50 protein-coding genes and 3 pseudogenes (2 of these 53 running past the window's edge) are annotated in these 57,671 nt (G+C 44.6%); 24 read left to right on the top strand and 29 right to left on the bottom strand.

Going from position 1 to position 57,671, the window contains the following annotated elements; genetic code table 11:
• From ACVBJC_RS07965 to ACVBJC_RS07955, 3 genes are all read right to left on the bottom strand, one after another.
• Positions 1-376: the beginning of a glutamine synthetase family protein gene (locus tag ACVBJC_RS07965; protein ID WP_447160338.1), read on the bottom strand. The gene continues 974 nt to the left of window position 1, outside the view; the window shows 376 of its 1,350 coding nt (coding positions 1-376); it begins with the start codon at positions 374-376; its stop codon lies beyond the left edge, outside the window.
• Between the two features lie 2 nt (positions 377-378).
• Positions 379-1,140 (bottom strand): gamma-glutamyl-gamma-aminobutyrate hydrolase family protein, encoded by a 762-nt coding sequence (locus tag ACVBJC_RS07960; RefSeq protein ID WP_447160337.1) that lies wholly within the window; start codon positions 1,138-1,140, stop codon positions 379-381.
• Between the two features lie 485 nt (positions 1,141-1,625).
• Positions 1,626-2,174: a cupin domain-containing protein gene (locus tag ACVBJC_RS07955; RefSeq protein ID WP_447160336.1), complete on the bottom strand. Its 549-nt coding sequence runs from the start codon at positions 2,172-2,174 to the stop codon at positions 1,626-1,628.
• Between the two features lie 242 nt (positions 2,175-2,416).
• Between ACVBJC_RS07955 and ACVBJC_RS07950 the strand changes: the two genes are divergently transcribed.
• Complete coding sequence (locus tag ACVBJC_RS07950; protein ID WP_447160335.1) at positions 2,417-3,724, top strand: NAD(P)/FAD-dependent oxidoreductase; 1,308 nt, start codon at positions 2,417-2,419, stop codon at positions 3,722-3,724.
• 72 nt (positions 3,725-3,796) lie between these two features.
• On the opposite strand, the pseudogene ACVBJC_RS07945 reads toward ACVBJC_RS07950, so the two are convergent.
• The 5 genes and pseudogenes from ACVBJC_RS07945 to ACVBJC_RS07925 all read right to left on the bottom strand — a co-directional run.
• Positions 3,797-4,039 (bottom strand): annotated as a pseudogene (locus ACVBJC_RS07945) (aspartate/glutamate racemase family protein); the annotation flags it as partial.
• Between the two features lie 9 nt (positions 4,040-4,048).
• Positions 4,049-4,600: a class IV adenylate cyclase gene (cyaB, locus tag ACVBJC_RS07940; RefSeq protein ID WP_447160334.1), complete on the bottom strand. Its 552-nt coding sequence runs from the start codon at positions 4,598-4,600 to the stop codon at positions 4,049-4,051.
• A 151-nt stretch (positions 4,601-4,751) separates the two neighbouring features.
• Positions 4,752-5,288: a GNAT family N-acetyltransferase gene (locus ACVBJC_RS07935; RefSeq protein ID WP_447160333.1), complete on the bottom strand. Its 537-nt coding sequence runs from the start codon at positions 5,286-5,288 to the stop codon at positions 4,752-4,754.
• A 35-nt stretch (positions 5,289-5,323) separates the two neighbouring features.
• The gene (locus ACVBJC_RS07930) at positions 5,324-6,490 is read right to left on the bottom strand and encodes a MerR family transcriptional regulator (protein ID WP_447160332.1); all 1,167 of its coding nucleotides are present in this window, start codon (positions 6,488-6,490) and stop codon (positions 5,324-5,326) included.
• Between the two features lie 160 nt (positions 6,491-6,650).
• A complete protein-coding gene (locus ACVBJC_RS07925; protein ID WP_447160331.1) occupies positions 6,651-8,150 on the bottom strand; it encodes an aldehyde dehydrogenase in 1,500 nt (499 codons plus the stop codon).
• 285 nt (positions 8,151-8,435) lie between these two features.
• Between ACVBJC_RS07925 and ACVBJC_RS07920 the strand changes: the two genes are divergently transcribed.
• The 5 genes from ACVBJC_RS07920 to ACVBJC_RS07900 all read left to right on the top strand — a co-directional run bounded on the left by ACVBJC_RS07920 (position 8,436) and on the right by ACVBJC_RS07900 (position 13,540).
• Positions 8,436-9,776, top strand: a complete 1,341-nt coding sequence (locus tag ACVBJC_RS07920) for an aminotransferase class III-fold pyridoxal phosphate-dependent enzyme (protein ID WP_447160330.1) — start codon at positions 8,436-8,438, stop codon at positions 9,774-9,776.
• A 163-nt stretch (positions 9,777-9,939) separates the two neighbouring features.
• A complete protein-coding gene (locus tag ACVBJC_RS07915; protein WP_447160329.1) occupies positions 9,940-11,445 on the top strand; it encodes a CoA-acylating methylmalonate-semialdehyde dehydrogenase in 1,506 nt (501 codons plus the stop codon).
• Positions 11,446-11,524: 79 nt separating this feature from the next.
• The gene (locus tag ACVBJC_RS07910; RefSeq protein WP_447160328.1) at positions 11,525-11,896 is read left to right on the top strand and encodes a cupin domain-containing protein; all 372 of its coding nucleotides are present in this window, start codon (positions 11,525-11,527) and stop codon (positions 11,894-11,896) included.
• A 180-nt stretch (positions 11,897-12,076) separates the two neighbouring features.
• Positions 12,077-12,811 carry a TorF family putative porin gene (locus ACVBJC_RS07905; protein ID WP_447160327.1) on the top strand — a complete coding sequence of 245 codons (735 nt, stop codon included), beginning with the start codon at positions 12,077-12,079 and terminating at the stop codon, positions 12,809-12,811.
• Positions 12,812-13,195: 384 nt separating this feature from the next.
• Positions 13,196-13,540, top strand: coding sequence for a DUF3634 family protein (locus tag ACVBJC_RS07900; protein ID WP_447160326.1), 345 nt, complete (start codon positions 13,196-13,198; stop codon positions 13,538-13,540).
• Positions 13,541-13,777: 237 nt separating this feature from the next.
• On the opposite strand, the gene ACVBJC_RS07895 is transcribed toward ACVBJC_RS07900, so the two are convergent.
• The 12 genes and pseudogenes from ACVBJC_RS07895 to ACVBJC_RS07840 all read right to left on the bottom strand — a co-directional run bounded on the left by ACVBJC_RS07895 (position 13,778) and on the right by ACVBJC_RS07840 (position 24,334).
• A complete protein-coding gene (locus tag ACVBJC_RS07895; protein ID WP_447160325.1) occupies positions 13,778-13,981 on the bottom strand; it encodes a hypothetical protein in 204 nt (67 codons plus the stop codon).
• Positions 13,982-14,106: 125 nt separating this feature from the next.
• On the bottom strand, positions 14,107-14,682 hold the full coding sequence (locus ACVBJC_RS07890) for a DUF3833 domain-containing protein (RefSeq protein WP_447160324.1): 576 nt from the start codon (positions 14,680-14,682) through the stop codon (positions 14,107-14,109).
• Positions 14,670-15,269 (bottom strand): chalcone isomerase family protein, encoded by a 600-nt coding sequence (locus ACVBJC_RS07885; protein WP_447160323.1) that lies wholly within the window; start codon positions 15,267-15,269, stop codon positions 14,670-14,672. Before ACVBJC_RS07885 ends, ACVBJC_RS07890 begins: the two co-directional genes overlap by 13 nt.
• A gap of 58 nt (positions 15,270-15,327) precedes the next feature.
• On the bottom strand, positions 15,328-15,837 hold the full coding sequence (locus tag ACVBJC_RS07880) for a DUF2878 domain-containing protein (RefSeq protein WP_447160322.1): 510 nt from the start codon (positions 15,835-15,837) through the stop codon (positions 15,328-15,330).
• A gap of 252 nt (positions 15,838-16,089) precedes the next feature.
• The gene (locus ACVBJC_RS07875; protein ID WP_447160321.1) at positions 16,090-17,331 is read right to left on the bottom strand and encodes a class I SAM-dependent methyltransferase; all 1,242 of its coding nucleotides are present in this window, start codon (positions 17,329-17,331) and stop codon (positions 16,090-16,092) included.
• On the bottom strand, positions 17,331-18,092 hold the full coding sequence (locus tag ACVBJC_RS07870) for a DUF1365 domain-containing protein (RefSeq protein WP_447160320.1): 762 nt from the start codon (positions 18,090-18,092) through the stop codon (positions 17,331-17,333). The genes ACVBJC_RS07875 and ACVBJC_RS07870 overlap by 1 nt, the downstream gene beginning before the upstream one ends.
• Positions 18,089-19,369, bottom strand: coding sequence for an NAD(P)/FAD-dependent oxidoreductase (locus tag ACVBJC_RS07865; RefSeq protein WP_447160319.1), 1,281 nt, complete (start codon positions 19,367-19,369; stop codon positions 18,089-18,091). Before ACVBJC_RS07865 ends, ACVBJC_RS07870 begins: the two co-directional genes overlap by 4 nt.
• 176 nt (positions 19,370-19,545) lie before the next feature.
• Positions 19,546-20,280 (bottom strand): annotated as a pseudogene (locus ACVBJC_RS07860) (SDR family NAD(P)-dependent oxidoreductase); the annotation flags it as partial.
• Positions 20,277-20,768: a nuclear transport factor 2 family protein gene (locus ACVBJC_RS07855; RefSeq protein ID WP_447160318.1), complete on the bottom strand. Its 492-nt coding sequence runs from the start codon at positions 20,766-20,768 to the stop codon at positions 20,277-20,279. The pseudogene ACVBJC_RS07860 and the gene ACVBJC_RS07855, both read right to left, overlap by 4 nt.
• Positions 20,765-22,276: a deoxyribodipyrimidine photo-lyase gene (gene phrB, locus ACVBJC_RS07850; protein WP_447160317.1), complete on the bottom strand. Its 1,512-nt coding sequence runs from the start codon at positions 22,274-22,276 to the stop codon at positions 20,765-20,767. Before phrB ends, ACVBJC_RS07855 begins: the two co-directional genes overlap by 4 nt.
• A gap of 28 nt (positions 22,277-22,304) precedes the next feature.
• Complete coding sequence (locus ACVBJC_RS07845; RefSeq protein ID WP_447160316.1) at positions 22,305-23,261, bottom strand: YbgA family protein; 957 nt, start codon at positions 23,259-23,261, stop codon at positions 22,305-22,307.
• Positions 23,262-23,416: 155 nt separating this feature from the next.
• Complete coding sequence (locus ACVBJC_RS07840; RefSeq protein ID WP_447160315.1) at positions 23,417-24,334, bottom strand: DUF368 domain-containing protein; 918 nt, start codon at positions 24,332-24,334, stop codon at positions 23,417-23,419.
• A 183-nt stretch (positions 24,335-24,517) separates the two neighbouring features.
• On the opposite strand from ACVBJC_RS07840, the gene ACVBJC_RS07835 reads away from it, so the two are divergent.
• From ACVBJC_RS07835 to ACVBJC_RS07820, 4 genes are all read left to right on the top strand, one after another.
• Positions 24,518-25,009 carry a hotdog fold domain-containing protein gene (locus ACVBJC_RS07835; protein WP_447160314.1) on the top strand — a complete coding sequence of 164 codons (492 nt, stop codon included), beginning with the start codon at positions 24,518-24,520 and terminating at the stop codon, positions 25,007-25,009.
• Positions 25,010-25,239: 230 nt separating this feature from the next.
• Complete coding sequence (locus ACVBJC_RS07830; protein WP_447160313.1) at positions 25,240-25,533, top strand: ArsR/SmtB family transcription factor; 294 nt, start codon at positions 25,240-25,242, stop codon at positions 25,531-25,533.
• Between the two features lie 81 nt (positions 25,534-25,614).
• Positions 25,615-26,241 carry a DUF1294 domain-containing protein gene (locus tag ACVBJC_RS07825; RefSeq protein WP_447160312.1) on the top strand — a complete coding sequence of 209 codons (627 nt, stop codon included), beginning with the start codon at positions 25,615-25,617 and terminating at the stop codon, positions 26,239-26,241.
• 122 nt (positions 26,242-26,363) lie between these two features.
• On the top strand, positions 26,364-26,834 hold the full coding sequence (locus ACVBJC_RS07820; protein ID WP_447160311.1) for an FKBP-type peptidyl-prolyl cis-trans isomerase: 471 nt from the start codon (positions 26,364-26,366) through the stop codon (positions 26,832-26,834).
• Between the two features lie 70 nt (positions 26,835-26,904).
• On the opposite strand, the gene ACVBJC_RS07815 is transcribed toward ACVBJC_RS07820, so the two are convergent.
• The 4 genes from ACVBJC_RS07815 to ACVBJC_RS07800 form a co-directional block, all read right to left on the bottom strand.
• Positions 26,905-27,051, bottom strand: a complete 147-nt coding sequence (locus tag ACVBJC_RS07815; protein WP_447160359.1) for a hypothetical protein — start codon at positions 27,049-27,051, stop codon at positions 26,905-26,907.
• A 67-nt stretch (positions 27,052-27,118) separates the two neighbouring features.
• On the bottom strand, positions 27,119-28,336 hold the full coding sequence (locus ACVBJC_RS07810) for a M24 family metallopeptidase (RefSeq protein WP_447160310.1): 1,218 nt from the start codon (positions 28,334-28,336) through the stop codon (positions 27,119-27,121).
• A gap of 403 nt (positions 28,337-28,739) precedes the next feature.
• Positions 28,740-29,510, bottom strand: a complete 771-nt coding sequence (locus ACVBJC_RS07805; protein WP_447160309.1) for an ROK family protein — start codon at positions 29,508-29,510, stop codon at positions 28,740-28,742.
• A gap of 187 nt (positions 29,511-29,697) precedes the next feature.
• Entirely contained in the window at positions 29,698-30,885 is a 1,188-nt protein-coding gene (locus ACVBJC_RS07800) for an MFS transporter (protein ID WP_447160308.1), read from the bottom strand.
• A 268-nt stretch (positions 30,886-31,153) separates the two neighbouring features.
• Here ACVBJC_RS07800 and ACVBJC_RS07795 point away from each other — a divergent pair, with 268 nt between their 5' ends.
• From ACVBJC_RS07795 to ACVBJC_RS07780, 4 genes are all read left to right on the top strand, one after another.
• Complete coding sequence (locus ACVBJC_RS07795) at positions 31,154-32,941, top strand: aminopeptidase P family protein (protein WP_447160307.1); 1,788 nt, start codon at positions 31,154-31,156, stop codon at positions 32,939-32,941.
• Between the two features lie 194 nt (positions 32,942-33,135).
• On the top strand, positions 33,136-34,434 hold the full coding sequence (locus ACVBJC_RS07790; RefSeq protein WP_447160306.1) for a DEAD/DEAH box helicase: 1,299 nt from the start codon (positions 33,136-33,138) through the stop codon (positions 34,432-34,434).
• 155 nt (positions 34,435-34,589) lie between these two features.
• Complete coding sequence (locus ACVBJC_RS07785) at positions 34,590-35,219, top strand: peroxiredoxin-like family protein (protein ID WP_447160305.1); 630 nt, start codon at positions 34,590-34,592, stop codon at positions 35,217-35,219.
• A 137-nt stretch (positions 35,220-35,356) separates the two neighbouring features.
• Positions 35,357-35,995, top strand: a complete 639-nt coding sequence (locus tag ACVBJC_RS07780; RefSeq protein WP_447160304.1) for a DUF2913 family protein — start codon at positions 35,357-35,359, stop codon at positions 35,993-35,995.
• Positions 35,996-36,062: 67 nt separating this feature from the next.
• On the opposite strand, the pseudogene ACVBJC_RS07775 reads toward ACVBJC_RS07780, so the two are convergent.
• Positions 36,063-37,889, bottom strand: a pseudogene (locus ACVBJC_RS07775) (S8 family serine peptidase).
• Positions 37,890-38,483: 594 nt separating this feature from the next.
• Between ACVBJC_RS07775 and ACVBJC_RS07770 the strand changes: the two are divergent.
• From ACVBJC_RS07770 to ACVBJC_RS07755, 4 genes are all read left to right on the top strand, one after another.
• Complete coding sequence (locus tag ACVBJC_RS07770; RefSeq protein WP_447160303.1) at positions 38,484-39,968, top strand: carboxypeptidase M32; 1,485 nt, start codon at positions 38,484-38,486, stop codon at positions 39,966-39,968.
• Positions 39,969-40,053: 85 nt separating this feature from the next.
• Entirely contained in the window at positions 40,054-40,533 is a 480-nt protein-coding gene (locus tag ACVBJC_RS07765; protein ID WP_447160302.1) for a GNAT family N-acetyltransferase, read from the top strand.
• A gap of 45 nt (positions 40,534-40,578) precedes the next feature.
• On the top strand, positions 40,579-40,833 hold the full coding sequence (locus ACVBJC_RS07760; RefSeq protein ID WP_012276091.1) for a DUF2960 domain-containing protein: 255 nt from the start codon (positions 40,579-40,581) through the stop codon (positions 40,831-40,833).
• 71 nt (positions 40,834-40,904) lie between these two features.
• Positions 40,905-41,414, top strand: a complete 510-nt coding sequence (locus ACVBJC_RS07755; protein WP_447160356.1) for an RDD family protein — start codon at positions 40,905-40,907, stop codon at positions 41,412-41,414.
• Positions 41,415-41,738: 324 nt separating this feature from the next.
• On the opposite strand, the gene lptG is transcribed toward ACVBJC_RS07755, so the two are convergent.
• Entirely contained in the window at positions 41,739-42,797 is a 1,059-nt protein-coding gene (gene lptG / locus ACVBJC_RS07750; protein ID WP_447160301.1) for an LPS export ABC transporter permease LptG, read from the bottom strand.
• Positions 42,794-43,909, bottom strand: a complete 1,116-nt coding sequence (gene lptF, locus ACVBJC_RS07745) for an LPS export ABC transporter permease LptF (protein WP_447160300.1) — start codon at positions 43,907-43,909, stop codon at positions 42,794-42,796. The genes lptG and lptF overlap by 4 nt, the downstream gene beginning before the upstream one ends.
• Before the next feature lie 222 nt (positions 43,910-44,131).
• Between lptF and pepA the strand changes: the two genes are divergently transcribed.
• From pepA to ACVBJC_RS07730, 3 genes are all read left to right on the top strand, one after another.
• The gene (gene pepA, locus ACVBJC_RS07740) at positions 44,132-45,640 is read left to right on the top strand and encodes a leucyl aminopeptidase (RefSeq protein WP_447160299.1); all 1,509 of its coding nucleotides are present in this window, start codon (positions 44,132-44,134) and stop codon (positions 45,638-45,640) included.
• A 390-nt stretch (positions 45,641-46,030) separates the two neighbouring features.
• The gene (locus ACVBJC_RS07735) at positions 46,031-50,008 is read left to right on the top strand and encodes a transporter substrate-binding domain-containing protein (protein WP_447160298.1); all 3,978 of its coding nucleotides are present in this window, start codon (positions 46,031-46,033) and stop codon (positions 50,006-50,008) included.
• The gene (locus ACVBJC_RS07730) at positions 50,005-51,216 is read left to right on the top strand and encodes an EAL domain-containing response regulator (protein ID WP_447160297.1); all 1,212 of its coding nucleotides are present in this window, start codon (positions 50,005-50,007) and stop codon (positions 51,214-51,216) included. The genes ACVBJC_RS07735 and ACVBJC_RS07730 overlap by 4 nt, the downstream gene beginning before the upstream one ends.
• 210 nt (positions 51,217-51,426) lie before the next feature.
• On the opposite strand, the gene ACVBJC_RS07725 is transcribed toward ACVBJC_RS07730, so the two are convergent.
• Positions 51,427-52,746, bottom strand: coding sequence for a hemolysin family protein (locus ACVBJC_RS07725; protein WP_447160296.1), 1,320 nt, complete (start codon positions 52,744-52,746; stop codon positions 51,427-51,429).
• A gap of 388 nt (positions 52,747-53,134) precedes the next feature.
• On the opposite strand from ACVBJC_RS07725, the gene ACVBJC_RS07720 reads away from it, so the two are divergent.
• Entirely contained in the window at positions 53,135-53,386 is a 252-nt protein-coding gene (locus ACVBJC_RS07720) for a hypothetical protein (protein WP_447160295.1), read from the top strand.
• A gap of 83 nt (positions 53,387-53,469) precedes the next feature.
• Here ACVBJC_RS07720 and ACVBJC_RS07715 read toward each other — a convergent pair whose 3' ends face one another.
• Positions 53,470-54,726 (bottom strand): DEAD/DEAH box helicase, encoded by a 1,257-nt coding sequence (locus tag ACVBJC_RS07715; protein WP_447160355.1) that lies wholly within the window; start codon positions 54,724-54,726, stop codon positions 53,470-53,472.
• A 229-nt stretch (positions 54,727-54,955) separates the two neighbouring features.
• On the opposite strand from ACVBJC_RS07715, the gene ACVBJC_RS07710 reads away from it, so the two are divergent.
• Positions 54,956-55,447, top strand: a complete 492-nt coding sequence (locus tag ACVBJC_RS07710; protein ID WP_447160294.1) for a DNA polymerase III subunit chi — start codon at positions 54,956-54,958, stop codon at positions 55,445-55,447.
• Between the two features lie 19 nt (positions 55,448-55,466).
• A protein-coding gene (locus ACVBJC_RS07705; RefSeq protein ID WP_447160293.1) for a valine--tRNA ligase crosses the window boundary here: on the top strand, positions 55,467-57,671 show its 5' portion. 711 nt of this gene lie beyond the right edge of the window; 2,205 of the gene's 2,916 nt are visible here — the first part of the coding sequence; it begins with the start codon at positions 55,467-55,469; the stop codon falls past the right edge of the window.

The raw sequence follows: 57,671 nt of genomic DNA, 5'->3' as shown, positions 1-57,671 counted from the left end.
CTTCGTAAAGCTTAAGTACTTTTTTAAGTAAGTTACGTGGGGACAATTCGATAGGGTTTCCCATCTTATCGTAGGTATCGTGGATAACCTGTGCAGTCGCTTCTATCGTCCAGGGCAGTTTAAATATCGCATTTTCATCCGGCACACAGACAAAGTCGATATCCGCTTCATCAAGCAGCGCATCATAGGATTCATCATCAACATAATCACCAGTGACGGTTTGCAGTAATACACTTTCTGGTAAGCGCATGCCTTTTTCATCTATAAATTTGGCAACGGGCGCAATCTTGCCTCGGGCGATACCAGTCATATCGCATACGACACATTCAACTTCGGTAATTTTGTGTTCTTTTAAATAATTAACTAACTTTTTCATGATTATTTCACTCTGCTTGCTGCACGGCGCTGACATGCCTGATTAAAGGCTTTAAAGATGGCGGTGTAAAAAGGACTATCGAGTACTTTCCATTCCGGATGCCACTGTACGCCTAGTGCAAAATTCTTTGCTTCTTTGACAGAAAACGCTTCTATCAACCCATCGTTTGCATATGCTTCTGGCCGCAACCCAACACCTAGGCGATCGACACCTTGGGTATGGACAGAGTTCACCTCTGCAGAGCTGCGGCCCCATGCATCGTGAAGCAGTCCTCCAGGTTCTATTTTAACCTCGTGCGAAATACCGTATTGCACCTCTACCGGCTGCGTTTTGTCTTCTCTATGTTCGATAAACCCGTCCAGTTCATGCAGCTTTTGATGCAAGCTGCCACCATAAACAACGTTCATCTCTTGAAATCCACGGCAAATAGCAAGTACTGGTACGCCTGCATCGATTGCTGCTTTTAACAAGGGGAGAGTGGTCGCATCGCGCTTGGGATCATGTAGTGTCCCCTCATCACTTGCGGGACCTTGGAAATGGTGTGGTTCGATATTTGATGGGGAGCCCGTAAACAGTATTCCATCTAAACGGGCAAGAATAGTTTCTGCGGGGCAATGCCCTAACGCAGGGATAACTAATGGCCAAGCTTGTGTCGCATCTGCTATTGATAATAAATACTTCTCACCCACAATATTGAAAGGGTGCAAGCCCAACTGCTGATTACATGCAGTCACACCAACAACTGCGAGCCCTACTTCCGACATAAAACACCTTCAATCCTTTGTCTTCGTAATTTTTAGAATTATTTTGAATAGTTGTTATCTTGATTTACGAAATCTTGAATAATGAACAGTTATTGCGCATATGTTCATTTTTTCACACACTACACGGATTCAATAAGGGAGGCAATAGGCTGGATTAAAGGAATGTTAAAAAATGTAAACTATTTTAACATCCCTTTATTTATCAGTAAGATAAATAAGTCGAATTTTATTTTCATTTGTTTCTAAATGCATAAAGATAAAGTTTTTATGCGTAATTAGCATAACCAATCAGTTTGATAAAATTAACGTTCACCTTGAGTGAATGCTTTATATTATTTACATGGGAGCATAAAAAATAGTATTAGCTCATCGAGCTAGTAACTAATGTCATAGAAGGTGGAGATGACAGGATATTGATATTGATAACCCTACCTTTGAGAGTCACACTCGCGAAGGTAGGGAAGAGATAAGGCTGGAGAGATTATCTAGAAATTAGCAGGTGTCGTCGCACTGATAATTCGGCACGATTGTTCGTACGGATTACGAAAACGATGTGGCAACTCGCTATTAAAGTAATAGCTATCCCCTTCTTTTAACTCAAAGACTTCATCACCCACGGTCAGCTCTAAACGCCCTTCGATCACCATTGCCGCCTCTTGACCTTCATGCTTAAGCATTTCAATCCCCGTATCAGAGCCCGGCGGGTAGGTTTCACTCATGACAGACATGGCCCGATTTGGAAAGTCTCGACCGATTAACTTAAAGTCCAACATACCGTCGCCGATATCTAACAGCTCATCACTGCGGTACACCACTTTTTGCTCAGCAGCCGAAGTATCTTCAATAGAAAAAAACTCTACTAAAGACATAGGTAAGCCAGAAAGCACCTTTTTCAACGAACTAACCGAAGGGCTAACGCTATTTTTTTCAATCATGGAGATGGTGCTGTTAGTCACACCAGCGCGCTTAGCAAGCTCTCGTTGAGACAAGCCCTTCTCTTTTCTAACCCGTTTAAGGTTTTCTCCAATATCCAAAATCTTTCCCCTAATTGAAGTAATCGTTTTTGTCTTCAACAACGTGTAGAGCAATACTACGCATTCTCGGTACAACTAGAGCCCGCTTTTAATCACCTGCGGAGTGAATAGCACCGAGTGTGTTTGTATTCTACAGGAAAGCATGTTAAAAATAACGAACATCTGTAAATAATTTATTAATATAACTTAGAATATACCGTCACAATTCCAATTTACAATAAAAACATATATTTGGAGAAAAGATGTCAACTAAAAACCCGGTTCATAGCGACCAATACCCCGCATCCTATTACTTCGCAACCGCTAAAGAACTGCATCAATCACCACGATTAGAAGAAGTATTAGATGTAGATGTGTGTGTGGTCGGCGGCGGATTTAGTGGCATTAACACGGCAATTGAACTGGCTCAAAAAGGCTTTAGCGTAGCCCTACTTGAAGCAAAACGCATTGGCTGGGGAGCATCGGGCCGTAATGGCGGCGAGCTTATCCGCGGCATTGGACATGACCTTAGTCAATTTAAAAACATCATAGGTAACGAAGGTGTAAAAGCTATCGAACAGATGGGCTTTGAAGCGGTAGATATCGTTAGGCAACGTGTAGCTGAGCACAATATTGATTGTAACTTACAGATGGGCTACTGCGACTTAGCCATTCGTCCTCGCCATATGAGGGAGCTTGAAGAAGATTTTGAACATCTAAATAATATCGGCTACGGCCACAATATGACCTTACTCGATAAATCTCGCATTGGGGAAGTGATAGGCTCTGACTTTTACCAAGGCGCATTAGTTGATATGGCCAGTGGCCACTTACACCCTCTTAACCTAGCCCTAGGCGAAGCCAAAGTTGCTCGCAGTTTAGGTGTTAAGATGTATGAATATAGCGCTGCGAAAAAAATCATTAAGGGCGATAAGCCAAAAGTTATCACCGAGCAGGGTGAGGTTAATTGTCAATACCTTGTATTAGCTGGCAACGCCTACTTAGGCTTAGATTTAGAAGAGAATATTGGCAGTAAGGTCCTTCCCGCTGGCACCTATATTTTAGCTACCGAGCCGCTAACTCAGGAGCAATGCGATGCTATTATCCCGCAGAATATGGCGTTTGCCGACTTAAGAGTCGATCTTGATTACTATCATCTATCTGAAGATAACCGCCTGCTATTCGGCGGTCTGTGTACCTACTCAGGCAAAGATCCAAAAGATATTGAAGCCGCACTTAGACCCAATCTTGAAAAAGTATTTCCACAGCTAAAAGGCATTAAAATCGACTATGAATGGGGAGGCATGATGGGTATAGGCGCCAACCGTTTACCACAAATTGGTCGTTTGCCTGATGCCAAAAATATCTTCTATGCTCAGGCTTATGCAGGTCATGGTGTTAACGCCACCCATATGGCGGCAAAGTTGATTGCCGAGGCGATAACCACCCAAGCAGAACGCTTCGATATCTTCGCCAAAATCCCGCATATGACTTTTCCTGGCGGACCACACCTACGGTCACCGATGTTAGCAATGGGCATGCTTTATCATAGATTTAAGGATATTTTTTAACGTCGACTTTTAGACCAGCCTAAATAATAAACGGACTTTATCGTCCGTTTATTATTGCTCAACAATCAAGGCTTAACTTAATGCCATATCGACCGCATATCCACAGTGGATCGCTGTCGTATCATAGAGAGGCACTTGGGTATCATGTTGCCCGATCAATAATGCAATCTCTGTACACCCCAGAATGACCGCTTGATCTCCTTGTGCATGTAAGCAATTAACAATATCTAAATATTGCTGCTTTGAAGCGTCGTTAATCACGCCTTGGCATAATTCCTCATAAATAACATGGTGCACAAGATTGCACTCAGCTTCAACGGCATGTTATTTAATTTGGGCGGTCTGAAGATTACGATAGGATCTATGTTCAAGCTGCTTTTCTGTCAGTCCAAATTGAGCTGCTAAGCTCACCAGTTCGGCTCGATAGACGTCTAACATCGCTTCATCATCAGTCATAATGGCAAACTCGGCAAAGTCACCAATCCCAGCTAAATGATCGACAGTGATATGGAGCTTATCAATAAAATAGATACTGCGCTGTTTCTGCATCTCTAAACACACCTCATAACCCATGGTTTTGAGCATGCTTTTAGCGCTATTAGTATCGGTGATATTGGTCGCTTCACAGCGATCGGCTTGCGGCCCTTTTACTATCCAAAGCTTGATACCCGATGGCTCGCACTCGCGTATGCAGACACTTTTTTTCTCAGACAGCAGCTGCTGGTCATTGGTATCAAAGTAACAATCTGATTCGATATTATCTTCAAACATGACTTCGTGCTCTATTGAACTCAATATGTCTAAGAACGCGGACTTACAACCCAAGCGGTACTTTAACTCGACTTCAAACTGACCTTTAAAATGCTCGTCATTCATATATTATCGCTCTCGCTTAGCTTTATTTGCCTTTCACTTAGCAGCCATAATATCTGTTTTATATTAGCAAGTTAGCGATACCGATAACGTTTCCAGCTTTATCACAACTTATAAATCAACAATCGCTCTGGCTCCGGTGTTGTCAGAGTTATCACCAGTACTCTGCTTTATTTAAGGCGTCGACACAGCGGCACTGACCACTTAATGGCTGCAGCGTCTTTGCAGCGAGAGATTGACCAAGCCAGCCTTCAGGGTAAGTCAACGTATGCGGAGCCTTAACAATATCTTCGCTAAGCTGTTTAAACCCAACTTTTGAGTAGTAGTTAGGGTCGCCGTAGGTAAACACAAGCTCAACCCCTTTTTCAGTTAACGTTTCTAGACCAAACTTAATCAATGCCTGACCCACTCCCTGGCGCTGAAAATCGGGATGAACAGCGACGGGCGACAAGATAAAACCATTGATGTCAGTTTCAAAGGTTAACCTTGAAAACATGATGCTCCCCGCTAGCTTACCGCCTTCTGTCGCAACAAAGATAAACAGATCATCACTGCCTGTTGTATTCATAAGAGCCGTCGTTAACTCGCCAATCACTTTACCTTCATCAGCGCCTTCGGAGGCGCTAAAGGTTTCATTGAAAAGATGCGAGATCTCTTTGGCGTTATCTGTGTTGCACTGTAAAAACTTCATCTCTATTTTCCTAATAATCTTATAATCGGGAGTTATTAAATCTTCTGTAAAATCAACATTTGATAGTCAAACTCATCCTGCCGCTTAGCCGCTATTTCGATCTCTTTGTTAATGTCTAGCAGCGCCTTTGAGTTCGGCATTAAAGGCGCTAACTCATCAATACGGGTCTGAAGCGGCTGATAATATTCACTCCAAGCTTGCTCACTGAGTGCAAAGCTATCAATCAACTCATAGCCAGCCTGTTTAGCCTGCTCAATACGCTGGTTTGCAGTGACCATATCTGGGTATTCTTGTTGCCAAAATTCTCTCAATTCATCGCTGGGAGTATCTGTACTCCAAACTAGATCGCTGATGACTAAATACCCCTGGGGCTTGAGCAATGGTTTCCAATTTTTAAAAGCTTGCTCTACCCCCATGATATAAGCACTACCTTCGCTCCAGATAACGTTAAACTCGGCTTTTGAAAAAGGCATTTCAGTCATGCTTGTACACACGGTTTTCACACGTTGAGCGAGCCCTTGACTCAAGCTCTGCTTTAAACTGCTCAGGCTAGACTCATCATTATCTAGCGCAGTGATGACAAATTCAGAATGCTGAGCCAACACCCGAGTAGCCACACCTTTGCCACAGCCAACGTCTAACAGCTCCCCCGAGTTAAGCGAAACAGCCTTTAGTGCTGTTAATGAGTCAGTTTCTGCACCTGGGCCGAATCTTGTTAACCCATCAAAGATTAACTCAAAATCAGCCATATACTGCTCATGTTCATTCATATCTTTAGATAACCATTTCAATCTCAAAGCCTGTTTTTCATCGAAGCCCTGCTTCATCAACCACTCTAGATGTGCATCAGGAGCCTGCATTTCTGTCGCTTGATGCCACTCTCTCATCGACCCCATGCCAAGCATTGCACTGAGCAGTTCTTTCGCTTGCTGTTTCTGGGCTATCTCATCATCTAAAACCTTGAGTCGTTGCAGTAGCAACTGCCTGTCGATGCGACTTTCTAGGCAAGCCTGACACTCTTTTAGGCTTAATCCCCCTGCCTGTAATTGTTGCAGTAGCTTTAAACGTTGCACATCCTGTTCAGAGTAACGCCTATATCCATTTGCCTGTCGCGTAGCCGAAATTAACCCCAGCTTTTCATAATAGAGCAGAGTCGAGCGACTTAATCCGATTTTTAGTGCTAGCTCAGAAATGCGATACATAGGCTGCCCTCAATATTTATGGCTACCATAAACTATGAAGCATTAGACAGGTCAATAAAAATTTTATTTTACAATTACACAAACACCAAAAAGCCCCTAAGTTTACACTTAAGGGCTTTGGTTACTTCAACAGGCATAACAACATTGATTGACTCAGAAATTAATCCAGCACTAACCAAGTTGCCTTAATTTCGGTGTATTTATCAAAGGCATGTAGCGACTTGTCGCGACCATTACCCGACTGTTTATAGCCACCAAATGGCGCGGTCATATCGCCGCCATCATAGTGATTGATCCACACCATGCCGCTTCGAAGGGCCTTAGCCGTCTTGTGCGCTTTATTGATATCCGATGTCCACACCCCCGCTGCGAGGCCATAGATGGTGTCATTGGCAATCTCAATCGCCTGCTGCATGCCATCAAAAGTGATTACCGATAATACTGGGCCAAAGATCTCCTCTTTAGCGATGGTCATCTTGTTATCAACATTTGAGAAAATAGTCGGCTCAATATAAACGCCACCCGACTCTTGCATCACCTGAGAGCCACCATGATTTAAGGTTGCACCTTCATCGATTCCCGCTTGAATATAGCCAAGCACATTATCTAACTGCTGTTTATCGACAACTGCGCCAGAAGTGGTCGCGGGATCTAAGGGGTGCCCAGGTGTCCAGCCCTTAAGCTCTTCGGCTATTAAGCCAATAAGCTCATCTTTTACCCCAGACTCCACCAACAAGCGCGAACCAGCGGTGCAGACTTCACCTTGGTTAAAGGCGATGGCACAAGCTGCTGCCTCTGCCGCCTTTTTAAGATCCGGCGCATCATTGAAGATAATATTCGGGCTCTTACCCCCAGCTTCTAGCCAGACCCGCTTCATGTTTGACTCACCCGCGTAGATCATCAACTGCTTAGCAATCTTAGTCGAGCCGGTAAATACTAAGGTATCAACATCCATATGTAGCGCTAGCGCTTTTCCCACTGTATGGCCAAAGCCAGGCAGTACGTTTAACACACCTTTTGGCAAGCCTGCTTCAACGGCTATTTGCGCCATACGAATCGCTGTTAACGGAGATTTCTCAGACGGTTTAAGTACCACACTGTTACCAGTGGCTAAAGCTGGACCAAGCTTCCAACAAGCCATCAACATCGGAAAGTTCCACGGCACAATCGCTGCGACGACCCCTACAGCTTCACGAGTGATCATGCCTATTTCATTGTGCGCCGTTGGGGCTATCTCATCGTAAATTTTATCAATGGCCTCACCAGACCAGCGAATAGCCCGCGCAGCGCCTGCCACATCTACTGTCTTAGCGTATTGAATAGGCTTACCCATATCTAAGGTTTCAAGTAAGGCTAATTCATCGGCATTTTGCTCCAGCAGTTCGGCAAAACGAATCATCACTTGCTTACGCTTAACAGGTGCTAGGTTTGCCCAAACACCCGTTTCAAAAGTTTCTCTGGCATTGTTAACGGCAATATTGGCATCAGCCTCATCGCAACTTGCCACCTTAACTAAGACTCTGCCATCGATCGGGCTGATACAGTCAAAGGTTTGCTTAGACTGTGCGTCAAGGTATTCGCCTGCAATAAAAGCTGAACCGTTTATTGACAAAGAATCCGCTAACGCTTGCCACTGACTACGACTTTCTGGTGTGCTCATGATGACCTCTTAACACTGAATATAATAATTAGAATGAGGGTTAATGCGGTTAACGCGCCATCTACAGGCGAATTACCACAAAAAGGTGTGTTAAAGATTACGCTTATTAGCATCATAATTTCAATATATTTTACAAAAACTTCATTTTTGCTACAAATAAATGCACAAAAAGCTTTCATGTTCATTATTTCTGACATAGCATAGCAAATATCGACCGCTTGCCCAAAAAAGCAACAGATAACAAAACAATAATTAAAATAATGAAACTGAATCAAGGTAGATGATATGGCAGATCCACAGATGCACAATCAACGCGATACGCAGTCATTAGAACATTACTGGATGCCGTTTACGGCAAATAGGCAGTTTAAGTCGAGCCCTAGAATGCTCGCCCATGCCGAAGGTATGTATTATAAAGACGTTGCAGGTCGCCCCATATTAGACGGTACAGCAGGTTTGTGGTGCTGTAACGCCGGACACGGCCGTAAAGAGATCTCTGAAGCGGTCAGTAAACAAATTCATGAGATGGATTATGCGCCATCATTTCAGATGGGCCACCCTCTTGCCTTTGAGCTGGCTGAGCGCTTAGCTCAAATAAGCCCAAAGGGATTAAACAAAGCCTTCTTTACCAACTCAGGTTCTGAGTCTGTCGACAGTGCTTTGAAAATTGCACTCACCTACCACCGTGCCAACGGTGAAGCCACACGCACCCGCTTTATTGGTCGTGAGCTCGGTTACCATGGTGTTGGCTTTGGCGGTATTTCGGTTGGCGGTATTGGTAATAACCGTAAGACCTTTAATCAACAGTTACTGCAAGGTGTCGATCACCTACCGCATACCTTAGATATTAACGGCAATGCATTTTGCCGTGGTATGCCTAAGACCGGTGCAGAAAAAGCAGAAGTACTAGAGCAACTCGTTGCCCTGCACGGTGCTGAAAACATCGCCGCAGTGATTGTTGAGCCAATGTCTGGTTCTGCTGGGGTTATTTTGCCACCAGAGGGATACCTACAAAAGCTTCGCGAAATCACCAACAAGTACGGTATTTTACTTATTTTTGATGAAGTCATTACAGCCTTTGGCCGTGTAGGCGACGCCTTCGCCAGTCAGCGTTGGGGGGTGATACCAGACATGATCACCACTGCAAAAGCCTTAAATAACGGCGCAATTCCAATGGGCGCGGTTTTGGTTGATGACAATATTTACGATACCTGTATGCAAGGTCCTGAAAATGCTATTGAGCTCTTTCACGGCTATACCTATTCCGGTCATCCGGTTGCCGCAGCGGCTGCCATTGCCACCCTAAACATCTATGAAAATGAAAAGCTGTTTGAGCGAACCAAGGAGCTCGAAGGCTATTTTGAAGATGCAGTGCATAGCTTAAAAGGCCTCCCCAATGTGATTGATATTCGCAACACAGGCTTAGTCGGCGGCATTCAATTCGCCCCGAGCGATAAAGGCGCGGGCAAACGTGGTTTTGGGATCTTTGAGCACTGCTTCGAAGCGGGCACCTTAGTGCGTGCCACTGGCGATATTATTGCAATATCCCCACCGTTAATTATCGACAAACAGCAGATAGATCAGATTGTTAATACTCTTAGCGATGCGATTAAAGCTGTCGGTTAATCCCAGCACCTATTACATCGCTTTGCACGCTTGCGTTAATAGCATGGCTTTGCACTGCTACATGAGCTCGAAAATCAGCAGCGCTGATGTAATAGGTAAAACCATTAACCCCCATAAACACTATTGGCTCCCAACTGGGAAATAAGAATTAGGATTTTGCGTTATGCACACGATTAACCATTACATTAACGGCGGCCACTCTGCGCCAAGTCAGCGTACTCAAGCGTTTTTCGAGCCTGCGACAGGTGAGCAACGTGGCACAGTCTCCCTTGCCAGTGCAGCCGAGGTGGCTGGCGTGATTGAATTGGCTAAAAAAGCACATGAGTCATGGTCTAAAGTCACCCCACTTAACCGCTCTCGTGTACTGTTTAAGTTTAAAGCTTTGGTTGAAGCCAATATTGATGAGCTTGCAGAGCTTATCACCCGTGAGCACGGCAAAGTACTCGACGATGCCAAGGGTGAAATCATTCGTGGCCTTGAAGTCGTAGAGTTTGCCTGTGGCATTCCGCACCTATTGAAAGGCGAGCATACCGAACAGGTTGGTGGCGGCGTTGATGCTTGGACCCTGAACCAATCACTTGGCGTCGTTGCGGGGATAGCCCCATTTAACTTCCCAGTAATGGTACCTATGTGGATGTTCCCAATTGCCATAGCGTGTGGCAACAGCTTTATCATGAAGCCATCAGAAAAAGATCCAAGCTCAGTTATGCGTATGGCTGAGCTACTCACCGAAGCAGGCCTACCTAAAGGCGTATTTAACGTCGTTAACGGTGACAAAGAAGCCGTTGACACCCTACTCACTCACAAAGATGTGCAAGCGGTAAGTTTTGTAGGCTCTACGCCAATCGCAGAATATATCTATTCAACCGCATCAGCCCACGGCAAGCGCGTTCAAGCGCTCGGCGGCGCAAAAAATCATATGTTATTGATGCCAGATGCCGATCTTGACCAAGCCGTTGGCGCACTGATGGGCGCAGCATACGGTAGTGCTGGCGAACGCTGCATGGCAATATCTGTAGTGTTGGCCGTAGGCGACTCTGGAGACGCGTTAGTTGAAAAGTTACTGCCACAAATCAAGGCGCTAAAGGTCGGAAATGGTGTCACGCCAGAGATGGATATGGGCCCGCTTATCTCTGCCCAGCATCTAGAAAAGGTTAGCAACTATGTTGAGACAGGCGTTGCCGAGGGAGCAAAGCTGCTTGCCGATGGCCGACAGCTCTCGGTTGCCGACCACCAGCAAGGTTACTTCTTAGGTGGCTGCTTATTTGATCACGTCACCCCAGAGATGACTATCTACAAAGAAGAGATCTTTGGCCCTGTGCTCGCCATCGTTCGAGTAGAAGATTATGCCGACGCATTGCAACTGATAAATGATCATGAATTTGGTAACGGCACCGCTATCTTTACTCAAAGTGGAGAAGCTGCACGTCACTTCTGCCATAACGTCCAGGTCGGCATGGTAGGGGTCAATGTACCGATCCCTGTACCAATGGCGTTCCATAGCTTTGGTGGTTGGAAACGCTCTCTCTTTGGCCCACTGCATATGCATGGCCCAGATGGAGTCCGTTTTTATACTAAGCGCAAAGCCATAACTGCACGTTGGCCGCAATCGTCTCAAAACGCCTCGCAAGGTACAAAGGCTGAGTTTGTTATGCCGACGATGAAGTAATACAAAAAGGCGCGGCTTAGGCCGCGCTTTTTTCGTTTAGCTTTACACGCGCTAACTTATCGCTGACATGGAAGCACTAATGATTCAAAACATAGATTCAATTTTAAACTTTTCAACGCTCAATACTGCAATCGAGCGCTATAAGCTCGATGCTGAAAAGGTCATAGCTGGCGAGCCTGAGCAAGCACTACAAAACCACTACTCTAGTGACTGTGACCAGTTTCATGCCGGAGTATGGCAAGGCGATATCGGCACTTGGAATGTCGCCTATAGCGAACATGAATATTGTGAGATTTTGTCTGGTTCCAGCAAGGTTACCGACAAAAATGGTCACTGCATAACGGTGAAAACGGGTGACAGGTTTGTCATTCCAGCAGGGTTTGAAGGCACCTGGGAGGTGCTAGATAACTGCCGTAAGGTATACGTGATTTTCGAGCCAAATACGCTGTAATCCCTATAGCTATCTGGTATTAGAAAATCGCTTATTCGCCATGAGGTCGTAGCAATATGCTGCTGTTTGGCAAAATATAATGATGCTCGATATCAATGGTTTATATCAGTGGTCTACAGGCCAAGATATTAACGATAAAAACCAGCATCAAAGTCAACATAGTTAAATGGAGAAACTACCGTGTATAAAAAATTAAATAATAAACGGATTGCCCAAGTTGTCGGTCTAACATTATCAACTGCGCTAATGGCCCCTCTTGCTCAAGCTGAGTTTTCTGGCGAGATTGATGTCACCAACGATTACCGCTTTCGCGGTGTATCACAAACGGCAGGCGATTTTGCGATTCAAGGCAGCTTAGATTACAGCATGGAAAATGGCCTGTTCTTTGGTGCTTGGGCGAGTAATGTTGATAAAGATAGCTACGATGCCGATGTGGAAATTGATCTCTATGCAGGATATTGGGGCGCTTTCGGAGCCGATGAAGAGTGGGAGTACGACGTTACACTGACTTACTACACTTATCCAGGCCAAGATGAGAATACCGGTTATTTAGAAGCGAATGCGGGTCTGTACTATGCGGGATTCCACCTAGCCCAGTGGTACACCAATGACTACGCTAATGCCGATCTTTCACTCAATTACACCGAGCTAAACTATTCATACGAGATCTTCGAGAATTGGAGTATCGATGCCCATGTGGGATATAGCTATGGTGAAGGTGTGAATGATGAAGAAATGGGTGACTGGGGCGAGGACTATGTTGACTACTCTATCGGTGTCTCGACTGAACTTGGCGGTGTAGGCCTATCTCTTGCTTGGTTAGATACTAACTTAAGTTCAGATAATATCATCGACTCGAAAGAGCCATGGAGAAATGATGGCACAGTGCTAGCTACTGTAAGCTATGCATTTTAAGCTATGCCGTTAACGCTAGCCTAGACAGTTTCCCTCCCAACAAAAAACCGCCATCAGGCGGTTTTTTATTATCATCTTCAGTCATTTACATCAGATGACTGCAGATGATAACTCGCAATACATAACTAACAGAACATGACTAACAAAACATGGCCACGACAGTCAGATAACTAACAACCGATAGCATCCATTTGGCTATCTAATTCAAAGCTACTTCATATAACCCTATTTCATATAAAGCTAGGTCATATCAAAGCTAAGTCATTCAACATAGTGTGCTGCGAGTGAAAATTCCAATCTCGTGAGCTAACTGGCTTTTAAATCGCTATTGGGAGGAGTATCTTAACTCTAGGGCTATAAGTAATTTATTGAAAAGGAAAGCGCATGACCCCAACCTTACTTAAAATTGTTTTTATTGCTATCGCTATTTTCATTGTCTACAAGCTTATCTTCAGTGGTAAAAAAGGATTAACCCTGTTTGAAATAAACTTTAAAGATGGCCGCATGACGACCCATAAAGGCAAAATCCCAGACAAGTTTGCCAAGGAGTGCCGTGCTATCGCAAAATCCAATAAACTGACTTGTACCGTTAGAGCTGAAAAACTTGGGGATGTGCGCCTGCATGTGTCTGCTAACGTCAGTGATGCGATTACTCAGCGCATTAGAAATGTATTTCCATTTGAGTATTACGAAAAGAAACAGGTCGATAACAGCCGTAAAACCTCATAAAGCGAAATTTATACCTGCTGGCCTTCACACTGTAAAATGAAGGCCTTAACTATATAGATTAGCCATATTACTTAGCTATATCTCTTCGTTATAGCCGCTTAGTTATAGCCGCATAATTGTAGTGGCTTAAATGTGACAGCTTAACTGTAGTCGCTAATATGAATTAGCTTATCTGCAGTAGAGCGCCCCCTGCAAATTCAGCCCACTCAAGCTATATTTTCAGACTTGATGGCAGCACTACTTATCTTGTTTTTTGCTGTTCTCTTTCTGCTCTGTTTCTTTAACTAATTCATCATTTATTATTGGTGTATTGTCTGACATGATTGGCGCTTGTCTCGCTGACATCACATCATCACTTGAGCTTGCTGATACACTATAACTGGCATTTGAGCCACAACCACACAGCGCAAACAGACACACACTAAGAAGCATTTTCATCATTTATCCCTACTTTATAATCATAAAATCCTTTCAACTAAAGTAGAGTAAACTCAAGCTATATTCAATCCCGTACTAGAATTAGAACGAGTACTACAGCTGCAACTAAGCTGCAATTATTAAATCATTCAATTAAGTTTAGATATTACTAGCGTTACCTCTGCCACCGTCACTCCGAACTTGTTTATATCACTGCGATTAATAATGGTGTTGTCGTCAATCAGAAACATCCAATCGTCGAAACTCACCTGATATTCACTGCCATCAACAGGCAGCAACATTTCATATTGCCACTGCAGCGCCATTCCCACAGCTTGCCCTTGCGCCGCTCCTAAAATATCATTCGCCGTACCTGTGTATTTACCCTCGCCTAAATCGGTAATATTCCAAATTCGCAGCTGTTTTTCTCCATCATCGTAAATAAACCACTCTTTAATCTCCCCTTTATCGCCTTGCCAACTCGCCAACATTTTTACACTGAAGCGTCGGGTGACTTTGCCGCTAAAGTCTTGAACCGTGCCATGAGCAACTAACTCACCATCAAAAAACGTCTTCAAATCAAGCCTAGGTGTAGTGCCTTGGTAATCATTAATGTCACTACTTGAACAGCCGCTAAGCAATGCGAAGTAAGTCACCAACAGCAGCGCTTGCAACAGGCTAATGCCGCTTTCCCTCTTATTAATAAATCCGCTTAACAATCGCATGCCAACTCTCCAAGTAACTGCTTTCTCAACTCTGGACGACTCGTCGACTCTGACAACCAAATAGCAAGAAAGTCTTCACTAAAACCTACTGGCAGAGGCTGAGCCAAAGGTTTGCCATTAAAATAAAACTGACTATGTTCAGGTGTGAGTATTTTTAAGGTTAGCCTGTCACCTTCATTCACATCAGGCCATATGGCATCAATTGCAGATAGCCATTGTTGCTGGCGCTGTGGGTCTACCCCTAAATGCTGCCACTGATCTTGAGTTGCTTCTACCAAGCGAGCACTTGGGATCTCTTGGTAATATTCGATATCGAGGATCAGCGGATACTCGCCCTGAGTGTAATCGCCATCTAAGGTGAGTAACTTGGCACGATAAAGTGAAAACCACCACCAATCCATTTCGCCTCTGCCGACCTCTTTAAATGATGGGTTATCAGTAACTGGCGCGATAATCGCTTGAGAAGAAACATTAGCCGCTGAATGATTTGACGCAATCAACTGCGGGGTTTTAGCTTCAGTAGCATAACTGACTGCAGCAAGAAGCAATGACGAAGCGAGTGTGAGATATAACTTTTCAATAGCCATGACGCAATTCCTATTAAATTACGATAGCGCAGCCTATCCCCAAACGACTTGAATAGAGTTATTGCGGCGCTTTGGTAACGTTAACAAACATAGGGAATATTACGATCCAGATGGCAAATAGGATCAATGCGCTGGAGAATAACTCCAGTGGCAAGTTGACCGCTTCAAAGCGCTCTCCCGCTAAGTAACTTAAGCAACCAAACACACCACCAAGTATTGCATTAACATACCAGGCGAGTTTTTGGGTAAAGGCTAAGCTATAACGAAGTGATAGGGCAAAATGACACCAAAGAACAAATAACCAAAAAGGAAACTGCTGAAATTGAAACACCCCAGCCCATTTCAAACCTAAGTCGATCGCAAAGCCCAATGATGCTACTTTAATCATTAAGGTTAAGTCTTTGCGTCCCCTTTGAGATAGAGCAAAGTGGACTAATAACAGGCCTGTGGTTAACCATAAAGCCGAGTTTTGATATAGGATAGATAACCACCAGACGGCTTGAAACATCAATAAATTGATGATCACCAAGTGTTGCTGTGCCAGTCTATCCATCGTACTAATTAACATATCAAATACCCTCAACAGCTAGCGACTAGCACTGCAACGAATGTAACAGGTGCAACCGCTGTAAACAGTATTCAGCACTCACTGCCACGCTTTATCGATTGTACTAATTAACATACCAAATACCCTCAACAGCTAGCGGCTAGCACTGCAACGAATGTAACAGGTGCAACCGCTGTAAACAGTATTAAGCACTCACTGCCACGCTTTATCGATTGTACTGATAACATATCAAACGCCCTTAAGAGCTAGCGGTTATGACAGTAAGCGGTACTGCGGTCTAACTGCGACCAAATGCACTGTGCTAGTCGTTCTTTCTAAAAATCCGCCCTCACAGTAGCTTAGATAAAACTTCCACATACGAATAAAGTCGTCGCCGTAGCCAAGCGCTTTTATTTGCGGCAATGCCGCATCGAAGTTATTGTGCCAATCTTTTAGGGTTTTAGCATAATCTAGCCCCATATCGTCCACCGACCAAGTGACAAAGTCGGTATGCTTAGTCAGCTCATTGGTCATACGGGTCACCGAAGGCAAGCAACCTCCCGGGAAGATATAGCGCTGAATAAAATCAGCCCCTTTACGGTAGCTATCGTAACGCTGATCAGCAATGGTAATCGCTTGAATAAGTAAACGCCCATTCGGTTTAAGTAAGCTTTGTAGCTTTTTAAAGAAACCGGGCAAATATTCATGCCCTACGGCTTCAATCATTTCAATAGAAACCACTCGGTCAAATTCACCCGTTAAAATACGATAATCATCTTTAAGTAAGCTAACACTATCCTCTAGCCCCTCTTGCTCAACACGGTTTTTCGCATACTCAAACTGTGCATCGGAGATGGTGGTGGTCGTCACCTTGACCCCATAATGCTTAGCAGCATAGATAGCCAATGCTCCCCAACCGGTTCCGACCTCCAGTAAAGTTTGCCCTGGCGTTAAATCTAAGCGCTCACAAATGGTCTTAAGCTTATGTTGCTGCGCTTCATCAAGTGTTGCACCGCTATGAGGATATAAGGCACTGGAATACAACATCTCTTGGTCGAGAAACTGCTGGTACATCTCATTACCTAAATCATAATGGGCAAGAATATTACGCTTTGACCCCGCTTCAGTATTACGATTAACCAGATGCGATAAGCGGCTAAATGGCGCGGTCAACCATGATAACTTTTGCTCTAATTTATCCAGTAGAGGCAAATTTCGAGCAAATAGCTGCACGACTTTCGTTAAATCAGGGCTAGACCAGTGATCTTGAATATAAGCTTCACCAGCGCCAATGGACCCCGACAATAACACTTGGCGATAAAAACGGGGTTTATGCACCACTATCGTGGCATGTAAGTCAGACTCTTTGCGGCCAAACTCATAACTGTTTTCACCATCGATAAGACTTAAGTGGCCCTCAGCTAAACCTGGCAGCACATTAAGGAGTAACTTTCTTGCGAGGCTATCAGGCAAGCGCTCAGTAGCCAGATTGTGTTTAGTGGTTATATTTTCCATTATGATTTCTCCGCTGGCTTATCTGGGTGGCCAATAAATGGCACGCGCTTAATAAACAGTTTTAGTGCTTGCCAATAGATCCCCTGAACGATTTTTAAGGTCATAAAAGGAAACTTAAGCAGCATTGCCTTTAAATTTTGAGCGCTCATCTCTCGCTTAAATAAGCATAAATTGGCATCGAACAGTTTCTGCGTATTACGGTTTTCAATCCCGACTCTAACGTCTGAAGCTGGCGCCTTAATCCGCCATATATATTTCATATTCAAGTCCATAAAGGGCGAGACATGAAACGCTTTATCTGTTGGCTCAGGCTTTTCAAGGTCAATCAAATAGTAATGGCGTTCATTCCAAGGTGTATTGCTCACCTCAGCGAGTAAGTATTTCGCTTTAGTATCCCTGTAACAGAAAAAGCAATTTATCGGGCTAAAGTAGAAACCGAAGTGACGAACTTGGCCGATAAATACCACCCTATTACAAGCCTGATTAGCACCAAGCTCTGATGTCTTAAGCAATACTCGGGTTTTTAAATCCGGTTGCTCTGCCACCATCTGATTCAAGTAGTCAGTTTGCTTAAACCTTAGCGGCGCAAAATGCTTAGATGAAAATACCCAGCTCATGCTTTCTAATTGGTTTAATTCATCAAGATCGATACCAAGCATCGCCATCGGATAATTAAATCCATGATGACTTGGTTGGTAACGTCGGTGCATGACATTGCCTGTATAGACACCGCTGACCAATGTCTTTAGCGCATGGCTCATAAACGCATCCCAAAGTGTTCACATACATCAAATGCACTGTGTACACCGTCCTCATGAAAACCGTTGTACCAATATGCCCCCGCAAAATGGGTATGGTTAACACCTGAAATCAGTTCTCGCTGAGATTGAGCTCGCATGCTCTGCTCATTAAAAACCGGGTGCGCATAATTAAAAGTACGCAGTACCTTATCTGGTGAGATCAACTCTGATTGATTTAATGTCACGCAAAATGTCGGAGCCGATGCTGGCAAACGCTGCAAAATGTTCATATTGTAGGTTACAGATGCTTGGCGCTGAGTATTACCGTCTAAGCGATAGTTCCAGCTTGCCCATGCAGCGCTTCGCTCAGGCATGAGCTTTTCATCTGTGTGCAAGACGACTTCATTATTCTGATAAGCCAATTGGCTTAGCACTTGCTGCTCATCGCCAGTAGCATCTTCAAGCATGTTTAAGGCCTGGTCGCTATGACAGGCCAAAACCACCTCATCAAACTCCTGCCACTCACCTTGATCAATTTTTAACTCAACTCCCTTGTTAGTTCGCTTTATCGCTGTGACAGGGCTATTTAAATGAATCGACTCTTTAAAGGGCGCGATTAGATCAGGGATATAGCTGCGAGAGCCCCCTTCAAGCACATACCATTGCGGTCTGTCGGCAATATTTAATAAACCGTGATGTTGAAAAAACTGAATAAAGAAACGCAGTGAAAAAGCGCGCATATCGTCAATACTGGATGACCAGATAGCCGCGCCCATCGGCAAAATATAATGCTCACTAAAGAAGTCGCTAAACCCCTTCGCATCTAATAGCTCACCTAATGTTTGATATTCATAGCTATCGTCGGCAAAAGCTTGTTTACAGAGCTTATTAAATCTTAAAATCTCTAAAATAAATGACCAGAACTTAGGCCTAAATAAGTTACGCTTTTGAGCAAATAAAGAGCTCAAGGTATTACCGTTGTACTCCAGTCCAGTATTGGCATTATGTACACTGAAACTCATCTCTGTGGCCAGCGCGTTAACATTTATCCTTGCCAAAAGTTGCTCAAACCTTGGGTAAGTGCGGTCGTTAAACACGATGAACCCTGTATCAATAGCATACTGCTTTCCCGCGACTTCAACATCGACCGTAGCAGTGTGGCCGCCAATATAGTCATTCGCTTCAAATACTGTGACGTCGTGCTTTTTAGATAAAATATGCGCGCAGGTGAGCCCCGAGATCCCGGTACCTACAATCGCTATTGTTTTACGCTGCTTATTATTTTCTACGATATTCATTAGCGTACCTTTTTAGCGGCTGTTGGCTTATCTGCTTGTTGTTCTGCATTCTGAGACTTCGCATTTGTAGATTCTGTATTCATAGACTCTGTATTTTCAAGCTCTGTATTTATAGACGGTGTACTTTTAGCTTGGGCCGTCAAAGGTTCAGGCGAAGCCGAATGTGGGGGACGATTTAATCTCTCCCATAGGCTTCTTGGGAGTAACGAGATGAGCTTTAGAAGTAAGGTGAATTTTTTCGGAAAATGAATTTCTCGCGCTCCTTTTTCTAGCCCGCTGCGAATCGCCTGTGATGCTTGCTCTGGCGTTTGCTGCATCGGCATTGAAAAATTGTTTTTATCCGTTAGCGGGGTTTTAACAAAGCCGGGGCAAATAACGCTCACACCGATATTGTGTGGCTTTAGGTCGATAGCAAGAGTCGCTGCTAAATATTGCACGGCGGCTTTAGATGCACCATAAGCTTCAGCGCGCGAAAAAGGCAAATACACAGCACTTGAGCCCATTAAAGCCAACCTGCCGCCCTTTGCAATCATTGAGGTAAATGCCGATAAGCAATAACCCATGGCAATCAGATTAGTACGGATCACTCGTTCAAAAAGCTCACCGTCAAAATTGAGTGCGTCATCTATGTATTCACAACTACCCGCGTTTAAAATAACTAAGTCTAGCGGGCGCGATAGTTGCGACTTCACTTTAATCGCTTGTGCTGCAACCTGTTCATTGTCTGTTATGTCAAATATAAGCTTTTCAGCCCCATGTAGCTGAGATAACGCCTGCTGATTACGTCCACAAGCAAATACCTTCCAGCCATCGGCTAAGTAGTCTTTTGCTAACTGCAAACCAATGCCAGAGCTTGCTCCAGTAATCAGCACGCTTTTTTGATCCTTGGGTGAGATTGTGGCCGCGTTCATGTTGAAGCCCTAGCCTTAATCATCTTCACTGCACTGCCGAGCAAAGGAATGTGCTCGTATAACATCGCGCCCACATCGAAGAAGTCCTGATGCTGAGTAATTTTGCGCTCAAGCCCAAGTAAACTGACCCCTTCGACTGAGATCTCTGCGCCGCCATTAAGTTTAGGGTGTACAAACTTCATGGTCCATATGAGCGTTGCAGCTCCCTTGGCATGTATCACCTGATGGATATCAAAGTGGATGAAATCGATATTCTGATAAAGTTTACCGAAATACTCGGTAAGCGCTGCAAGACCAGACACATGGTGCAGCGGATCGCTAAACTGAATATCTTCACTATAGACTTGTGCTAACTGATGCAAATTATCTTTATTAAGCACCTGATACAAAGCAATAAAGTTATCAACGAGTACTTTCTCATCGGCAAGCTGGTCACTGACATCACAAGGTGTCTTATCTGAGGTGAACACTTCAATATTGGACATCATCCAAAAATCTCCTTATCTAAATCCACAGTGCCAGTGTTAACGAATTCTTTGCTTGTAGAACGCTTCATTACGGATAACTCGGCGATAGCTCTATTTCTAGCAAACTTGTGCTCGACTATGGGTGGAACATAAACGGGTGGAACATAAAAGCTACTATCAAAAAGCTGCGCAGGTGATGGCATTTTAAGCTTATGAATTAATTTCAAATCTACGCCATCTAGCTCAGGTAAATACTTACGGATGAAAGCGCCTGTTGGATCAAACTTTTCGCACTGAGAAATAGGATTAAACACCCTAAAATAGGGCTGAGCATCACACCCGGTCCCCGCAGACCATTGCCAGCCGCCGTTATTCGCCGCTAAATCACCATCGATCAACTTTTGTTTAAAATACCCCTCCCCCCAACGCCAATCGATAAGCAGATGCTTGGTTAAAAAACTCGCAGTGACCATACGTAAGCGATTATGCATCCAGCCCGTTTGATTGAGTTGCCGCATAGCCGCATCAACCAGTGGGTAACCGGTGCGCCCATCACACCAGGCTTGAAATTCTTGCGGATTATTACGCCAAGCAATGTTATTGGCGAGAAGGTTGAAATTGCCCTGCTTGGATAGTCTTGGAAAAGCCACCAGCAGATGACGGTAAAACTCACGCCAAATGAGTTCATTGAGCCAACATCGAGCGGGGCTTTCATCGTGAACGAGGGCATCTGGAAAATGGCTTAGCAATACTTGCACACATTGGCGCGGGCTAAGCACGCCTATCGCCAGATATGCAGAGATTTGACTGGTTCCATCAAGCGCGGGAAAGTCTCGGGTCTTTTGGTAGTCGACCAACTTGTGGTTTGCAAATTGACGTAACTGCTCTTGAGCCGCTTCCTCACCCGCTGTCCATGCTTGGCTCGACTGTTTTTCACAATGCAAGTTTAAGTGATTAGGTTTAGGTAGCGCTGCCGATACCGCTTGTGGCTTAGCTAAAGTCGTTATCTGATTTTGTGCCGCAATTTGACGCCACTTTTTTGCGAACGGGGTAAAAACCTTATACATCTCCCCCGATAGATTAAGCACACTAAGAGGTGCCAGCAGGCAATGCTGCAGGTAAAGCTCAATATTAATCCCGGATACTGCGACAGCATGATCTCGTTGCTGCTCGTTAAATTCTGGCTCACTGCTGGCAAAGACTTTTTCAATCTGCCAATCATTGATGTATCTGCCTAACCATTGAGGGATCTCATCGAAAGTCTCTAGATGACAAACATCGAGAGGGATCCCGAGCTTGGCAAGCTCTACAGCAAGCAAGTTAAGCTGCCTTTCAATAAAGTCTAATTGGATCGGTGCGACATCATGGGCTTGCCACTGCGTTGGTGTAGCTAAAAATAACGCTCTGACACTGGCACCGCGACTGCTTGCATACTCACAAGCAGCCATTAAGGCTTGGTTATCTTGTAAACGCAGGTCATTTCTAAACCAAATCAAGGCGTGACCAAATGGTTGCTGATGCTCACTCATTAGTCTCTCCTGTGCTCAAATATCATCTCTAATAGGCATAGCGTAATTTTAGCTCTTGAGGGTGCGGGTTTAGATAGACTTGGTTTTCAATATAAGGCGTTGGAAACTCTCTTAGATAATGATTAATAAGCGTCATCGGCACCAAAATAGGTTGTAAGCCTTGGTTATATTTAAGGATGGATTCGCTCAGCTCAGACTTTTGAGCACTCGATAAATGCTTCTTGAAGTAACCTTGGATATGCTGCAGCGCACTCGTGTGATTTTTACGGGTCGCTCTGATCTTTAAGATCTGCATAAAGCCAGTAAAGTAATCGTTGGCGATTTGCTCAAGGTCGCCAGTCAAATCGGCTAGTAAAGGCCCGAGTTCTCTATATAGTTTGGGATTATGTGCCATTAGCATATATTTATAACGAGCATGAAAATCGAGGAGGTTACTTTTGGTAAAGCCTGATACTTTTAAGCAATGCCAGTCATGATAGGCATAAACGCGAGTAAAGAAGTTTTCACGGATCCGTAAATCATGCAGCCGCCCCTCCTCTTCAACAGGCAATAAAGGGTATCGCTCCATTAATTTTCTAGCGTAAACACCAATGCCAGATTTCCAGCCATTATTCGTCCCATATTTATATTCAGTCACCCGCTCCATACCACAAGTCGGTGACTTAGCGCACAGGATATAACCGCCCAAAAAATCCAATTGTTCAACTTTTTTCTCGCTAAATGCGTTCAATTTGTCAGTCACATCCACCGAACCATCAGCGCTTTTTACAAAGATGACGTCACCGTCTTTTTCAAGGCGAATCGATTTTCTTGGCGCCCCCATGCCAATCGCCATTTCAGGGCAAACTGGCACGTAATGAAAATGCTCAGCAATCTCTTTACGACAATAACTCGACGCTTTATGACCACCATCGAAACGTACTTTCTCTCCGAGTAAACAGGCACTAATTCCGATTTGGATTTTATCTGGATTAAATTGGCTCATGGTCAAACTCCTCTATTAAGAAGTACTTACGTTTCCAACTTACACAAAGATCACTTTTGCTACAATTTATATTAATAAGGACACATAAAAAACGCCAGCTATTATGCTGGCGTTTCAAGTACTTACTTAACTAGTAATCTTAACTAACAATATGCTTAACGGCTCTTTTGCGCAAAACGCTCCAAGCCCCATACCAATAAAATACCGGCAAACATGGCGATAACGGCATAAATCACCAACGAAGGTTGACCGGTAAGGTGTTCATACTGCATTGGCGAAATGATACGCTCATCAAGCGGCACCATTTGGCCTTTTGAGTTTTCGCGAAAAGTCAGCACCTCTTTCCAAGGCCAAATTTTACCTAAGGTACCCAGCATCAAGCCCGTTAAAAATACCAACGTGGCGTCATGATACTTTCTCAGCAGCGCTGACAATACGTGACTAAAACTGAGTATGCCGATTGCCGCACCTGCGGCAAAGGTCGCCATAATCGCAATGTCAAAGTTCTTCACCGCGCCAATCACTGGCGTATATAACCCCAGGAGTAACAATATAAAGCTGCCTGAAATCCCAGGCAAAATCATTGCGGTAATCGCAATACAGCCACCAAGAAAGACATTCAGATAAGTCATTTCAAGCGCTATAGGGTTTAGCATGGTAATACCCCACGCAAAAACAACGCCTAAAACAAATAATACTAAACGTCCTATGGTGATCCCCCGTACCTGCTTAAGCATGTGCACAACTGAGATAACGATAAGACCAAAGAAAAACGACCACACAGGAATTGGATGAGTATCTAGCAGATAAGTGATCAATTTAGCCAAGGTAAGGATACTGGTTAAGATCCCGCCAAAAACACACACTAAAAACGGACCATTAATATGCATGAAAGCGGCTTTTACACCTTGCTCTTTTATTACAGTCAATAAAGAGGGTCTAATCTTCTTTATACTTTCTAATAGCGGATCGAGGATCCCGGTAATAAAGGCAATCGTGCCGCCTGAAACACCAGGAACCACATCGGCGGCTCCCATTGCCATCCCTTTAAGGTAGGTCTTTAAATAATTCACTTTATTCCTTAATTCACACAAAACTTTTTGTCGGCAAAATTATACTTCCCATTTCCATAAAAAAGGAAATGAAGTTTACTTTTCTAAAGCTAAATTAACCTACGGCTGGCATTTATTGTTAATTCAATGTTAACCTCATCCGACCAGTAAGAACCACGTAAGATATACAAGGACAAGCAACTGATGAGCAACATCAATACTAATAACAAGCCCACTAAAGTCATGTCTCTCTATAACCGTGTCACTCGGTTGCCATTTGGCAATAAAATATTCTCGCTAATGGTGAGCCGTATGGCTCCTTATTTTGGCACAGTAAAGCCCATCATCAGTGAATTAAATGTGAATCGCTGTGTCTGTCAGATAAAAAAGCGCAAAGCAGTACACAATCATATCCAAACTGTACACGTTATTGCGATCTGTAACGGACTTGAGATGGCAATGGGCGTGATGGCTGAGGCTTCTATTCCACATCACTTAAGATGGATCCCAAAGGGGATGAGCGTGGACTACACCGCTAAGGCTGGCAGCGATATAACTTGTATTGCACAGGTGAAGCCTGAGCAATGGACTCCAGGTGATATGTTAGTCCCTGTCACCGCCTATGACACAGATGGGGTTGTCGTCGTGCAAGGTACTATCAAACTTTGGATCTCAGAAAAACCTGCGAAAAACTAACCTAAAAAAGCAAAAGTTCTCGACCGATACAAATAGCACTTGTCGGTCGCTGTTTTCCTGCTATCATTTCGAATAATACAGAAACATAGTCATTGTTTTTAAGCTGCGTTAACTAAAATACTTAATCTACACGCTGAATTTAAACGCTAAAAATAGCCACTCTAGATCGACTCTGCATATAGCCACTGACTATAGCCACTAAATTTTGACACTGAATATGGACACTGAATATGGACACTGAAATTGCCGCCAAAGCCCTAAAAGAGCTGGGTCACCCAACGCGCTTGACCCTATTTAGATGTCTTGTCAAAGCGGGCCATAAAGGGCTGCCGGTAGGCCAGCTGCAAGAATTGTTACAGATCCCAAACTCTACCTTGTCTCATCACCTTTCAAGTTTAATGTCTGCAGGCTTGGTCAAGCAACATAGAGAGGGGCGTGTACTGCATTGCATTCCACAATTTGACTGCTTAGATGGCCTAATACAATTCTTGCAAGAAGAGTGCTGCACTGACGAGTCTTGTTAACTGGCTTTGTAATCAACAGCCTCAATGACCGTAAACTAGAGTGACAATTTAACTCAACAATCGTCCTGCCAATAGAAGCAAATGAACTCGATGACAAAAGTAGGCATAACACGTGGCACAATAGACAGTTGGGATGATACTAAGGGCTTTGGCTTTATCCAAATCCCAGGGCAAAAACTGCAAGTATTTTTACACATCTCAGCCCTCGTCAATAACAGCCCACGGCCACAAGCGGGCAATCGAGTCCAGTTTCACCAGAGCAAAGATAGACAAGGCAAATTACAAGCCCAGCGAGTGCAATTGCTGAGTACAGGCGAGGTCAAACCTAGCCGAAAGTTCACCAGTTCACGCAGTCGCTTCAGCATTGGAGTCGCCCTAAGCTTTATCTGTATCTTGAGCTTCGGTTACTCACAACAACATATCCCACTCTGGCTTTTGCTCTATTTTATCATTACAAGTCTTGTGACGTTTATCGCCTACGGCTGGGATAAGCGTTCAGCACGTAAAAATCGATGGCGCGTCAGCGAATTTAAACTACACCTATTAAGCTTATTAGGCGGCTGGCCAGGAGCACTACTGGCTCAACAATGGCTCAGGCACAAGTCATCTAAAGGTCGGTTTAAGTTTATCTTATGGCTTACTATCAGCTTAAATCTCGGGCTGATTTACCTTGTTTATTCAAAGATATTAACAGCACTATTGACTTAAGTGAGTAAACTTAAGGTTTGCATCCCAATTAAGCTCTGCTTAACCACGATTTTCTGCACGGATTTACCTCTAGAGAGGGATTCGTTATCATGAGTGTCTAATCAAACCAAAGTGATTCAAAAATGAAAGTTATTTTAGCTGTTGTGATTATTGCCTGTGTTGTTTTCTACTTTTTCTCCTCTATGAATAACCAAAAGGCGTCCAAAGAGAATATCGCTATCGGCAGTGCTTTCTTAGCCGATAACAAACTAAAAGATGACGTAACAACCACAGCTTCAGGCCTGCAATATCAAGTGCTTGAACCAGGTACTGGCACTGTGCACCCGAAAGCAAGCGATACTGTAACCGTGCATTATCATGGCACCTTGATTGACGGCACTGTTTTCGATAGCTCAGTTGATCGTGGAGAGCCCATTGCCTTTCCACTTAACCGTGTAATCAAAGGCTGGACCGAAGGCGTACAGTTGATGGTGGTTGGTGAGAAAGCGCGTTTCTTTATACCAAGTGAATTGGCATACGGTAACCGCAGTGCAGGCAAAATCGCAGGAGGTTCAACCCTGATCTTTGATGTTGAACTTATCAGTATCGATTAAAGAATGAATCATCATAAAAAAGCCCGAATGCATAAACATTCGGGCTTTTTTTTGACATTCATTTGAAACGTTACGCTTCGTAGCCAAACGGATCGTCGATTGAGTGCGCTGGCTTTGTGAACCACACAGGGCCTTGCTCTGTCATATACTCTTGTATAAATAGATGGTCTTCATGGCGCACGCCAAACTTACCCGGTACACATAACCCTTGCGACATAAAAAAGACGCCTCATTACTTATAACGAGGCGTCTTTGATGACTCTTTGATAATCTAGCTTAGCAATTTACGCTTCGTAGCCAAATGGGTCGTCAATTGAGTGAGCTGGCTTTGTAAACCAAACTGGGCCATTCTCAGTCATATAGAAGTGGTCTTCATGACGTACCCCAAACTCGCCTGGTACACACAGCATTGGCTCGTTACTGAAACACATACCAGCTGCAAGTGGAGTGTGATCGTTCAGTACCAAATAAGGCCATTCATGAATATCTAAACCAACCCCATGACCAGTACGGTGTGGCAGACCCGGTACATCATAACCAGGGCCAAAACCAGCAGCTTCTAGTACATCACGCGCTGCGCGGTCAACGCTGGCACAGGTTGCACCTATTTGCGCAGCTTCAAACCCAGCTATTTGTGAGTCTTGCTCAAACTGCCACAACTCACGTTGACGTGGGCTAGGCTCACCATATACGTAGGTTCGAGTAATATCTGAGTTGTAGCCATGTAGCTGACAACCAGTATCAATCAATACCGTATCATTAAGCTCTAGCGCCTTTGGCGATTTAACGCCATGCGGGTAAGCACTGTCTTCACCGAAAAGCACGATACAGAAGTAAGAGCCTGCAGGAATGCCAACCTTAATATGTGCAGCATTGATAAAGGCTTCCACTTCGCTAGTGGTGATACCTTCATGCAAAATACGCGCTACCGCTTTATGCACTTCCATTGTCATATCTTTAGCGCGTTGTAGCAGGCTTATTTCTACAGCCGACTTGATCATACGACAACCCGCAGTAACAGGCTTAGCGTTGACATAGTTATACTGTGGGTGCTCTTGACGCACACCATCAAAAATAAAGAACGCAGCAGACTCATCGATACCGATATTACCCGAATCAATCCCCATGTTCGCCAGTACATTACCGAACAATGCAAACGGGCTCTCATCTTCTTGCCAAGTATTAACTTTACCGCCAATGACCATGTAACCATTTAAGGTATCAACTTCAAACGCTGGTGCAATATATTCAAGCGATCCCTTAGCTGGAAGAATCGCCCCCACCATACGCTCGCTGGCATACCAACGTGTACCGGTGTAATAGTAAAGGTTAGTGCCTGCATTAAGGTAAATAGCGGCAATTCCTTGCTCGTTCATAATAGCTTGCGCTTTAGCGATACGAGCTTGGTACTCTTCACGACTTATAGCCTCAACACCTTGAGTCATATTCGTTAATTTTGCTAATTCCTGCTCTGCGGTAGAACCGCCAACACCTAAGGTCATATGCTTACCCTTCACTTAATTATTTATATTTAAACCTAAACAAGGCTCATTCATTTGAACCAATGACAATGACACACTTTTATGACCCACTTTCTAGCATAAAATATACAAAGCGTCAGTAATAAATAGGACAAAATGCAAATAATTATCGATCCCAGTAATCAGTTTTGATCGCAATTAGGAGGACTAATTTTGAGGAACATGGAGGAACTTAATTAAGTAGCTATATTAAAGAGCTATATTAAAGAGCTACATTAAGGGACTGTATTAAAGGACTGTATTAAGGGACTGTATTAAGGGACTGTATTAAAGGACTAATAAATGAAGATAGTGAAATAATAGCGTGACACCAAAAATGCTGCCACATCCATTCACAGACAGTAGCGTCTGATTCATCTAAACACTATTTAGCCAGCATCACTTTTAAACCACGACAAACAATAGTCTCGCGGTCATCAACACGATTAACTTTCACTTGTGCCATAGGGATCGCTAAAGCCATCTCTTTTATAGAAGCCAAGCAACCTTGATAGTAGTGGGGGTTGCTCATCAAATTCCCCGCAAGATGGATCCGTGATGGGTTAAATAGATTTACAACCCAAGCTAAGCTGGTGCCAATATAACCACCAGCTCGAGCGAGATCTTCATTACGTACTATATTGCGACGTTTGATTGCCGCGCCGCTCGATAGCTGCTCCAGACTAAACTCTCCCGACTCGGTCATCAAACGACAATGCCCCAATTCACCAGCCATTCCAGAGGCACCAGTAAAAGGTACGCCATTAATCGCAATAGACATACCAATACCCATATCGCACATAACGAGTAGCTCACATACTTGCTTAGGGTCTATCAGCGCCTGCAAGCCAGCATCGCAGTCATTGGCAATCAGTATACGCGCAGCTTTAGTCATTAACTTATCGGCATTTAAGCCCTTAAGCCCGGGTAACGACTGACATGAAACTAATTGCTGCTCCTGTACTAACCCTGGAAGCGCAATGCCTAGCGCGTAGTCATTTAAGCCATAATCTTGCTCTAGCTCTATGATCTGAGTATTTAAACTATCTATGTTAAAGCTATCTGCCACAGCGATTTTGTACTGCTCGATTCGGCCTTGAATTTTTATCTCAAATAAGGCTTTCGACCCACTAATATCGATTGTTAATGTTTGCACTCAGCCCCCAATGACACGGTTATACCACGACTAATACCCATCCCCACGAACAAATAAAATTCTAACATAATAAAGACTTACAACCCTACACTGGGGTTTAGAATAAACGTTAACCGCGTTAATCTTGAGCAATTACTCTATAGTTATCGACACGATTTCCCAAGATTGCTCAAGCTCAATTCAGCACTTATTGATCAAATACAGCTTTTACTCGGCTCCACTTCCACCAAGCGATAAGGACTAGCAGTGCGGCTATCAAAGGCAAACAGCTGACCAGTAACACGCTCCAACCTAGCTTATGGATCACTAAGCCCGCACTGAGTGATGCCAGCGCCTGCGCACCAAATACAAACGTGTCGTTAAATGCTTGCACCTTGTAGCGCTCACTCTTGCTATAACAGCGTGGGAGTAAGGCTGTACCGGCTACAAATAGGAAGTTCCAGCCTATACCAAGTAGTACTAGCGCAGCCCAGTAGTTAAGTAGATCCCGCCCCATAATCGCTGTCACTATGGTGATAAGGTAAGCGCAAAGACCCAATAACATCATCTTAGATACCCCTAAACGGGCAATGAGTATGCCGCTAAATAACGAAGGTAAATACATCGCGATAATATGACTTTGGATCACCCATTTTGTATCGGCGAGGGAGTGATGCTCAACATGATGCATATGCAGCGGCGTTGCCGTCATAACAAAACTCATCATGGCATAGCCTAGGGTCGCCCCCGCAATGGCAACCCAGATCTGTGATTGGCTTAATATGTTCATTAACGGTCTAGCATCAACTTTTTCAGTCTTATTTTCTAAGGCTTGTTCGAGTTTAGGCTCTCGGTAGAAACTTAAAATTAGCGCTGCAATGAGGCTAACGACGGTTAGGCACAAAAACGCACCAACATAGGCCTGTTGCCAGACGGTTGTTCCCCACACAGCCAGTTCGGGTCCTATAACTGCCGCAGCAAGGCCGCCAAGTAACACTCTAGATGCTGCTTTCGCAGCCATAACCTCACTGACCGACTCCATAGCCGCAAATCGATACTGCTGCACCACAGCACCTGCAGCCCCAAGTAATGTGCCGCTAACGCAGAACAAAATGAAATTATGCTGAGATGTCGCTAATGCCGCAAGCAGCCCAGACATTGCCGCAACTAAGGCGCCACAGATAAAAACCGGCTTACGCCCAAAACACTGCATCAACTTAGAGACAGGCAGCACAGACAAGGCGAGTCCTATCACCATCGAGGCGATGGGCAGGGTCGCCAACTCAGGTGATGGCGCAATTTCAGCGCCAATCAAGCCACCGAGCAGCATCATCATAGGCGTGGCACTCATGGCAAATGCCTGTGCTAGCATTAATATCCAAACATTAAATGGCATAAAATAGGTATTCCTTAATGCTGCAAAGTGTAAATATTGCGCTGTGTTTATAACCAATTTTTATATTAAGCCATAGTGGCATGAACACTTGGCTTAATAAACAATTCGTCCAATTAGCTTCACACAGATACTGACTCCCGCAGATAAATTTACAGCTCTTAACCTCCCAAGCAAAAGCGCTTTATGGTAATCTCCGCGCTAAATTCGTACAAAAATAAACAGCCTATAGCCAGTACAACACGGCTTTTACGCTGATAACGGAGTTTGAATGTCAAATACTATTGCAGCACGCCTCAGCGCGATTCGCACTGAAATGGCTAAATCTAATCTGGACGCTTTTATTATTCCACGCGCCGACGAGTACTTGGGCGAGTACGTGCCAGAGCATAATGAGCGCATGTTGTGGGCCAGCGGTTTTACCGGTTCAGCTGGCGCGATTATCATACTTAAAGACAGCGCGGCAATCTTTGTCGATGGCCGTTATACCGTGCAAGTACGCCAGCAAGTAGACGCCGATTTATTTGAGTATTTAAGCCTACACGATACACCACAGGCGCAGTGGCTAATCGAGCAGCTTGGCACGAACGCTAACGTCGGCTTCGATGCCCGCCTGCATACTCTAGCTTGGTTTAACCACACCCATAGCGAGCTTGCTAAAGCGCAAATAAAGCTCACTCAGGTCCAGCAGAACCCAATTGATCTGCACTGGACTGACAGACCATCTCCAGCAAGCCACCCTATCATGCTATTTAGCGCGCAAAGTGCTGGTCGCAGCAGCCTAGAGAAACGCAAAACCATTGGCGCTGAGGTCAAAAAACAGGGCGCCGACATTGCCATTATTTCAGCCTTAGATTCTTTCTGCTGGCTACTCAACATTCGCGGCAAAGATATCCCATGCCTACCTGTGGTGTTAGGAACGGCATTACTGCACGCCAATGGCGATATGCTGTTATTTACTGACACAAACAAGCTACCAGAAAACATCCTCGAGCATGTGGGTGAAGGGGTTAGCTTTAAAAATGAGTCAGAATTGGCAGCTGAACTTGCCACACTAAGCGGCACTAAAGTACTGGCAAGCCCAGAGAGCTGTAACGCTTGGCTGCAACTTACAACTCAGGCGGCGGGCGCACAGCTTATCGCTGGGATCGATCCGGTCGCCTTACCTAAAGCGCAGAAAAACGAGGCTGAGCTTGCAGGCATGAAAGCCTGTCATATCCGTGATGGTGTGGCAGTAAGCCGTTTTCTTGCTTGGTTAGATCGCGAAGTTGCCGCTAATCGCCTATACGATGAAGCCGTACTTGCAGATAAACTGGAAAGCTTTCGCTTAAGCGATCCCTTATACCAGGAGCCGAGTTTCGATACGATTTCAGCCACAGGCGCCAATGCCGCCATGTGTCACTATAACCACAATAATGGCACCCCAGCTCAGATGACAATGAACAGCATCTATCTTGTCGACTCTGGTGCTCAGTATTTAGATGGCACCACAGATGTGACTCGCACCATTGCCATTGGAGATGTTACCGATGAGCAGAGGAAGATGGTCACTTTAGTATTAAAAGGTCACATTGCAATTGACCAAGCTAAGTTCCCTAAAGGCACTAGCGGTATGCAACTAGACTCCTTTGCTCGCCAATATTTATGGCAGCATGGCTTTGACTTTGACCATGGTACCGGTCACGGCGTAGGTCACTATTTAAGTGTGCATGAAGGTCCGCAAGGCATCGCTAAGGGGCGCTCAAACGTTGCCCTACTCGAAGGCATGGTGTTATCAAATGAACCAGGCTATTACCGCGCCAATGAGTTCGGTATTCGATTAGAGAACTTAATCGCTGTGCGTCCATGCCAAACACTGACCAATAGCGAACGGGAAATGCTTGAATTTGAAGCCATGACCTTTATCCCTATGGACTCGCGACTCATCGACAAACAGTATTTAACCGAGTCTGAAGTCAACTGGTTTAACCAATACCATCAACAAGTTAAAGATAAACTATCGCCTTTTATGCAAGGTGATGATTTAACTTGGCTAAATAAAGTGACCACGGCTATCTAATCATTTTATCTGTTCGAACTAACAAGCAGCGTTTAGGCGCTGCTTTTTTTATGCCACTCCCTAGGCCTACAACTAAAAAGTGCAGGTTTTAACCTAAAAGTTTGCTATACTCCGCCACCGCCATTTTAATGGTATAGATAGCTGCTAGCGTTACCTGTTAGCAATTGAATTGTTGAACATAGGACTCCTCAATCATGAGATTTGAATCTTTTAGTTTTGCTCCCGAGATTTTGCGTGCAATCTCTGAATGTGGTTATGAAAAAATGACACCAATTCAGCAGCAAGCGATCCCTGCCGTTCGTCGCGGACAAGACGTACTTGCTAGTGCCCAAACAGGTACGGGTAAAACGGCCGCTTTTGCGCTGCCAATCTTGCAAAAAATGCTCGATAACCCAAGCACGACCGGTCGCTCAAATGCTCGCGCATTAATTTTAACCCCAACGCGCGAACTTGCTGCGCAAATCGCTGACAATATTAACGATTACGCTAAGTACATCGACATGAAAATCGTCACCATTTTAGGTGGCGTAAAAATGGACAGTCAGGCGACTAAACTAAAGCGCGGCGCAGATATTATTATCGCAACACCTGGCCGCCTACTTGAGCATATCGTTGCCTGTAACCTAAGCTTATCTAACGTCGACTTTTTAGTCTTAGATGAAGCCGACCGTATGCTAGATATGGGCTTTAGTGCCGATATCCAAAAAATTCTGCAAGCGGTCAATAAGAAGCGTCAGAACCTATTGTTCTCGGCAACCTTCTCTACCGCAGTAAAGCAGCTGGCAAACACTATGATGGTTAAGCCAAATATCATTGCAGCCGACAAGCAAAACACTACCGCGGTTACTGTTAGCCAAGTAGTTTACCCTGTTGAGCAGCGCCGTAAGCGCGAACTATTGTCTGAGCTAATTGGTAAAAAGAACTGGCAACAAGTGCTCGTCTTTACTGCCACTCGCGACGCTGCCGACAAACTTGAAAAAGAGCTTAACCTTGATGGTATTCCAACTGCGGTTGTTCACGGTGAAAAGGCACAAGGTAGCCGTCGTCGTGCACTACGTGAGTTTAAAGAAGGTAAGATGCGCGTGTTAGTGGCAACTGAAGTTGCAGCTCGTGGCCTTGATATTCAAGGCTTAGAGTACGTAGTTAACTACGACCTGCCTTTCCTTGCAGAAGATTATGTTCACCGTATTGGCCGTACAGGTCGTGCTGGTAAATCAGGCGTTGCTATCTCTTTTGTGAGCCGTGAAGAAGAGCGCACTCTTGCCGATATTGAAAAGTTAATTGGCCAGCAACTGCGCCGCATTAGCATTCCTGGCTATGAAGTGGGTAGCCGCGATCTATTGATCAAACAACTACAGAAACGCCGCAGTTTTGCTAAAAAACAGCAGCGTGTCGATAACGCTGGCGCACAGGTTATTGCAGAGAAAAACATGCAAGGCCGCCGCGTAAAGGTAAAAAATGCATCACCAGCAAAAATAAAGAAGATAAAATAATCGCAGTACGGACATCGAATTATTTTATAAACAAAAAAGGCACCTAATGGTGCCTTTTTTGCGCTAAATGCATATTCCTTCAGCATTGAAATTAAAGTGACACTTTCAAGGTCTGGTAGCTACGTACCATCTTTAGCCTACGAAAAGGAACAATCATGCTAAAAAACACCTTTGCAGCTATTAGTCTACTACTGCTCTGTTTACCTACTTTTGCTAAGCCTATTGCCAGCGACGAGCTCAATGTAACGCCTCTGATGAATGGCCAAACGATCCCGGCAGCTAGCCTTAAAGATCTTAATGATCGCAACATTGATCTTGCCAAGCTCACCCAAGGTAAACCAAGTGTGATATTTTTCTATCGCGGTGGTTGGTGCCCATTTTGTAACTCACAAATGGGGCAACTCAAAGCGATTGAACCTAAGCTGGTTGAGATGGGATTTCAACTGATTGGGATCTCGCCAGATACTCCAGCTAAACTTAAAGAGTCGATGACGGAACATGAGTTAAAATACACTTTATTATCTGATGCAGACTTACATGCCAGTAAAGCATTTGGTCTGGCTTATTTTACTAGCGAGAAAGTCACCAATCGTTATTTAAGCAAGTTGAAACTTGAAAATAAGCTATGGCAAACACCACAGGGTGAGCAACGTTTAGTATTACCTGTACCAGCCATCTATATAACCGATAGTGATGGTTTAATACACTTTCAATACGTGAACCCCAATTTTAGAGTCCGTCCGGCACCAGAGTTAATCATGACTGCGGCCAGTTTAATTCCATAATGGATATTAACGGCTCGCTAAACGCCGATAGCGATCGAAAAAATACGTTTAGCGAGCAAGTAAATTTCATACTTACAACGCCATTAGGTATAATCCTCTCGCCGTCTCACTTATCACATCACCACGGCGGAGAAACAATGTCAGATATCACCTATAACCAAGCTGTTTTAGAGTTCGCCATCGCAGGACTAGACGCACTGTCTGAAGCTAGCGCTAAAAGTAGTAGCGTAAGAACGCCTACAGCTGAGAGTCACTTCCTTTGCAGCTGGATGGTAACCGCATTAAAGCAACGCACTTATTCAAAATTGGTCGCCAATGATTTAACCCTGTGGATCCGTCAGGCTCGCAGCATGGGGGCGGGTGCCGAATTAAAAACATTGCTAGAAAAAATTAAAGCTCAATACAGCTACATTAGTGACAAGCAATCGGGTTTAGGCCAGTCGCTTAAGGCCATGCTAGCTGAGCTAGAAAGCCAAGAGTGGTTAATCATTACCGATCAAGAGGTGACCAAAAAGCTCAAACTTGATAGTGATGGCTGTAACAGCTTAATTATCTCAGATGAGCAGATGGCTCAACGCATTCAAGGTGATGAGTTAATCAAACCTCTTACCTTATACGTGCGTGCAGATGAAGCCACATTCGCTAAAGCAGCTTACCAACACGGTTTATTGTTGAGCCCAGGTGATAAAAAAGCCTCATTGATTAAGCACCATAAAGCTTATCAAATTTGGCCTAAAAACCTGCAACCTGCGCTGACGATTTTACAGCCGATTTAATCTCACCTTAGCGATAAAAAAGGCCTGCAATTGCAGGCCTTCTTATGTTGAGTAGCATTATAAATACTTAGAAAGTGACTCTGACATCCGCGCTACAAGTTGATGTTCCTGCATCACAGGCTTTATAGGTATAGGTTCCGCCACCTTTAGTCGTAATTCTGTCGGTATAGGTCGCTGCACTAGAGGCGGTATCGATTTGAGTACCGTTGCGGTAAACATCAACATTGTTACCCGCTGCGCCACTAAAGTTCAGCTCTACAATCTTAACGCCTCTTTGCTTGTAGTGATTAGTGGTTACGGTCAGTCCATCACCCGTCCCCGGATCGCCCCCGCCATCACCGCCTGCACAACCATTTGCAGTCAGGTATGTATCTGCAGCCTCTGCATTAATAATACCGTGTCCAAAGTAGACATCGTGGCCGCTAGCGCCAGAATCCCTAGCACTCGCGTTGAGTGCCGCACGGATCTCTTCACCTGTACACTGATTATGATTAGACCAAACCCGTGCTGCGATACCTGATACTGCAGGCGTCGCCATTGAGGTCCCACTCATAAAGCCGTAATCAGATGTGCCAATTGAGAGCTCAGCACTCGCCGCCCCTACGACCAATGCTCGGTCCTCAAATGCTGCGCCAACCGCTGGAATTGACGTAGCGTTTGTATCACCTAACGTGCCATAAAGCATGCTAGGTTCATTGTTGATGATAATCGCACCGACACCACCCGAGGTTTCGCAATTGAGCACCTTGTCATGGAATGAGATAACGCCGCGATCGATAACACATACTTTCCCATTCGCACCTGAATCGATTGCTTCGGCGGTGCCCATGAAGTAAGTACTGCCATTTATAGAACCCGCGTTCTCCATTGCTGAGCTGGCTAGCGGATTGCCATCAACACTCATATTTGAAGCCGTCGCCATCCCCGCGGGGTACGTCGAGAGGGTATCGACACCACCTGCAGCAATTTCGACACAGATACTGGTGTCGGTGCGCTGCTTTTTACCTCGGCCTGTCGTACAACTTGGAAATTGCGAGAAGTCAGCAATCGCGTCATTAGCATCATTGGCGCCCACCATCATGACTGATGGATAGCCCGCGGGATAAGATCTAACACTATTACCGTCGTTACCTGCAGCAGCGACCACTAAACCACCTGCATCACTGAATGATTGGAATGCATTAGACTCGGTAGAGTTGGAGCCTCCACCACCTAAACTCATACTAATAATGTTAGCGCCGGCTTGGCTACATAGATTTGCTGCATGGGCAAGATCAGATGAATACCCCCAGCCATCAGCGTTAAACACTTTGATGATGTGCATATCGACACCCGGTGCCATGCCCACTACGCCAATACTGTTATCTGCAGCACCAATTGTTCCGGCTACATGAGTACCATGTGGCCCACCATTTTGGTCCCAGCTACCTGTGCCGCTATCGTTATCACCATCAATATTATTCCAAACAAAATCAGGGTTACTTCTATCTAAGCCTGAGTCAATAACGCAGACCTTCATAGCAGCACTAGCATTAAAACTAATATCGTTGACGTTTGATTGCTTAACCGCATATGGCGTAACTTGCTGCGTCATTGGGTTACCTGAGTCATCACTAAATGACATTAAGAAACGGGGCTGATCCACTTCGACTAATCTAACATGCGGGTTATTTAATAGGCCTTTAACCTGAGCTAAATCTTTGCCTTAAAATGTCGCAGCAATAAAGCCATTGCCCTCTAGGTTTAGCTCTCCCCCCACTTTCTTAGCTAAAGCTTTAATCACGCCTTTCTTATCATTATCGACCTGAATAACATATCGCTCACTTGCCATAGCACCTGCAGACATGCCAAGAGATAAAGCGATTAACGCCGTAGCTACTTTTGTTAATTTCATATTTTTGCTCCAAAATTCAAACATTAGACCGAGCACTGCGACCCCCTCTGCTTTTAGTTTTATAAACTTTTTTATTATTTCTTTTTGGTGAAAACAACTAAATCACAAAATAAAACCTAGCACACGCCCGCACCGATAACAATTCGTTAACAAGCGCTATAGTGATAACTTAAAGTAGGACTGAATAATAGTTCAAAAGTATGAGGTGGGGGGAGGAGGCTGATAGGTCACATAATTTCACTTAATTATTTGACCCTTAAGCTACAATAGCCCAGCACACAAACCCGTTAGCTCAATCCATTTAATAAGCACAAACAACGAATTTATATGCACAAATAATTTATGCGTTTTTTAAAATGCTACGAGTAAAAACGACTAAATCAGTCTAAACCTAATGACTCATCCTCTACCTCAATAGCTCTCAATATGACTGACTTCCCGTTATGGTTTCGACTCATGGCACGCTGGATGGATAAATTAGCGAGTGGATCTACTGACAGCATAGACTGGAGACATACCTAAGCTTTTTAGCGCTTAATGGACGCAAAATTACGTGCTAGCATAGCCGTAAACCTTTCGATCGAAATAAACATTATGAGCAGCAACACAAACCCGCACTATGAAACCTTAACTCAACACTTTCAAAGTATTAGCCATTTTGAGCATCTAAGTGCGTTAGGTGATTGGGATCAGGCCGCCATGATGCCAATGGGAGGGGGTGACGCTCGCGGCGCGGCAATGGCCGAACTTGCCAAACATATTCACTCATTAAAAACAGCGCCAATGTTAGCTCACACTATTGAGGAAGCTGAGCAGTTGCCACTCACTGTGCAGCAGCAAGCTAACTTGCGTGAAATTCGCTATCAGTACTTACAAGCTAACGTGGTTCCCGGAGACTTAGTCGAAGCCAAAACTAAGGCGGCTTATCACTGTGAACAAGCCTGGCGTGAGCAACGTCGTAATAACGACTGGCAAGGCTTTAAGCCTAATCTTGAAAGCCTTATGGAGTTAGCCAAAGAGGAAGCCTATATTCGCGCCGAAGCACAGAATGTTAGCCCTTACGATGCGCTCCTCGATAAATTTGAACCCGGAATGACCACCGCTAGCCTCGAACAAATCTTTGGTCAATTAACGTCATGGTTACCAGGCTTAATTCAAACGATTCAAGATAAGCAAAAGTCACAACCCCGTTTTACTATTCCGACTGCCAGTGCTGATAACCAAGCTAAGCTCGGCAGAGAGGTAATGAATATTCTCGGCTTTGACTTTAACCATGGCAGGCTCGATATCAGTAGCCATCCTTTTTGTGGTGGCGTCGCCAGTGACGTGCGCCTAACGACTCGCTACGATGAGGCTGACTTTACCAGCGGATTGATGGGTATAGTGCATGAAACGGGTCACGCTAAATACGAGCAAGGCTTACCACTAGCCTGGCGCGGCCAACCTGCTGGACTTGCGCGCTCAATGGCACTGCATGAAAGCCAAAGTCTATTCTGTGAGATGCAATTAGGCCGTGGCCCTGCGTTTCTAAAGCTTATTCAGCCACACTTAACAACACTACTTGGCTGCGAGCTAAGCCACCAGCAACTGACAAACATCTACTCACGAGTCAAACCGGGACACATCCGAGTCGATGCCGACGAAGTGACCTACCCTTGTCATATTTTGCTGCGCTTTGAAGCAGAAAAGGCCCTGGTCACAGGTCAGCTTGCGGTCGCAGACTTACCCGACTTCTGGTCTGCTCAAATGCAGGCGCTGTTGGGAATAAACACTGACGGTGATTATAAGAATGGTTGTATGCAGGATATTCATTGGGCTGTAGGCGAGCTTGGCTATTTCCCGAGTTACACACTAGGCGCTATGTACGCGGCCCAATTTAAAGGCGCAATGGAACAAAGTATCGGTAACTTAGAGGCCTTAATTGACGCAGGAAAACTCGCAGATGTCACCGGCTGGTTACATGACAATGTTTGGTCGCAAGGTAGTCTTTTAGAGACCAACGACTTGATGCGTCAAGCAACGGGTGAAACCCTTAATCCTGCACACTTTAAGAAGCACTTAGAACAACGCTACCTTTAAGCTAGTTATAAATTACAGGCTACCGCCATTCTTCCAGCGCTTGTGTTCAAAGTGCTGGAAGTAAGGGCAACTAACAGGACACGGTATGAAGTTACGTCAGATCCAACCTCTAGATTGGGGCAATATTCTAGCAATCCAACTTGAGTGCTACCCGCAAATCGAGCCTGAATCACTCGATGTTTTGCAAAGTAAGTGGCTCCACTCTCCAGAGAGTTGCTTTGTCATTGAGTCACAATCGCAAGTGATAGGTTACTGTTTATCACACCCTTGGATACTCGATACTCCGCCCTCTTTAGAGCAAGTATTATCAGAGATAGAAGGTGCAAATACCCTGTATTTGCACGATATTGCTCTTTCATCTAAGGCTCAAGGTAAAGGAGCGGGTCGACTCGCTCTAACGGCCCTTGTTAATTTTGCGAAGCTACAGCAATACGCAACGATCTCTTTGGTAGCCGTTCAGGGCGCACACCATTACTGGGCGAAACAGGGCTTTCAGAGCAAGGCTATCGAAAAGGATCTTTCTAGCTATACCGAGGATGCCTGCTATATGGTTTATACCTTATAGCCGAGATTTGGTATCATAAGGGCAATTTCATTAGAGAAGCTAAAAATGGCAACCAGAATCACCTATAAATTTAAGAACCAAGCAAAAGAGATTAACTTTGCTTACGACAAGTTTCATGACATCTACGAAGCAGTAGCTGCAGCAGAAGGCGTTGATTTAACACAATACCTGATGATGGAGCAGCAAGTTGCTATGACCTCAAAAGGCTCCTCTGCTGTTAAAGACTTTCGCGCTAAAGAGTTCGCACGCTTTGGCTTTAGTGACATCTACTACCATAAAGATGAACCGAAAAAGTCATAACGTGTGAGCCAGTAACTGTTTATCACCATCCAATAAACCTAATAAAAGTGATATAAATGACGACTTCTTATATGCCCAATAATGAACACGCCAACTTTCCACGCGCGAGCTTTATTAAGCGCTGTGGTGCCAGTGTTTATGATCTTCTTCTCGCTGTTGCCGTTTATATGGTTGCGGGCGCGATTGGCTTCGGTATTTTTACCGGCTTAACTGCCAGTGGCCTAATCGATATGGCGGGGTTTGAGCACGTCTCTGACTTGCTTAATGAAACTGCACTATATAAAGGCATTTATCAGTTTTGGATTGTGCTATGTGTGGGTCTGTTTTATATCAGCTTTTGGAGCAAGGGGGGACAAACATTAGGGATGAGGGCTTGGCGCCTTAAAATCCAGCATCCTAATGGGCAAAACCTTAGCATGGTGACTGCGGCCGCTAGACTTGTTTGGTCACTACTTGGAATTGGTAACTTATGGATCCTTATCAATGGCGATAAGCTTGCCTTGCAAGATATGATGACTCGCTCAGAAGTTGTCGAATTGTCTAAAGAAGCAAACCAAATGCGTAACTGGCACGGCGTGTAATACACAGCTTAATGATAGGCGCTAATCAGTATTTGTCGGCTACGCCTTATACCAATCAGCACGAAATGGCTAATGGTTGCTAAACGTCGAGTGCTAATGCTAAGTGCCAGTAACAAGTACTAGTAGCAGTGCTGAACGTTAGCACAGGTACTTACAGCATACTCTCTAAAGCCTTTGATAATCGCCCACAAAAAAAGCCAATCACACCCCTTTAAAATCGGTGTTGATTGGCTTTTTTAATGGCGCTTTATCAGCTTATACTCTGTAGAGCATCAGCTTCCTAAAACGGTTGTCAGCGTGATTGATTACGCTAATTTAAAATCGCTACTTCCTGATAAAGTAGAGCGCTCCAATACTGAAAATCAATGCAGGCATAGCGGCACTAATAAACGCCGGCAAGCCATAAACTATACTCAATGGGCCGAAAATCTCACTACAGATATAGAAGCTAAACCCGGCTACAACGCCTAGCAATACCCGTGCGCCCATCGTTACCGTTCTCAGTGGACCAAATACAAATGAAAGCGCCACTAACATCATCACGGCGACCGTGACAGGCTGCAGCAACTTACGCCACAGGGCCAACTCATAACGTTCTGACGCCTGATTATTGCTCTTTAGATAATCCAAGTAATCAAGTAAACCTTCAATTGACAAAGATTCAGGCTTAACCGACACCACACTGAGTTTTTCCGGTGTTAGCGACGAAATCCACTTATCTTCCTCTAAGTTAGTTAGCACTACCTGATTATTGTTAATTGTGGTTCTTCTGACATCATATAACTGCCAATAATTCTTCTTATATTCAGCTGAGTCCGCATGCACTGTACTGGTTAAGTTAGTGGTATTGTCAAATTCATACAAGGTGATATTACGCAAACTATCGCTATCGACAACCCCTGCAATGTTAACAAACAGGTCACCATCTTTAGCCCAAATGCCCCGATTAGAATCGATTAAACTGCCACCGGATATATTGGTTCGCTTGATCTCTTTAGCGCGCAACTCCGCTACAGGAGCAACCCACTCTGTGAGCATCATTACGATGATCATCAATGGGATAGCCGTCTTCATCGCCGACATGGTTATTTGTAGGCGCGAAAGTCCTGATGACTGCATCACCACCAGCTCAGAGTTTGACGCGAGCATTCCCATACCAATCAAAGCGCCGAGCAAAACGGCCATAGGGAAAAACAGTTCAATATCTCTTGGGATCAAAAATAACACGTAAACACCAGCATCCATCATGGTGTAAGTGCCTCGTCCCACAAGGCGAAGTTGGTCGACCCACTTAATAATACCTGACAAACCTGTGAGTACTAATAATGCCAATGAAGAGGTACTAATCAGTACGCGAGCAATATAGATATCTAAGATCTTCATGCTTTGGCCGCCTTTTTACGCTTAAACAGGCCAGTAACCTTCGCCCCTAACGGCCGCTCTTTACCGAGCAATAATATGCCAATCACCAGGGCGGAAGCATGGATCCACCACATGCCTAAATACTGAGGGATTACGCCATCTTCTAAGGATTTACGGCCAGCAACCATCAAACCAAAGTAACCAAGATATAACAAAATAGCCGGGAACATCTTAGCAAACTTACCCTGACGATTATTCACGCGCGCCATTGGCACTGCAATTAAGGTCATCAATGGGATCGCCAGCGGAATTGCTAGTCGCCAGTGAAATTCAGCTGTCGCTTCTGGGCTATCTATATCCATAAGCTGACCAATTGGCATGGCCGATAACTTACGGCGCCGCTCATCAACCTCTTGTTCTTTAATCTGCATTTGATAGCCACCAAACTCGACGACTTGGTAATCGACACGTTTCGGACTGCCTTGATACTGCACGCCATCTTCTAGCTGCAAACGCTGGCCACCCGTTCCGTCTTCAACCACTTTACCAGAGCGCGCAACGACTACATTGGCGACGCCAGTTTCATCATCCGGTTCTGGCAACTGAGCCACAAACACTTTATCTAACTTGTTATCACGACCAATGCGCTCAACAAACAGTACCGCTCGTCCATTTGGACTCGTTTGGAAACGTCCTTGGGTTAATGCCGCCAGTCCCGCTTCAGATTTGGCATGTTCAAGCACTTGGTTTTGCTGCTCCTCAGCCCAAGGCGCAACATAAATTGATAGGAACGCGGTAAACACCATATTCATCACAGCAAGCAATAGTGTGACTCGGGTGATATACCACTCACTGATCCCTACCCCATGAAAAATAACCATCTCATTTTCGGCATACATACGTCCATGGGCTAATAAAATGCCCAAAAATAGACTCAGCGGTAAAACCAAAACAGTAAGAAACGGCAAGTTAAGACCCAGTAAGGTCATAACTAACGAGGCAGGAAATTCGCCGTCAGAGGCATCAGCAAGCACGCGGACAAAGTGTTGGCTAATAAAAATAGCTAACAACACCAAAAGTACCGCTATTTGCGCTTTAAAAACTTCTCGAATCAGGTATCTAAATACAATCACAGTGAGGATCCGGTCTCCAAACGTTCATTTATGCTGGTATCAATACAACTTTCATGTAGACTGTCTACTTTTAGTAGTTTTGTTACCAACAAGTACATAACATGGCCAGGGAAAACACCTGAAAAGAAAATTATAGGGTGCGCCATATTCGAGCCCTTTTGGGCACAAGCAGACATTATCTAATAAATAATAAAATTTGTCTTTAAGAATCTAGGAGAGCTCATGGAGTTTAGCGTAAAGAGCGGTAGTCCAGAGAAACAACGCTCAGCTTGTATCGTCGTAGGTGTATACGAACCAAGACGCTTGTCCGGTATCGCCGAACAGTTAGATAAAATCAGTGAAGGCTATATCAGCAACTTACTTCGTCGTGGTGATTTGGAAGGAAAGCCAGGACAAATGTTGTTGCTTCATCACGTACCGAATGTACTAAGCGAACGCGTTTTGCTCGTCGGATGCGGTAAAGAGCGCGAACTTGATGAACGTCAATACAAACAAATCATTACGAAAACAATCAACACTTTAAATGAAACGGGTTCAATGGAGGCTGTATGCTTCCTTACCGAGTTACATGTAAAAGGACGCGATACATACTGGAAAGTACGTGAAGCCGTTGAAACCACACAAAATAGCCTATATTGCTTTGACGCGCTAAAAACCCGTAAGGGTGAAACTCGCCGTCCACTGCGTAAACTAGTATTCAACGTACCCACTCGCCGCGAGCTGACGGTTGGTGAGCGTGCTATTGAACACGGTATGGCCGTTTCAGCAGGTATGCACCTTTGTCGCGACGTAGCGAACATGCCACCAAATATCTGTAACCCTGCTTACCTTGCTTCACAGGCTCGCCAGATTGCCGAAAACACTGAAAACCTAACAGTGACAACTATCGGTGAAGAGCAAATGGAAGCGCTAGGCATGAATTCATACCTAGCGGTTGGCCGTGGTAGCGATAATGAGTCAGTAATGACCATTATGGAATACAAGGGCGCCATTGATAATACAGAAAAGCCAATCGTGTTAATCGGTAAGGGACTAACTTTCGACTCTGGTGGTATTTCACTTAAACCTGGCGAAGCCATGGATGAAATGAAGTATGACATGGGTGGTGCTGCCGGTGTTATTGGCGCCATGAAAGCCCTGTGTGATATGCAGCTGCCTATCAATGTCATTGGTATTTTGGCTGGTTGTGAAAACATGCCATCAAGCAATGCTTATCGTCCAGGTGACATCCTTACCACTATGTCTGGCCAAACCGTTGAAGTGCTAAACACTGATGCCGAAGGCCGCTTAGTATTATGTGACGTGCTCACCTATGTTGAGCGCTTCGATCCTGAGCTTGTGGTCGATACTGCAACATTAACTGGCGCTTGTGTTATCGCACTAGGTAAACACGCATCAGGCCTGTTTTCTGGTCACAATCCACTCGCGCATGAGTTATTAAATGCTGGCGAGCAAAGTGGCGACCGCGCATGGCGCATGCCGTTATGGGATGAGTACCAGGAGCACTTGGAAAGCCCATTTGCTGATATGACTAACTTAGGTGGCCGCGCGGCAGGTTCAATCACTGCAGCTTGCTTCTTGTCTCGCTTTGCCAAGAAGTATAACTGGGCCCACTTAGATGTGGCTGGTACAGCTTGGAACAGCGGTGCCAACAAAGGGTCTACGGGTCGTCCAGTTCCGCTATTGACTCAGTTCTTGCTTAACCGAGCAGGCATAGAGCAAGGCGAATAACCCCACGCGAACACTTACATTAAGGCTAAACACGGTTTTCACTCTATAATCCAGCCGGTTTAGCCTTTTTTATTTCAAGCTTAAGCCCTACGTGAATAAACATCCCTGCAAGCTCGTCATGAGCAAAGAAACTCCTTTTGCTGAAAATATCTTCAAAATGAGAGCTGCCTGACATAATTATTATCACAAGATATCGACAATTAATGAATTGAGCTTACAATACGCAAAAATTCACAGCCTCAGTTTTTAAGCTACTTAATCTCGCGCAAAACACTGACACCAGCCACTTAATCTTAACTAAGACTCTACTGCGAACTCCCCTCGTTAGTAGTCGCTGCCTGTACATCAACATTTTATTTATTACTGCCGTAATCCAACATAGGCTGCAATATGCGTAACGCATTTCTGGTATTTTTTCTGTTTGTTTTTTCTTTACCCGTCATAGCGGATCAAGAAAATGAAGACTCGCACTTGCTCAATGCAGAGCAAGTGATCAGAGTCGGCTACCCAGTAGCTGACTGGCAGCCTTTTACTTACATTGGTAAAGATGGAAATGCGATCGGTTTGCTGCCGTCAATTTTACAAGAGATCACTAAGAACAGCGGCTACCGCACAGAGGTCGTGACTTATCCTAACTACCAACAAGTGACTCAAGCACTGCGTGATCGTGAGATTGATATCATTATGGGGGCGTCAAAGACTCCTGAGAGAATGACTTGGCTAAGTTTTAGCTCGCCGCTTATGTTGGTACCGATTGCAGGGATCACTTATCAAGAAAATACCAATAGCCTTTTTGAGTTAAAAGGCCTGCGCATCGCGACCGAAAAAGGCTTTGCGATTAATGATCAACTCAGAAATGGCCCTAATAGTGTCAAAGTCATCAACTACACCGATAGCCTATCTGCTTATAAAACGGTGCTCAATGGTAGTTCAGATGCCTACATAAGTAATGCTATCACTCTTGATTACTTACTTACCCACCAATATGCACCGAAAAAATTAAATATTCGCCTGCTTAACGACATGCCTCTTGAAAGTTTGCACTTCGCGGGACTCATCGAAAATAACAAGTTGATCGAACGATTAAATGATGGCTTAAAACAGATCCCTACAGAGGCCTTCGACAAACTCTATGAAGCCTGGCTGACCAGCTCTCAAGTTAAATATATTTATCAGCATCAAGGCTTAAACCTTACCGAATCAGAGAGCAATGCTATCAGAGATAAAAAGGTCATTAAGGTGCTTTACTCTGCTGACAGTTACCCATTTACCTTCACCAATGACGCTGGAGAAATGGATGGAATGGGCGCCGATATCTTAAAAGCGATATCCAACAAACTAAATCTAAAAATTGAAGCCACTGAATTCAATGGTCAAAATATTGAAAAGTACCTTGCTGAAAATGAGTTTGAACTCATTCCAGCCTTTACCTGCGTGCAAGGAAAACATCCATTTACGCAGTGCACAACAGCTTATATACAAGATCCTTGGATTGCGGTTGCCGCAACGAACCTGGCTACTGGTCAGCTAGAAACGACTAAAAGACTGGGGGTTTTAAGCAGGCATGAGCAGCAAATTGACACTAAAAAAGATTTTCCCTATGCCAATGTAACCAGGTTTAACACCACTAAACACCTGCTTAATGCCGTTATTAACGGTAAAGTTCAGGTCGGTATTTTGCCGCTATCGAAGGCGAGCAGAGTCATTAGCGCGCGTTACTTAGGGAAAATTCAGATCCTAACAACCCCGATAGAGCAGCAGAGCCGCCCCGTCAGCTTTGCAGTGAATAAAATTAACCCCGCTCTATTATCTGTTATTGATAAGACAAAACACGCTATTGATAAGGATGAATTACAGGCTATTACTCATAAATGGAATAATGTCAGTATCGATAGTGACTTCTCCTTTGAAAAAATACCCAACTGGCTATTGCTAGTACTGGGTGGCATTTTTACGCTTTTTTTAGTCATAGCCTATTCAAACAGAAAGTTAAAAGCTGAAATAGCTCAGAGACAGAGTATCGAAAAAGAGCTACGACTGGTGAATAACAACTTTGGTGGCGTCGTTGCACAACTAATACGCTATGGCGATGATATTGAAGATATTTCTTGGAGCTTTATCAGTGGTAATATCGAAAAATACTTTGGTCTAACCCCTAATCAACTCTATCAAGCGCCGCATCTGCTTATGGAATTTTTAGCCATGCACGCAGACGAGCATGGGTTCTTAACTGATATTGAAGAGTCCCGATTCCGAGATTCACTTTATACAACAATGAAGCTTAATATTGACGGTAAGATCTCTTGGTATCAGCTCACGGGCACCTGTACAAAAGAGGATAGAAATAAGCATTGGACCTACACTTTAGTCGATATCACGGTCATTAAAGAGAAACAGGCTGAACTGGACGAAGCTCGATTGATTGCTGAGTCTGCAACGGTAGCTAAATCACGTTTTCTGGCCATGATGAGCCATGAAATTCGTACGCCAATCAGTGGCATTTTAAGTCTATTAGAGCTCATGGCTCCGCATCTAAACAGCAACGAACTTTATGGGATCCATAAAAACCTCACCCATTCAGGTAGCAACTTGCTCAATATTGTTAATGACGTTTTAGATTTTTCGAAAATCGAGGCTGGGAAATTAGAACTAAGCCCAGATGTATGTCAGTTAAGCAGTTTTATCGGTGAGTTAGTCCAACCACATATTGCCCATATTGAGCGAAAAGGCCTTAAATTCAAGCTTTGGCTTGACCCAAAACTGTCCTATTCGTTAACTCTTGATAATTTGCGGCTTAAACAGGTATTGAACAACCTGCTCAATAACGCATCGAAATTTACCACAGAAGGTGAGATCTGGTTGTCCGTCGGCCTGTTGAGCGCAACCGACAAAGAGCAAACCATCACTTTCGCTGTAACAGATAGTGGCATAGGGATCCGAGAGGAAGATATTAGCAAATTATTTTTGCCATTTGAGCAAGTTGACCTCAGCAGTGAGCGACGCTTTAATGGCACAGGCTTAGGCTTATCTATCTGCGAGCAACTGGTTAAACTCATGGGTGGAGAAATATCGGTAACCAGCACCAACGGCCAAGGCAGTACTTTCCGCTTTAATCTGACCTTGCCAACCGTAGCAGTTGAAATCCCCACTATCGTCAACAAGCGTTGCGGCATCATTGTCACTGATGAAAGTAACTACAATCTATTTAGTGAATACTTAATCAATTGGCATTGCACCACTTTTAATCTATTAGGCACAGATAATAAAACGGGGCTTGCAAGCTATGTCGCCACGCAAAAGCTCGAAGTATTACTGCTATGCGAAGCATGGTGTGAACAGCAATCGATGACCCCTAGCTGGATTAACCACAATATACCCGGCGTACAAGTCATCTTACTTAAAAACAAGAGTATGCTGTCGCCAACACCGGCAACACTAGGTTGGGCACTGTCAGTCAACCCTTTGATCCCTTTGCACTTGCTGCACCTTATGACTAAGCCAGAGTTCTTTAAAAACCAATATATCGGCATGAAGGGAGACATAAAGTTAGCCCTGACCCGTGAACAAGCCATTGCACAAAATAAGCTTATTCTGGTCGCAGAAGATCATCCAATCAATCAAGATGTCATTAGGATGCAACTCAGTAAACTGGGTTACTTTGCAGATATCTTTGATAATGGCCAGCAGGCATTAACAGCTTACCAGCAGACGAAATACATGCTATTGCTTACCGATTGCCATATGCCCGAACTCGATGGTTACGGCTTAGTAAGCGCTATCCGCGACAATGAAAGGCAAAAACAGTTGCCTCGTCTACCCGTAATCGCTCTCACTGCTAATGCCATGTCCAGTGAAAGAAACCGTTGCCATCAGCTTGGTTTCGATGACTATTTAATTAAGCCGGTCACATTACAACAGCTACAAACGGTACTGAGCAGCCACATTAAAGCCGCTGCAGACAATGTAGCTCATCTTGAGAATGCCGAGAACGTTGATAATGCCACTTATCAGCCTTGCATAGCGACAGAGGAAACAGTCCAACTGATTATCGATATTGCTGCACTTGAAGCTAATTTCGGCGACTTAGCGATATGTATCAGCTTACTCAATAAGTTTGTCACCACCAGTGCTCAAGATATTGCAGCACTCAACCAGGCTGTCGTAGGCCGAGATTTTATCGCTACCGCACATCACGCCCACAAGCTAAAAGGCGCAGCTGGCGTCATTGAGTGTGAACGTTTAGCCACATGTTGCAGTGAAATCGAAAAAGCAGCCTCGACTCAAGATATCGACACGGTGCAACGACAACTTGCACAATTGAAACAGCTAATGAGCCAGATCTCGACTCAGGTAAAGCGATTAACATGAAAATCCTACTGATTGAAGATCACCAGTTTCAGCGTGAAGCTATGCTAATGCAGCTAGAGCTGATTAATATGCCTCACATTGCGCAGATTAAAACCGCCGCTTCAGGTGTTGAAGCATTACAAATAATGGCAAGTTTTAAGCCCGATATCTTACTGTGTGACTTAAAAATGCCAGAAATGGACGGTATCACTTTTTTAAGTCATATCAGTGAGCTGTCTTTTACTGGCAGCATTATTATCACTAGTGCCAGTAACCAGATCGTACTCGATACCGTAAAGAAAATGTGTATGAACTATCACCTTAAAGTGATTGGTGCCATCAGTAAGCCGGTGAAGATGAATACACTAAAAGAGCTACTCGACTTGGCCAATGTTGAGCGGCTTAGCAGCGCCATGACGCCGATTCATAGCTCATCGGTATTAGACAAAGTGTTTACTGAACAGGAACTCGAACATGCATTAGAGCAGGGTTGGATTAAGCCTTATTTTCAACCTCTGGTCACATTAGATACCGGTGAATGGCGAAGTAGTGAAGCGCTGATCCGTTTTGTACACCCTATCTTAGGTGTATTACCGCCAGCATGTTTTTTACCCTTATTGAGCAAAATGCAAAAAGATGCGCAATTAGCCCTATTAAGCATCAACTATGTGCTACAGCATCAACATGAGCTAGGCGAACGCCCCGTTGCAGTTAATATTACACCTACCACTCTGACGCATAATCATTTTGTTGACCAAGTGCTCTCTTTAGCAGAACAGCAACCTAACCTTTGCAAACAACTCTATTTTGAGATCACTGAAACTGACGCCTTAGAAAATACGGGCAGAGCATTAGAGGCAGCGTCGCGTCTCGCGCTGCACGGCTTTAGTTTATCAATTGACGACTTCGGTACGGGTTACTCATCATTATCACTATTAGACACCTTACCATTTGACTCTCTCAAGATAGACATGAGCTTTATTCGATCAATGGAAACGAGTAATACCGCCGCAGCGATTGTAGAAGCCTGTCTATTGTTAAGCCGTCGTTTATCGCTAGAGTCTGTTGCCGAGGGAGTAGAAACATTGCCTCTGTGGCAGCGTTTGCAATCATTAGGTTGCACCTTAGCCCAAGGTTATTATATCGCTATGCCAATGCCTGTAGAGCAATTACACGACTGGCATGAGAGCTGGAAAATCAAAGCAAATAGCATTTCCAGCAAGGCTTAACCTCAGCACAAGAAAGCCAGCGACTTAGCGCTTTAATTCAATCAAGGCGAATGATGGCTGTTCCCCTGGTAAAGTCATTAACGCAAAGGTTATTAATACAGAAGCCATGCAATACAGAAGTCGCCAGCCAAAAAAAACGGCTGAGTCTATATAGACTCAGCCGTTTTCATATGTTCCATATGCAAATAGATTTACGCTGATTGCTTATGCTTAAGCGTTAACCTCTAGAGTCTCAGTGGTCTCTTCTTCAATTCGCGTAACCAAGAGCTGGTCGACCTTATAACTATCAACATCAACCACTTCAAACTTAAAGCCTGCATGATTAACCGAGTCGGTGCACTTTGGAATTTTGCGCAGCATAAACATCATAAAACCCGCGATAGTCTCGTAGTTATGATTTTGAGGGAACTCCTCAATATCCAGTGCTCGCATCACATCGGTAATCGGCGTCACGCCATCCATCAGCCACGAACGCTCATCGCGAGCAATAATCTGCTCTTCACATTCAGGCAAAGACCACGCGCCCATCACTGCATCTTGCAGATCCTTCGCAGTGACTACGCCCACAACTAAGGAGTATTCATTCATCACTACCGCAAAGTCTGCTCGGCTATTCTTAAAATAATCCATCGACTCAGACAAGCTTAAAGTGTCAGGAATGATAAAGCAGTTACTCACAAGGCTTTTATCTTTAAGGCTGATTTTTTCACCATTAATCAAGCAGATAAGTAGCTTTTTAGCATTGACGATGCCCACCACAGTATCTAACTGCTCGTTACAAACAAGAAAGTTAGAATGAGGCTGCTGTGCTATCTTATGCTTAATTTCATCTTCACTATCTTGCAGAAGAAAATAAGCTAAGCTTTCACGTGCTGTCATCGCTGCCGTGACGGGAATGGTTTGCATTTCAAACACTTTTTCCATCATCAGCTGATCGCCTTTATCTAGCACCCCCGCTTCTGCACCCGCATCCATCACCGCATAAATGTCATCTGAAGTCACCGCATCATTACGCGCCGTTTGCACTTGAAACACACGGAATACGAAGTTAGCAGAGCCGTTGAAGAACCACACCAGCGGTTTAAGCACCACGATGCAGACCATCATAGGGCTAACAAAGGTCATGGCCACTTTTTCCGGAAAGGCCATCGCTAAGCGCTTAGGGATAAGATCGGCAATTAAAATAAATAAGCTGGTCACAATCACAAATGACAGTAGAAAACTCATTTTGTCTAACCAAGGTCCACTCAACCAAGACGATAGGAATGCGTGAATATGAGGCGTAAACGCTGACTCACCCACGATACCACCCATAATCGCCACGGCATTTAAACCTATCTGCACCACAGTAAAGAAATTACCTGGCTGCTCTTGCAGCAACAGGACTTTATTGGCGCGAATATCACCTTCAGCCGCAAGCTGACGCAGACGAATTTTACGCCCTGCCGCCAAGGCTATTTCCGACATAGAAAAAAAACAACTCACCCCAATCAGGAGTAATATAATTACAGCATTATCAAAGAAGCTCATTTAGCACCTTTATCAAAACTAAAAACAGACTTATCCCTTTACTGCATATCATTATTTCTTCTTGGCAGTATTTATCTTTCTCCAAGTAGAACTTTGTATAATGACCAACCACTATTGGCGCGATCGCGGAGTATATCCGCAATACAGACAACTCACCAGCTAATAAATTAGACAATGTGAGCGTCTATTTTTTTATCACTGAAACAAAAAATATTGGCTTAACTTAAGCCTATGTTTGTACGAAAAATAACCACACAGTTGTAACTAACTATATGGCCTAACGCTGCCGATATAATTTCTCAAGCAACACGGGTATGAGTGGCTATTTGTCACAAAGCTGAGTAAAGTGCGAAACTCAAACTGCATTTATAAAGATTAAGGATAATCAATGAAGTTTATTGGATGGCTAGTACATTCTTTACAATGGTTAGCAGTGGCGCTATCCCCTACATTGCTTGGCACTTTTATTGGCATCGCTATCAGCCTGCAATCAGGTCAACTTAATGCTTATATGCTGGCACTGTGGGCTGCGATAGGCTTTCTTATTGGCGCTTTTTGGGCTGAGCATGTACGTAAAACTGTCGGCTTATCATTATTTTTCGGTCGCCTTGCAGGGGCACGAGATCGCCCTAAAAAATAACAAGCCGAAATAACCGAGTCTGCTAAATAAGCCGCTAGGCATGTCAATAAGAGTAGGCAGCCCCACACGTAAAGGGGTATAGGTTATTTTTTCTTTTTAGCGACAAAGTCTTTGGCGCTGCGCTTATTCTGGCTGCGTCGATTGGCTTTCTTATCTCGGGGCGGGCGTTTACTGTCGCCCGATGGCGGCTTATCAGTCACTTCAAAACCATCAAGAGGTGCTAACGGATAAGCTCTGCCAGTCAGTTCTCTAATGGCCGTTAGGTTATCAGCCTCGCCATGGCATACCAATGAAATTGCCACGCCGTTATCGCCCGCTCTAGCCGTGCGGCCAATACGGTGCACATATACAGGGGCGCTTGTTGGTAGCTCGACATTAATCACTACAGGCAGCGCATCGATATGAATGCCGCGAGACAGTAAATCCGTAGTCACTAACACTTGCAGTTTACGCGTTTTTAAATCTTCCAATGTTTGCTGCCGCTGAAGCTGCTCTTTATCACCATGCAAGGCCGCCGCATTAATACCTGCTTTAACGAGCCTTTTTGCTAACTTATCGGCATCATCTCGGGCATTAACAAAAGCTAATACCTGTGACCATTGATGCATTTGGTTCAATGCAATCAACGCTCTCGCTTTATCGCCCTTATTGACAAGGAACAGTAACTCTTTAATGTCACTCGTTACACTGTTCACAGCTTGGGCAGCCAACTTTTTCGGAGCATGTAGTAACTTCAACGCCTTGTCCTTTAATTCAGGAGCTAACGTCGCTGAAAATAATAGGGTTTGTCGCTTTGCAGGAATACATTCAATAATGCGTTCGATATCAGGCCAAAAGCCCATTTCCATCAGCCTATCGGCCTCATCTAGCACCAACTGCTTTACACTTTCCAATGTAATAAGTTGCTGGCGTAGAAAATCGAGTAAACGTCCTGGTGTTGCCACAATAAGCTGAGGCTGTAGCTCAAGCTCTTCAAGCTGCTTGGCCTTATCAACACCACCACATAATACCGTCAACCGAATATTAACTGAGATATGCTTAAGCGCCTCACCGACTTGCAACGCAAGCTCTCGGGTAGGCACCAGAATCAGCGCCTTTACTTTACCGTTTTCAACGCCATCATTAGTGATGATTTGCAATAAAGGTAAACCGAACGCATAGGTTTTACCGCTGCCCGTTTGTGCCAATGCTAAGAGGTCTTTTCCCGCTAATATTTCAGGAATAGCAAGTCTTTGGATTTCAGTGGCTACAGAAACACTGCTTGGCAGTTTAGATAGGGTTTCAACGCTGAGGTTAAGGTCGGAAAAATTCATAGTATCGGCTAATATCGGCAAGTGCATGGAGTGTAACCACAGCGACGTGATTAGTAAAATTAACTCTTTAACCCCATCACCAGCCCACTCTCGATGCAAACGTGGCAACTAACCACACCGATTAACTGGGTGCATCAATAAATAAATCAGTGATTAGAGGCTGATCTATGAGCGACTTTTAGTGTAAAATCCTCTCTTTCGTCAGCCCAAAAGCTAAGACAATAGCGCCAACAACCCACTATGCCGATAACCCACTATGTCTTTTAGTCAGTCGCAAGCCCTGTTTTACATGATGCCAAAGGACGCAAAACCTGCATCTAATGCGCCTAAATCTGCGCAGGACCAAGTGTACTTACTCGCTTGCCAATTGGCAGAGCGGGCTTTTGCTACTCAAGAGTTGGTTTATATCCATTGCCAAGATCAACAGCAAGCTTATGCTATTGACGAGCTGCTTTGGCAATTTGAGCCGCAATCATTTGTGCCCCACAACCTAAAAGGTGAAGGCCCAATCGGCGGCGCTCCGGTAGAAATCGGCTTTGATAGGCTTGGTGCCAACAAAAAACGTCATCTTCTGCTTAATCTTGCAGACCAAGTACCGCAATTTGCGGTAAACTTTGGACAGATTATCGATTTCGTTGCCAATGACGATAGCCACAAAGCGATTGCTCGCGATCGCTATCGGCAGTATCGCGCTCTTGGGATAGCATTAACGACCCAAGATCTAGCAGCACAACCAATTAATTTTTAGTTTGAGATAAACACGCCTCATGGAAAAAACATATAACCCGCAGTCTATCGAACAGTCTCTTTACCAAAACTGGGAAGAGAAAGGTTACTTCAAGCCACACGGCGACGAGTCTCAAGGCAACTATTGCATCATGATCCCGCCACCAAATGTGACGGGTAGTTTGCATATGGGTCACGCCTTCCAAGATACCATCATGGATACGTTAACCCGTTACCAGCGTATGAAGGGTAAGAACACCCTTTGGCAGGTCGGTACAGACCACGCCGGTATTGCCACTCAAATGTTAGTTGAGCGTAAAGTGGCAGCCGAAGAAGGCTTAAACCGCCATGATTTGGGTCGTGAAAACTTTATCGATCGTATCTGGGATTGGAAAGAGCAATCTGGCGGCACCATCACTAAGCAGCTACGTCGCCTTGGCGCATCTGTTGATTGGGACCGTGAACGTTTTACTATGGACGAAGGCATGTCTGAAGCGGTACAAGAAGTATTTGTACGCCTTTACGAAGATGACCTAATCTACCGCGGTAAGCGCCTAGTGAACTGGGATCCGACCCTGCACACCGCTATCTCTGATTTAGAAGTTGAGAACAAAGAAAAGCAAGGCAGCATGTGGCATTTCCGCTACCCACTTGCCGATGGCGCTTTGACTAGCGATGGTAAAGACTACCTAGAAGTAGCAACCACACGTCCTGAAACCATGCTGGGGGACAGTGCAGTAGCGGTTCATCCAGACGATGAGCGTTATCAATCGCTAATTGGCAAATTCATTTTACTGCCAATCGTCAACCGTCTTATCCCTATTGTCGCAGACGATTATGTTGATATCGAGTTCGGTACAGGTTGTGTGAAAATCACTCCTGCGCACGACTTTAACGACTATGAAGTCGGTAAGCGACATGAATTGCCGATGTACAACATCTTAACCATTGATGCGGCAATTCGCTCAAGCGCTGAAGTGGTTAACACCGACGGCACTGCAAACAACGAACTAGATAATAGCCTACCTGAGCGTTATGTCGGTCTTGATCGCTTTAAAGCGCGCAGCGCGATTGTTGCAGAGTTTGAAACATTAGGTCTACTGGGCAAAATCGATCCACACGGATTGAAAGTCCCTTACGGTGACCGCTCTGGTGTGGTAATCGAGCCATTACTAACAGATCAATGGTATGTTGCCGTTGCACCTATGGCTAAAACTGCCATGGAAGCGGTTGAAAACGGTGACATCAAGTTTGTACCACAGCAGTATGAGAACATGTACAACTCTTGGATGCGTGACATTCAAGACTGGTGTATTTCACGTCAGCTTTGGTGGGGTCACCGTATCCCAGCTTGGTACGACGAAGCAGGCAAAGTGTATGTTGGCCGCGATGAAGCTGAAGTCCGTGCTAAGCACAGCCTTGATGACTCATTAGTACTTCGCCAAGACGCCGACGTACTTGATACCTGGTTCAGTTCAGCATTGTGGACGTTCTCTACACTAGGCTGGCCAAAAGATACCGCTGAGCTTAAAGCCTTCCACCCAACTGATGTGTTGGTTACTGGTTTTGACATCATCTTCTTCTGGGTTGCCCGTATGATCATGATGACCATGCATTTCATCAAAGATGAAAACGGCAAACCACAAGTGCCGTTCAAGACGGTATATGTGACAGGCCTTATCCGTGATGAAGCCGGTAACAAGATGTCTAAGTCTAAGGGTAACGTACTTGATCCATTAGACATGATTGACGGTATCGACCTTGAGTCACTAGTGACTAAGCGTACTGGCAACATGATGCAGCCACAACTTGCCGCTAAGATTGAAAAGAGCACGCGTAAAGAGTTTAGCGAAGGTATCGAGCCGCATGGTACTGACGCACTGCGCTTTACACTAGCGTCTATGGCATCAACGGGCCGTGACATCAACTGGGACATGAAGCGCCTAGATGGTTACCGCAGTTTCTGTAACAAGATCTGGAACGCATCACGTTACGTATTGATGAACACCGAAGTGCAAGCTGAAGGCGCGAGCGATGATGCTGTTGGCGAAGCGCTAGATTGTGGTCAAATTCTGGTAGATGGCAAGCCAGGCGCAATGGAGCTATCGATTGCCGATCGCTGGATTATCGGTCTGTTCAATGAAACCGTTAAAGCCTACGACGAGCACATGGCTAACTACCGTTTCGATCTTGCCGCTAACACCATTTACGAGTTCACTTGGAACCAGTTCTGTGACTGGTACTTA

The organism is Shewanella sp. 0m-6, from assembly GCF_052977325.1.
This window is presented reverse-complemented; position numbering and strand designations above follow the sequence as displayed.

What these genes read in the sequence shown, in the direction of transcription:
- ACVBJC_RS07960 (WP_447160337.1), bottom strand. Translation starts at nt 1,140, where the DNA reads ATGTCGGAAGTAGGGCTCGCAGTTGTTGGTGTGACTGCATGTAATCAG.
- ACVBJC_RS07950 (WP_447160335.1), top strand. Translation starts at nt 2,417, where the DNA reads ATGTCAACTAAAAACCCGGTTCATAGCGACCAATACCCCGCATCCTAT.
- cyaB (WP_447160334.1), bottom strand. Translation starts at nt 4,600, where the DNA reads ATGAATGACGAGCATTTTAAAGGTCAGTTTGAAGTCGAGTTAAAGTAC.
- ACVBJC_RS07935 (WP_447160333.1), bottom strand. Translation starts at nt 5,288, where the DNA reads ATGAAGTTTTTACAGTGCAACACAGATAACGCCAAAGAGATCTCGCAT.
- ACVBJC_RS07930 (WP_447160332.1), bottom strand. Translation starts at nt 6,490, where the DNA reads ATGTATCGCATTTCTGAGCTAGCACTAAAAATCGGATTAAGTCGCTCG.
- ACVBJC_RS07925 (WP_447160331.1), bottom strand. Translation starts at nt 8,150, where the DNA reads ATGAGCACACCAGAAAGTCGTAGTCAGTGGCAAGCGTTAGCGGATTCT.
- ACVBJC_RS07920 (WP_447160330.1), top strand. Translation starts at nt 8,436, where the DNA reads ATGGCAGATCCACAGATGCACAATCAACGCGATACGCAGTCATTAGAA.
- ACVBJC_RS07915 (WP_447160329.1), top strand. Translation starts at nt 9,940, where the DNA reads ATGCACACGATTAACCATTACATTAACGGCGGCCACTCTGCGCCAAGT.
- ACVBJC_RS07910 (WP_447160328.1), top strand. Translation starts at nt 11,525, where the DNA reads ATGATTCAAAACATAGATTCAATTTTAAACTTTTCAACGCTCAATACT.
- ACVBJC_RS07900 (WP_447160326.1), top strand. Translation starts at nt 13,196, where the DNA reads ATGACCCCAACCTTACTTAAAATTGTTTTTATTGCTATCGCTATTTTC.
- ACVBJC_RS07895 (WP_447160325.1), bottom strand. Translation starts at nt 13,981, where the DNA reads ATGATGAAAATGCTTCTTAGTGTGTGTCTGTTTGCGCTGTGTGGTTGT.
- ACVBJC_RS07890 (WP_447160324.1), bottom strand. Translation starts at nt 14,682, where the DNA reads ATGCGATTGTTAAGCGGATTTATTAATAAGAGGGAAAGCGGCATTAGC.
- ACVBJC_RS07885 (WP_447160323.1), bottom strand. Translation starts at nt 15,269, where the DNA reads ATGGCTATTGAAAAGTTATATCTCACACTCGCTTCGTCATTGCTTCTT.
- ACVBJC_RS07880 (WP_447160322.1), bottom strand. Translation starts at nt 15,837, where the DNA reads ATGTTAATTAGTACGATGGATAGACTGGCACAGCAACACTTGGTGATC.
- ACVBJC_RS07875 (WP_447160321.1), bottom strand. Translation starts at nt 17,331, where the DNA reads ATGGAAAATATAACCACTAAACACAATCTGGCTACTGAGCGCTTGCCT.
- ACVBJC_RS07870 (WP_447160320.1), bottom strand. Translation starts at nt 18,092, where the DNA reads ATGAGCCATGCGCTAAAGACATTGGTCAGCGGTGTCTATACAGGCAAT.
- ACVBJC_RS07865 (WP_447160319.1), bottom strand. Translation starts at nt 19,369, where the DNA reads ATGAATATCGTAGAAAATAATAAGCAGCGTAAAACAATAGCGATTGTA.
- ACVBJC_RS07855 (WP_447160318.1), bottom strand. Translation starts at nt 20,768, where the DNA reads ATGATGTCCAATATTGAAGTGTTCACCTCAGATAAGACACCTTGTGAT.
- phrB (WP_447160317.1), bottom strand. Translation starts at nt 22,276, where the DNA reads ATGAGTGAGCATCAGCAACCATTTGGTCACGCCTTGATTTGGTTTAGA.
- ACVBJC_RS07845 (WP_447160316.1), bottom strand. Translation starts at nt 23,261, where the DNA reads ATGAGCCAATTTAATCCAGATAAAATCCAAATCGGAATTAGTGCCTGT.
- ACVBJC_RS07835 (WP_447160314.1), top strand. Translation starts at nt 24,518, where the DNA reads ATGAGCAACATCAATACTAATAACAAGCCCACTAAAGTCATGTCTCTC.
- ACVBJC_RS07830 (WP_447160313.1), top strand. Translation starts at nt 25,240, where the DNA reads ATGGACACTGAAATTGCCGCCAAAGCCCTAAAAGAGCTGGGTCACCCA.
- ACVBJC_RS07825 (WP_447160312.1), top strand. Translation starts at nt 25,615, where the DNA reads ATGAACTCGATGACAAAAGTAGGCATAACACGTGGCACAATAGACAGT.
- ACVBJC_RS07820 (WP_447160311.1), top strand. Translation starts at nt 26,364, where the DNA reads ATGAAAGTTATTTTAGCTGTTGTGATTATTGCCTGTGTTGTTTTCTAC.
- ACVBJC_RS07815 (WP_447160359.1), bottom strand. Translation starts at nt 27,051, where the DNA reads ATGTCGCAAGGGTTATGTGTACCGGGTAAGTTTGGCGTGCGCCATGAA.
- ACVBJC_RS07810 (WP_447160310.1), bottom strand. Translation starts at nt 28,336, where the DNA reads ATGACCTTAGGTGTTGGCGGTTCTACCGCAGAGCAGGAATTAGCAAAA.
- ACVBJC_RS07800 (WP_447160308.1), bottom strand. Translation starts at nt 30,885, where the DNA reads ATGCCATTTAATGTTTGGATATTAATGCTAGCACAGGCATTTGCCATG.
- ACVBJC_RS07795 (WP_447160307.1), top strand. Translation starts at nt 31,154, where the DNA reads ATGTCAAATACTATTGCAGCACGCCTCAGCGCGATTCGCACTGAAATG.
- ACVBJC_RS07790 (WP_447160306.1), top strand. Translation starts at nt 33,136, where the DNA reads ATGAGATTTGAATCTTTTAGTTTTGCTCCCGAGATTTTGCGTGCAATC.
- ACVBJC_RS07785 (WP_447160305.1), top strand. Translation starts at nt 34,590, where the DNA reads ATGCTAAAAAACACCTTTGCAGCTATTAGTCTACTACTGCTCTGTTTA.
- ACVBJC_RS07780 (WP_447160304.1), top strand. Translation starts at nt 35,357, where the DNA reads ATGTCAGATATCACCTATAACCAAGCTGTTTTAGAGTTCGCCATCGCA.
- ACVBJC_RS07770 (WP_447160303.1), top strand. Translation starts at nt 38,484, where the DNA reads ATGAGCAGCAACACAAACCCGCACTATGAAACCTTAACTCAACACTTT.
- ACVBJC_RS07765 (WP_447160302.1), top strand. Translation starts at nt 40,054, where the DNA reads ATGAAGTTACGTCAGATCCAACCTCTAGATTGGGGCAATATTCTAGCA.
- ACVBJC_RS07760 (WP_012276091.1), top strand. Translation starts at nt 40,579, where the DNA reads ATGGCAACCAGAATCACCTATAAATTTAAGAACCAAGCAAAAGAGATT.
- ACVBJC_RS07755 (WP_447160356.1), top strand. Translation starts at nt 40,905, where the DNA reads ATGCCCAATAATGAACACGCCAACTTTCCACGCGCGAGCTTTATTAAG.
- lptG (WP_447160301.1), bottom strand. Translation starts at nt 42,797, where the DNA reads ATGAAGATCTTAGATATCTATATTGCTCGCGTACTGATTAGTACCTCT.
- pepA (WP_447160299.1), top strand. Translation starts at nt 44,132, where the DNA reads ATGGAGTTTAGCGTAAAGAGCGGTAGTCCAGAGAAACAACGCTCAGCT.
- ACVBJC_RS07735 (WP_447160298.1), top strand. Translation starts at nt 46,031, where the DNA reads ATGCGTAACGCATTTCTGGTATTTTTTCTGTTTGTTTTTTCTTTACCC.
- ACVBJC_RS07730 (WP_447160297.1), top strand. Translation starts at nt 50,005, where the DNA reads ATGAAAATCCTACTGATTGAAGATCACCAGTTTCAGCGTGAAGCTATG.
- ACVBJC_RS07725 (WP_447160296.1), bottom strand. Translation starts at nt 52,746, where the DNA reads ATGAGCTTCTTTGATAATGCTGTAATTATATTACTCCTGATTGGGGTG.
- ACVBJC_RS07720 (WP_447160295.1), top strand. Translation starts at nt 53,135, where the DNA reads ATGAAGTTTATTGGATGGCTAGTACATTCTTTACAATGGTTAGCAGTG.
- ACVBJC_RS07715 (WP_447160355.1), bottom strand. Translation starts at nt 54,726, where the DNA reads ATGCACTTGCCGATATTAGCCGATACTATGAATTTTTCCGACCTTAAC.
- ACVBJC_RS07710 (WP_447160294.1), top strand. Translation starts at nt 54,956, where the DNA reads ATGTCTTTTAGTCAGTCGCAAGCCCTGTTTTACATGATGCCAAAGGAC.